Origin of the sequence: Pseudoalteromonas piratica, from assembly GCF_000788395.1 — a bacterium.
Lineage (GTDB): Bacteria > Pseudomonadota > Gammaproteobacteria > Enterobacterales > Alteromonadaceae > Pseudoalteromonas > Pseudoalteromonas piratica.
Genome location: NZ_CP009888.1, coordinates 2,618,041 through 2,675,711, shown reverse-complemented (window position 1 = coordinate 2,675,711; position 57,671 = coordinate 2,618,041). Strand labels below are relative to the sequence as shown.

Below are 57,671 nucleotides of genomic sequence, written 5' to 3'. Positions count from 1 at the left end.
ACCGCTGAAAGTATTGCAGAAGAATTGAGGCAAGCTGGCATTAATGCTGTGGCCTATCATGCAGGGCTTGGCAGTGATGTGCGTCAGCAATTACAAAACCAGTTTATGCAAAGCAATAGCCAAGTGGTCGTGGCGACGATTGCCTTTGGTATGGGTATTGATAAAAGTGACATTCGCTTTGTGGTGCATTTCGATTTACCAAAATCAATCGAAAATTACTCGCAAGAAATAGGCCGTGCAGGGCGTGATGGCTTGCCATCCAACTGTTTTGTATTAGGTAATTTGGATGACATCACCACGCTTGAAAACTTTGTTTATGGCGATACTCCTGAGAAATCAAGCTTAGAGCGTTTTTTCGCTGATATTCGTGACAATACGCAAGATTCTTTGTGGCAATGCCAAATTTATTCCTTGTTGCAATCGACTAATATTCGTCAATTGACGCTAAAAACATTACTCGTGCAATGTGAATTACTTGGTGTACTGGAACCGAAGTACAGCTACTTTGCTGAATATCGCTATTATTTTAAATTAGATCGTGCAGAGGTTTTAAATAAATTCAACACAGAGCGCCAAGCCTTCCTGAATCAGTTATTTGATGCAACCGATTTTAAGAAAAAGTGGGGCAGTATTGATGTCAACGAATTTGCATTGCAAGCGGGACTTGAACGTGCACGGGTGTTATCGGCACTTGAATACCTTCATGAGCAGGGCGATATTGAACTTGAAAGTAAACAGCTTATTGATGTTTATCAAGTGGATACATCAAAGCTTGCAAATTCAGAGCTGATACCGCAGTTAGCTTCGTACTTTTTAAGCAATGAAAAAAGCGAAGTTGGCCGCATCAATACCATGCTGCGTTATTTTCAGTTAGATACCTGTTTAAGTTACAACTTAGCCCGTTATTTTGATGACCAAGGTGCGCCACAGCAGTGTGGACATTGCAGTGTGTGCCGTGGGAAAGTCGCTCAATTGCAATACATCGATACACAAAAGCAAGTAGTTGAAGGTCAAATACATGACTATTTAGCACCGTTAGATATTGCCCTAAGTGGACAGGGGGTCACATTAAGCGACACCCTAGCAGTACGGTTTTTACTAGGCTTAACCCAGCCTGTATTTACAAAAGTAAAAGCGTCGAAAATGGCAGGGTATGCAGTATTCGATTCTGTACCGTTTACAACGGTGAAAAAGGCAGTTGAGCAAAACCGCTAAGCTATTTTTTCAATGTATTCAAGCGCGGTCATTTGATGATAGGTAGCTTGACTGTGCATTACATGGGCTGGATTTGGGTCAACAATTTCAATAGGAATTTGATTTTGACGTGCAATTTCAAGCGCCATTTGGGTAATGTTGACACTAAATGATGTGCCCATAAACACCATTTTATCAGCCTCAAACATGCGCTCTTGTGCCTCACTGATTTGGTAAAGCTCGGTATAAAATTCATCAAACAAGAGCACATAAGGTTTTAGTGACATATTGAGCTCTGGTCCGTGTTTTGAAATTTTAAAAATATCGAGTAGCGAAGCTTTGAGATTTTGTTCGTCTACTTCATGCCAAGGCGCTTTAAATCGCTCTACAACAGGGCCTTGTTCATGAAATAAAGTCACTTCATCAATACGGCCATGAATTGAAATGTAATTTTGATTACCCGCTTTGCCATCAAGGCCATCAATATTTTGGGTGATTAGATTTTTGTCGGCAAGCCAAAAGTGTGCGCCATTGGGGCCATGGTTACGATAGGTCACAAAACGTTTGTAATACCAAGCCAAAAACTCAGCCGGATTGTGTTGATACATGGCACGTGTTGCCATTTCTTGTGGTGTGTAATTATTACTACCAATGGTCCAAAACCCGTCTTCACCACGAAACGTTGGAATACCACTGGCGCTACTTACACCGGCACCAGTGATATATAAAGTATTACTCATAGCCTAAAGCACTTTCTTTTTTGGTTTTAATCAGTTTATCGCCAAACTGAAATAAGCCAAGACTTATCAAAATAATAATGGCCCCAATCACCAGTGAAAATGATAATGACTCGTTATTTAACAAAGTACCGAGTGCAATCGCAAAGCCAGGCGTAATTAAAGTGATGAGGGCAACCGTACTGGCTTCTAATTTTTGTAGCACATGAAAATACGCTAAAAAACCCAGCAGAGATCCAAAAACACCAAGGTAAATGACCGAGCCAATCGCACGCTGGCTCCAAGAGCTGGGGTCAAATGTACCATCGACTGCGAGCCAAGTAATAAAAAACAGCGGTGTTACAAGTATCAAGGCGCCAAAAGTAGTGGCCATTGGATGAATTGCAAGTCGAACTGTTTTTACCATCACGCCGCTTAAACTAAAACAACACACCGCGGCAAATACGCACAACAGTCCAACATTAAAAACTGACTTACCAACCAATTGATCTTTACACACTAAGGCTAACCCCAACACTGACATTACCAGCGCTACAATTTTAATTTTGCTGAATTTGGCTTCTTTTAAAATACGTTGTGCCAGTAACCCAGATAAAATAGGGGCAAGGCCAAAAACTAGAGAAATAACACCTGATGGCACCGATTGCGCAGCGAAATAGCTCAGCATCATACCGCCATAAATACCAAGAGCAGAATAGCTGTATAATTTTATTGCTCTGCCATGCCAAGGCAGGCGGATATTGGCTATCGCCATCACAAATGCACCGAGCACCAGCGCGATAAACATGCGTAAGAATACTGACATAGTGGGTGGAATAGAATCGCTGCTCCACACAATGCCAAGCGGTGTTGTAGACCAAATCAATACAACAAAAAAATACGATACCTTTACAGGCATAATAGCGTTCCTAGATTTGGCAGATAAAAGAAGTGAAGAGAATGATTAACCGCTTTTATCTGCGGTTAATACAATTTAACCGCGTTAAGTACGACGAAGTAGGGCATTGACCATCTTGGCCTGCCATGTATTCCATACTTGTAGCGAGTTAATTGAGTTCATTGGTACAAAATAATTTTTACTTTAAGAATCCATAGATTGGTTTGATTTAGCTGCTAAGTCAAGCAGAAAAAAGGGCAGTGAGGCTGCCCTTTAGAAAACAAATGTAACAAGCTGTGTCAGCTTAAGGGTTCAAATTAGTTAATCGGGGATAACAACTTTGGATTAGTAACTAATTGGCGAACACCATGTGCATAATCTTCTTCAAATACGTTTGCTTCACACCATTTACCAATCGTATTGATGTTTAACTTGGCACATTGTGGTCGAACATTCCATGTCACTTGCAGTGGTGAACATGATTTCTCCGTAAAGCTTGGACCTGTAGTTGACCCTAAAAACTCGACCGGTGCACCTGTGTTATTCGGAATATGCTTCGCTTGATGATAACCATTTACGACATTACCGTCATAGCTTAAGTCGTTAAAGTCCAGTGCATCGTCATCATTTACTAAGGTAAATACTTGAGTCTCTACACGCAAATCTGGGTTTGCGCATTTATCACTTAAACATGAACCGAGCCCTTTACCCGGTTTCACATCACACGATGTATGAACCCAATGTACTTCAATCGTATCGCCTGGTTTTAAACCTTTACAGATAGGGCCTTTTGGCGCTTTTAATTCAGCAGCACTGAGTGACTCAGTGACATTACATTGGTAACCGCCATACTTTCCATCACCTGCGAACAACGAGAAATCCTTCGCTTTATGTTCGGCATTTTTATGAAAGTGGATATTACACAAGTTAAGTTGTTCTTTGGCGGGCGCCTTACTAAAAACGACTTTGTTTTCGCCAATTAGGTTGTCAATATCACGTGGCGTTTGTGGACCAAAACCTTGGCAGGTGTCTGCAATTACGGTGCTTGTGAAGCTAAATGCGATTGCACAGAAAAGTGCTTTTTTAATCATTATTGTTTCCCTTAAAAATGAATGAATACGCAAACCCCATTAATTCAAACATCACAAAACTGGGATGATTTTCATAAAATGTGAGTGCGTACTTGTTTTTTCAGGGGAGCGCGAGTGTACCATGGCAGATGACGTTTTTTTGATTTTAATGATTTTTTTAATTGTTTTTTATTTAACAATATCGCAACAATAAAAGCTTGATAAGAGGTTGCTTATTAGCTTATAGAAGCATATAATCCTCTGCATATTTTGGGGTTGTGTCTTACATGACTCGCAAGTTATCTGACAAAGATTATTGAGCCGTTATTTAACGCTCCTTTTACTAAGTTGTCAGTGTCGATAGTAAAACGACATAAAATACTTACTTGATTGGCGCGGGATGGAGCAGCCTGGTAGCTCGTCGGGCTCATAACCCGAAGGTCGTCGGTTCAAATCCGGCTCCCGCAACCAACACCCTGTTACTTTGTAACTTGCGCGCATTACTTAATGCGCGTTTTGCGTTTAGGCGAAGTGTATTTGCCTAATGTGGTTTTCGACCCGCACCAAGCTTGGCCAACGGCCACACAGATTAGTTTTTGATGTGACGCCCCGCTTGGTTCGGGGCGTTGTTGTATCTGAAACGCTAGAAGTTGGGGCATATGCCCTTTTTTTGTTTGTACGGAGAGATGTTGTGACTAAACTCGAACAAGATTTAATAGCGATGTTTGAGCCTACCATTGAAGATATGGGCTTTGAATTATTGGGCTTAGAGTTGGCGCAAGCGGGCCGCAATTCGACGCTGCGCGTGTATATCGATCATGAAAACGGTGTAAATGTGGATAACTGTGCCGATGTCAGCAGACAAATTAGCGCTATCTTAGACGTTGAAGATCCAATTACTAATGAATACAACTTGGAAGTTTCTTCGCCAGGCATTGACAGACCATTATTTAAACCAGAACACTTTGTTAAAGCCACAGGTGAGGAAGTACGTTTACGTACCAAACTTCCACAAGATGGTCGCCGTAATTTCAAAGGTGACTTAACTCAGGTTAATGGCGATATGATTACGCTTAACATCGATGGTGCAGATTTTATGATCATGCTGTCGAATGTTGAAAAAGCGAACATCATCGCTAAGTTTTAATCGTGCGAAAGGAATAGGGCAAGCGAGGCAAGAAGATGGCAAAAGAAATACTTTTGGTGGCAGAAGCTGTTTCGAATGAAAAAGCAGTACCACGAGATAAAATTTTTGAAGCACTAGAGTTCGCACTAGCGACAGCGACAAAGAAAAAGCACGAAGGTGATATTGATGTACGTGTAAGTATCGACCAGAAAACTGGTGAGTACGACACGTTCCGTCGTTGGATGGTAGTAGAACCTCAAGAAGACGGTAGCTTAGAGCATCCATTCCGTGAAATTACCCTTGAAGCTGCACAGGTTGATGAACCAGAAATTAAGCTGGGTGATTTTGTTGAAGAACAAATTGAGTCAGTTAAATTTGACCGTATTACAACACAAACGGCAAAGCAAGTAATCGTACAAAAAGTACGTGAAGCTGAGCGCGCACTCGTTGTTGAAGCATACAAAGATCAAGAAGGCGAGATGATCACAGGTGTTGTTAAAAAAGCAACGCGCGATGCAATTGTACTTGATTTAGGTAATAACGCTGAAGCGGTTATTTACCGTGATGACATGTTACCACGTGAAAACCACCGTCCGGGTGACCGTGTACGTGGTTTATTATACGCAGTTAAGCCTGAAGCGCGCGGTGCACAATTATTTGTGACACGTTCTAAGCCTGACATGCTAATTGAACTTTTCCGCATCGAAGTGCCAGAAATTGGCGAAGAGATGATTGAAATCAAATCAGCTGCACGCGATCCAGGTTCACGTGCAAAGATTGCGGTTAAGTCAAATGACAAACGTATTGATCCAGTAGGTGCGTGTGTTGGTATGCGTGGCGCACGTGTACAAGCCGTATCAACTGAACTTTCAAATGAACGTATTGATATCGTGCTTTACGATGATAACCCAGCGCAATATGTAATTAACGCAATGGCACCAGCTGAGGTAGCCTCGATTGTTGTTGATGAAGATTCGCGTTCAATGGATATCGCTGTAGAGGCCGATAACCTAGCGCAAGCGATTGGTCGTAATGGTCAAAACGTACGTTTAGCAAGCCAGCTAACTGGTTGGGAACTAAACGTAATGACTGTTGAAGATATGCAGAAGAAAAATGAAGAAGAGTCAGACAAACTGATTTCTTTATTCACTGAAGGTCTAGATATCGACGATGATTTCGCTCAGTTCTTAATTCAAGAAGGCTTCTCTTCACTTGAAGAAGTGGCTTACGTGCCAGTTTCTGAATTCCTTGAAATTCAAGGTTTAGACGAAGCAACGGTAGAAGAACTGCGTGAGCGCGCAAAAGCTGCGTTAACTACGCAAGCACTTAAAACAGAAGAGTCTTTAGAAGGTGCAGAGCCAGCAGAAGACTTACTAGGCCTAGAAGGCTTAGATCGTCACCTCGCATTTGTAATGGCGAGCAAAGGTGTAGTTACCCTTGAAGATCTTGCAGAGCAAGGTGTTGACGAACTTGTAGACATTACTGAACTTAGCGAAGAACAAGCGGGTGAGCTAATTATGGCTGCACGTAATATTTGCTGGTTTGGCGACGAATAATTATTGACGGAGGTAAAGTAAATAATGGCAGAAGTAAGTATTGATAAACTCGCCAGCGACATAGGTACAACTGTTGATAAACTAGTACAACAGTTTAAAGACGCTGGAATTGAGAAATCTCCGTCAGATCAAGTAACTGAAGACGAAAAAGCGCAGTTATTAGATCATTTAAGCCGCGCACATGGTGGCGAAGGTACAAGCGCGCCAACACGCATGACACTGCAACGCAAGAGCAAAAGCACATTAAGTGTGCCAAGTGGCTCAGGCAAAGCAAAGTCAGTACAAGTTGAAGTTCGTAAAAAGCGCACTTATGTGAAGAAGAGTGCACTTGATGAGCAAGCGGCAGAACAAGCAGCTGAACAAGCACGTATTGAAGCTGAACAAAAAGCACAACAAGAAGCTGAGTTAAAAGCGCAGCAAGAAGCTGAATTGAAAGCAAAGCAAGAAGCTGAATTGAAAGCAAAGCAAGAAGCTGAGCAAAAAGCGAAAGAAGCAGCGAAACAAAAAGCAGCTACTGATGCGAAAGCAAAGCCAGCTGAAGCGCCAGCACCAAAATTATCTGCTGAAGAAAAAGCGGAAGAAGAGCGTCTTCAACGCGAAGCTGAAGAAGCGGCTAAGCGTAAAGTTGAAGAAGAAGCAAAGCGTGCTGAAGAAGAAGCTAAGCGCCTAGCAGAAGAAAATGAAGCGCGTTGGAAAGCGGAAGAAGAAGAGCGTAAGCGTCGTGAAGAAACGGCTGATTACCACAGCACTTCATCTGAAGCAGCGCGTCTTGCTGAAGACGAGTCTGATATGAAAGAAGAGCAGACTGCACGTCGTCAAGGCAAGAAGAAAAAGAAAAAAGAGGATGCACCTGCACCACGTGGTAAAGGTAAAGCAGCTAAAAAAGGCAAGCTAAAAGCACCTCAGTCACTGCAACACGGTTTCCAAAAACCAACGCAAGAAGTAACACGTGACGTTCGTATCAGCGAAACAATCACAGTAGCAGAACTTGCTTCTCGTATGGCGGTTAAAGGTACTGAAGTTATCAAGACCATGATGAAAATGGGCGAAATGGTAACAATTAACCAAGTACTAGACCAAGAAACAGCATCGCTTGTTGCTGAAGAAATGGGTCATAAAGTGGTATTGGTTAAAGAAAACGAGCTGGAAGAGAAAGTACTTTCAGATCGTGGTGCAGACGGTGAGCAAGCGCCACGTGCACCAGTTGTTACTGTTATGGGTCACGTTGACCATGGTAAAACATCAACACTTGACTACATCCGTTCTAAAAACGTAGTAGATGGTGAAGCCGGTGGTATTACACAGCACATTGGTGCATACCACGTTGAAACAGACAACGGCATGATCACTTTCCTAGATACTCCGGGTCACGCAGCGTTTACTTCAATGCGTGCACGTGGTGCGAAAGCAACTGATATCGTAGTACTTGTAGTTGCAGCAGACGATGGCGTAATGCCACAAACAATCGAAGCGGTACAACACGCGAAAGCAGCTGAAGTACCACTGATTGTTGCAGTGAACAAAATCGATAAAGAAGGCGCTGATCCAGATCGCGTTAAGAATGAGCTTTCACAGCACGACGTAATCCCTGAAGACTGGGGTGGTGATGTACAGTTTGTTCATATCTCTGCGAAAGTAGGTACTGGTGTTGACGAACTATTAGAAGCAATTCTAATGCAAGCTGAACTTCTTGAGTTAACAGCTGTTCATGAAGGCATGGCATCTGGTGTGGTAATTGAATCACGTCTAGATAAAGGTCGCGGTCCAGTTGCTTCTGTACTTGTTCAAGCGGGTACGCTTAAACAAGGCGATATCGTACTGTGTGGTCTAGAGTACGGCCGTGTTCGTGCAATGCGCGACGAAGATGGTAAAGAAATTAAAGAAGCGGGTCCATCAATCCCTGTTGAGATTTTAGGTCTTTCAGGTGTGCCTGCGGCGGGTGACGAAGCAACCGTTGTTAAAGACGAGCGTAAAGCACGCGAAGTTGCACTTTACCGTCAAGGTAAATTCCGTGATGTGAAACTTGCACGTCAGCAGAAAGCGAAGCTTGAAAACATGTTCTCTAACATGACCGAAGGTGATGTGTCTGAAGTGAACGTAGTTCTTAAAGCAGACGTACAAGGTTCAGTAGAAGCAATCTCTGATGCACTTGTTAAGCTTTCTACAGATGAAGTTAAAGTTAAGATTGTTGGTACTGGTGTTGGTGGTATCACTGAAACTGATGCAACACTAGCTGCAGCTTCAAACGCAATCGTTGTTGGCTTTAACGTACGTGCCGACGTATCAGCACGTAAAGTAATCGATAGCGAAAACCTAGATTTACGTTACTACAGCGTAATCTATGACCTTATCGATGAAGTTAAGCAAGCAATGTCAGGTATGCTTGCACCAGAATTCAAGCAAGAGATCATTGGTCTTGCAGAAGTACGTGACGTGTTTAAGTCACCGAAAATTGGTGCAATCGCTGGTTGTATGGTTACTGAAGGTCTTGTTAAGCGCAATAACCCTATTCGTGTTCTACGTGATAACGTTGTTATCTACGAAGGTGAACTTGAATCACTACGCCGCTTTAAAGATGACGTTCAAGAAGTTCGTAACGGTATGGAATGTGGTATCGGTGTTAAGAACTACAACGACGTTAAAGTTGGTGACCAAATCGAAGTATTTGAAGTTGTTGAAGTTCAGCGTAGCCTGTAACTTTCACTTCAATAATTAGATAATTCTTTGGGGGCTTTATGCCCCCTTTATGCTATTTTCTCAAATAGTATTTAAGAGGAATAAGAAAAGTTTATGAGAGAATTTTCTCGTACAGATAGAGTGGGTCAACAGATCCAAAAAGAAGTGGCACTTATTTTACAACGTGAAATAAAAGATCCACGTCTTGGTATGATTACTGTGAGTGCCGTTGAGGTTTCTCGTGATTTATCGTACGCCAAAGTGTTTGTCACAACACTTAATGATCATGACGAAGAAAAGTCAAAACTGATCATGAAAATTTTAGGTGAAGCACAAGGTTTTGTTCGCTCACTACTTGGTAAACGCATTCGCGCACGTATCGTGCCTGAAATTAAGTTTGTAATGGATACCTCATTATTAGAAGGTATGCGCATTTCGAACTTAGTTGACCAAGTAATTCGCGACGACAATGAAAAACGTGGCGATGATCCGCAAGAAGGTCAAGAAGACTAATGGGGCGTAGGCAAAAAGGCCGTGCAATTGACGGCATTTTACTGTTAAACAAACCAACTGGTATCTCATCAAGCAAAGCACTGCAAATTGCGAAAGGCATTTACTTTGCGCAAAAAGCAGGGCATACCGGTGCACTTGATCCACTGGCAACGGGCATGTTGCCAATTTGTTTTGGTGAAGCAACCAAGTTTTCACAGTTTTTGTTAGACACTGACAAAACCTATGTGGTGCGTGCTAAATTAGGTGAACGCACAGACACGTCAGATTCTGATGGTGAAATCGTTGAAACTAAGCCTGTTAATATCACTCAGCAGCAGTTAGTTGATGCAGTGAAATCATTTGAAGGCGAATCGGACCAATACCCATCGATGTACTCGGCGTTGAAATATGAAGGTAAACCTTTATATTACTACGCAAGACAAGGCATCGAAGTGCCACGTAAATGCCGTAAAATCAATGTGTTTAGTTTAACCCTAGACGAAGTCGATTTTGACAATAACGAAATTCAAATGACCGCTCATGTAAGTAAAGGTACTTACATTCGCACTATTGTTGACGATTTAGGTGAAAAGCTAGGATGTGGCGCACATGTGATTATGCTTCATCGCAGTGCTGTGGGTCATTATCCCGCTGAACAAATGATGTCGCTTGATGAATTGCAAGCGATTCTCGATGACGCCAAAGCAAATGACATCACGCCAAGCGAAAAGCTTGATCCGTTATTATTGCCAATGGATACCGCATTACATGGTATGACAGAAGTATTAGTAACCGATGGGCAAGCGAAAGCATTTAGTCATGGTCAAGCGGCAACCATGCCAAACTTACCTGATGGTGAGTTTAAAGTCATCCGTCAAAGTGACAAGCGTTTTATGGGCATTGGCGAACGCAACAGCGATGGTCAGTTAAAGTCTAAACGCGGATTGTCAAATGCCTAGCCATAAACTCGGCAAGACCACTTGTAGTAATTTCAAATGCTGGTAGAATACGCCGGCTTACCTTGGCTGAATTAGTGATCGGCTAAGGTAAATTTAATTAACTCACTAAATTATTGGAGTCTAACAATGCTAAGCATTCAAGAAAAAGCTGACATCGTAGCTAAATTCGCACGTTCTGAAGGCGACACAGGTTCACCAGAAGTACAAGTTGCTCTTTTAACTTTCGACATCAACAAGCTTCAAGGTCACTTCGCAGATCACAAGCACGATTTCCACTCACGTCGTGGTCTTCTTCGCAAAGTAAGTCAGCGTCGTAACCTACTTGACTACCTAAAGCGTAAAGACGTTGAGCGTTATTCAGCGCTAATCAAAGAGCTTGGCCTACGTCGCTAATCACTTTGATTCTAAAGAAGGAGCCTCGGCTCCTTTTTTTGTGCCTGAAATTCATCAACACTCTTTACCATGAATGCTAAAAAGCAAGCGATAAGCTGCTTTTTTGTAATACGAGACTACCATCTTTCGCGCTATGCAGTATACTAGCGCACGAGTTATAAAAGACATTGAATTTATTGTGTCTTTTTTAACTAAATAAACCGATGCCAATTGTAGTAGTTAATCGATTTTCAACATTACAGTTTAAATACGATTACCTACTGTAATTGGTATTTTTCAAATAGTTATAAATAAAATAGGATTTTTTAATGCAACCAATTATTAAAAAATTTCAGTTTGGTCAACACGAAGTGACCTTAGAGACGGGTGCAGTTGCTCGTCAAGCAGATGCTGCGGTAATCGCAAGCATTGGTGATACAGCAGTACTTGTATCAGTAGTAGGTAAGCGTGATGCAGCGCCTGGTCAAGATTTCTTCCCACTAACAGTTAACTACCAAGAGCGTATGTACGCTGCAGGTCGTATCCCAGGTGGTTTCCTTAAGCGTGAAGGTCGTCCAAGCGATGGCGAAACACTAACGGCACGTCTAATTGACCGTCCAATTCGTCCACTTTTCCCTGACGGTTTCGTAAACGAAGTTCAGGTTATTGCGACAGTTGTTTCAATTGACCCAGAAATCAAGCCAGATATCGTAACATTAATCGGTACATCGGCTGCGTTAGCTATTTCAGGTATTCCATTTAATGGCCCACTAGGTGCAGCGCGCGTTGGTTATATCAATGACCAGTACGTTCTAAACCCTTCTTCAACTGAGCTAGAAACAAGTAAACTTGACCTAGTTGTTGCAGGTACTGAAAACGCAGTATTGATGGTTGAATCAGAAGCTGAAGTGCTTTCTGAAGACATTATGCTTGGTGCGGTGGTATACGGCCACGAGCAATCACAAGCGGCAATTCAAGCTATCAAAGAATTCCAAGCTGAAGCAGGTAAACCAGCATGGGATTGGACAGCACCAGAGAAGAACGTAACACTTGCTGATAAAATTGCTGTAATTGCAGAAGAGAAAGTAGGCGCGGCTTACTTAATCACTGACAAGGTTGAGCGTAAAGAAGCAATCTCTGCTGCTAAAGCTGAAGTAGTTGAAAAACTAACAGCTGAACTTGCAGAAGACGAATCACTAGACGAGCAAGAAGTAGGTAAACTATTCGGTTCTCTAGAGAAGAAAATCGTACGTGGCCGCATCATTGCTGGCGAAAAGCGTATCGATGGTCGTGAACCAGACATGGTTCGTGCACTAGACGTAATGACGGGTGTACTTCCTCGTACTCACGGTTCAGCTATCTTCACTCGTGGTGAAACGCAAGCACTTGTAACAGCAACACTTGGTACAGAGCGTGATGCACAAATGATCGACGACCTAACAGGTACTAAGACTGATCGTTTTATGCTTCACTATAACTTCCCTCCATACTGTGTGGGTGAAACTGGTTTTGTTGGTTCACCTAAGCGTCGTGAAATCGGTCACGGTAACCTAGCGAAGCGTGGTATTGCAGCAGTAATGCCAAGCCTTGAAGAATTCCCGTACTCAGTTCGTGTGGTTTCAGAAATCACTGAATCAAACGGTTCTTCTTCAATGGCTTCAGTATGTGGTACGTCACTTGCGCTTATGAATGCAGGTGTACCAACTAAAGCTTCTGTAGCTGGTATCGCAATGGGTCTAGTGAAAGAAGGCGACGACTTCGTTGTTCTTTCAGACATCTTAGGTGATGAAGATCACTTAGGTGATATGGACTTTAAAGTAGCAGGTTCATCTGAAGGTGTAACTGCACTACAAATGGATATCAAGATTGAAGGTATCAACAAAGAAATCATGCAAATCGCGCTTAACCAAGCGAAAGCGGCACGTATGCACATTCTTTCTGTAATGGACCAAGCAATCGACAAGCCAAGCGAAGAGCTTTCTGAATTTGCACCGCGTATCTACACAGTAAACATTCCACCTAAGAAAATTGCTGACGTTATCGGTAAAGGTGGCGCGACAATCCGTGCACTTACTGAAGAAACAGGTACTACAATTGAAATTGAAGACGACGGTACAGTTAAGATTGCTGCAACAAATGGCGAAAGTGCACGCGCTGCAATCGCCCGCGTTGAGCAGTTAACAGCTGAACTTGAAGTAGGCACTATCTACTCAGGTAAAGTTGTGCGTATCGTAGACTTCGGTGCATTTGTTAACGTACTTCCAGGTAAAGATGGCCTAGTGCACATTTCACAAATCAGCGAAGAACGTGTAAACAACGTTGCTGACCACCTGAAAGTGGGCGATGAAGTACAAGTTAAAGTACTAGAAGTTGACCGCCAAGGTCGTGTACGTCTAAGCATCAAAGAAGCGATGAAGAAAGACGAAGCACCAGCTGAAGAAAAAGCATCAGAAGAATAAGTCGATTAAATAAGACTTAGCGATAAAAAAGGGGCTGTATAGCCCCTTTTTTTATGCTCTAATAGAATTTGTTTATCTTTATACCAATTGCATTAATTAGCTATTTATTTATTGCGACAGAGAAATGGCTCAGAAACAAGGCTTAAAATTCGACATGTAGTTGTTCTACTTTAGAATTTTAAAACGCAGTTTATGGGTCATTTAACTCGCTAGAATGATCAAATGATTAATAGAATTGGTATTATTAAACAAAAATAAACATCCCCTTTTATTGCGGTTATTTTTAAGGATAGAGTTTAGTGAGTAAATTGAAACGGCTTTTTGCAACATTAGCGATAGGCGCAAGCCTTGTTGGGTGTCAGGCGACAAATGAAACTGAGGTGGCAGACCATCCGGTTGTCAACGTCCCATTTGCTGGCCCATTACAACATGATTTTCGTAAAGAGTTGGAAATTGCACGTATCAGCCAAGCACTAAATAATGTTGATATTACCACTGAGCAACGTGCAGGCCTGCATCACAAACGGGGCGCTTTATATGATAGCGTGGGTCTTTCGACCTTGGCACGACTTGATTTTAATTATGCATTGAGGTTAAAACCGGATTTTGCCGAAGTGTATAACTTCACGGGTATTTATCACACACTGAGTATGCAATATGATCAAGCCTATGAAAGCTTTGATGCAGTAATTGAATTGCTGCCTGATCATCAATATGCTTATCTTAATCGCGGTATTGCGCTTTATTATGGTTCGCGTCCCGACCTCGCTGAACATGATTTAAAGAAATTCTTAGCTGCTGACACCAGTGATTCTTATCGTGCTGTGTGGGTTTATTTAGCCACCAGAAAAGTCGATGCAGAACGCGCCTATAATGAACTAAAGCAGCATGCATCAGAACTCGATAAAACACGCTGGTCATATCAACTCGTTCAGTATTTTTTAGGTGAGATGACGGAACGTGATTTATTACTAAACGTACAAAAAGACTTATCGAGTCATCGAGAATACCTTGAACGTTTATGTGAAGCGTATTTTTACTTAGCAAAGGATGCTGTGGCTGATAACAAGCCATTAAAAGCCGAAGACTATTTCAATTTAGCAATGGCAACAAATGTCTATGAGTTTGTTGAGTACAAATATGCGCGATTAGAATTGCGTTTACTTTACAGTGATGACCAAACGCCTGACAAAATCCAGTGAAGTGGCTTATTGTCTTTTTATTAAGTAGCTTACTTTCTACAAGTTACTGTTATAACGAAAAACGCCTTTTACAGGCGTTTTCTGATTATCCGAACCTGCTTTATCCTGTTCTACAACACCATGCAATTTTGCCTGATATTAATTCGCTCAAAAATTCAACCGCGCATTTACGGGTTTATGCTAATTTTAAAAACCCAGATGCAGAAGCGTTGTTAGCTGATTCTTTCAGAGAAAACTCGGACCTTTATCAGAGTACTTTGTTAAATGCCGGTCGGCGTGGTTCAACCCTTGCGAAGCGCAAACTTGAAACCTTTTTAAAGTCAACTTCACAGTGGCAGAAGCTGCAAAGGTTACCATGGCAAGTCAGTCAATCATTACAAACCCAAACCGCAATGGCGTTGCGCCAACCGCTTACTGCAAACGCAGAACAAGTCACTCTGACTTACACTCAGCGTAATTGCGCAGCAAAACTGATGTTGATTGTAACTGACTTAACAAGTTTTGAACGGGTGAAAGTCTTGAAAAATCGATTTGAGAATACGTTTGATTTGCCAATATGTTTAAGTGAGCCTGTGTATTTTGATGCAACTCAAATTGATTGCTCTAATCATGCAAACGTACGCATTGCCTGTGTTTTAACTAGCGATGTTAATCTAGCGCAGTTTGAATACGACAAATTAGCGTTTTTCAGCTTGCAGGGCATTGCAAATGCAGTCGGGGAGCGACTTTACATGAGTTACATGCAATCCGAGCGGGTTTTATTGCACGAGCTTATGCATCTTTATGGCTTTATTGATGAATATCCGTTGAAAAAAAACTTAGCACAACGTTTGTGTAATATTGAACAGCCAACACGCATTGCCAAGAACATTTTGGTACTTCCCGATTCTAATGATTTACAAAATCGCGTGTCGTTTGATGGTCAAACTTGGTATGTAACAAATACGTGTAACAATGCAAATGGGCAAGCGTTCAAACCAGTATCAATGACTTCAAACTTAGAACTTTTAGATTTGCCATTGCCAGATTTGTACCGCCTTTGGTTGCAGCAAGCGATGGTGCAAGATAACAGTTTGTAGTTAATAGATTTACATCCTTTTTCAATAGTCTTTATTTAGTATTTACACTATATTTATTAAAACTGCGAAATGGCTTGTTTTGTGTTCAATTACATACGCTTAATCTAGACATGATGGGCGTTTTTAACGTATAAATATAAAAATGTATGCATAGCGCAATCATGCGCGGCTACGCAACTTACTTGCTAGCATAACTCATGCTTTAACCTTGTTGTAAAAATAGGGAAAAGCCAAAGGATATAATTATGTCATTAATGTGGATACCTGTGTTATCCCTATTAGGCAGCTTATTTGCAGCGACGACAAATAAACTTTCTCGTACATACGCAGCATTAACAATTGCGATTTTTCCGGTTGTAGCGCTTGCAATTGTGCTTTATCACACATCAAGTGTACTTGACGGTAATGTGATAAGAGAGAGTATGCAATGGATACCTCTGTTAGGGATTAACGTCAGTTTCCGACTTGATGGTCTCGCATTACTTTTCTGCTTGATGATTTTAGGCATTGGCCTGTTAATTATTTTATATGCGCGTTATTACTTAAGCAGTAATGACAATATGGCACGTTTTTATACCTTCCTAATGTTGTTTATGACTGCAATGCTGGGCATTGTGTTATCAAATAATGTGATTCAAATGTGGGTGTTCTGGGAGCTCACAAGTATTAGCTCGTTCTTACTGATTAGCTATTGGTGGCACAGCTCAGATGCTCGTCAAGGTGCGCGCATGGCGTTAACGATTACTGGCGGCGGTGGCTTGGCGCTACTAGCGGGCTTAGTGTTACTAGGCAATATTGTCGGAAGTTATAACCTTGATGATATCTTAAATAATGGCCATGTAATTAAGGAACACGCGCTGTATCCGGTGACCCTTATTCTAATTTTACTTGGTGCATTTACTAAATCTGCCCAGTTCCCGTTCCATTTCTGGCTACCGCATGCAATGGCAGCACCAACACCCGTTAGTGCGTATTTACACTCAGCGACTATGGTTAAAGCGGGTATTTTCCTACTTGCGCGTTTTTACCCGGCGTTATCAGGCACAGAGCTGTGGTTCGCAATTGTCACGTTAACAGGTTTATCAACTTTAATAGTGGGTGCGTATGTAGCCCTCTTCAAACACGACTTAAAAGGCTTACTTGCTTATTCGACTATTTCTCACTTAGGCCTTATTACGCTGTTACTAGGTTTGGATACTGAGTTAGCGGCTGTTGCTGCAATTTTCCATATTATTAACCATGCTATTTTTAAAGCCTCGCTATTTATGGCAACCGGCATCATTGATCATGAAACGGGTTCGCGTGATATGCGCAAGCTTAATGGTCTGTGGAAATACCTTCCTTACACAGCGACTTTAGCCATGGTTGCAGCAGCGTCGATGGCGGGTGTGCCTTTGTTAAATGGTTTCTTATCAAAAGAAATGTTTTTTGCTGAAACACTGCATCAACATGTACTTGGCTCGATGTCTTGGTTGATCCCAGTACTTGCAACTTTAGCTGGTGCGTTCTCAGTGGCGTATTCAATGCGCTTTATTCACGATGTTTTCTTCAATGGTGAGCCGGTTGGCATCAAAAAAGACATTCATGAGCCACCACGCTACATGCGTGTACCGGTCGAAGTGCTCGTTGCACTGTGTATTATTGTGGGCATGTTTCCAAATTTCGCTGTTGATTCAATTTTGGCGAGTGCGTCTTTAGCGGTTGTTGGTGAAGATTCATTGCCTCAATACAGTTTGGCGATATGGCATGGTCTGAATTTACCGCTGCTAATGAGCTTCCTAGCAGTGACTATTGGTTTATTGATCTACTGGCAGCGCAAGTACTTATTTCAATTTAATGCGTCTCTGCCTGATGTTGACCCTAAGACGATGTTTTTAAATGGTCTAGATCGCATTGCGTCATTTTCTGAAAAAATCATGTATCGAATGGAAACAGGCTCGCTGCAACGTTATATTGCATGGTTACTTGTCACTGTATTGATATTTGCTGGTATTCCGCTATTCGATATGCTGCAGCTTGCTGGTGAGCAACCACTTCAACCGATTGACCCGCATAATATGATAGGAGCAGGTTTATTGATTGTTGGTGCTGTGGCTACAGTGATATGCCATCGCTCACGTATGACATCATTATTAATGATTTCGATAGTAGGTCTGATGGTGTCTGTCGCATTTACGCGTTTTTCAGCGCCAGATTTAGCCTTAACGCAATTGACAGTAGAAGTTGTAACTATTGTTCTGCTTATGTTAGCACTGTTTTTCTTACCGCATCGTACACCAAAAGAATCAACCTCTTTACGCTTGGTGCGTGATGTGGGTATTGCTTCAGCGGTGGGTGTGATTATTGGCTCAATTTGTTATGCCATTTTAACCCGTCCACTTAATTCTATTTCGCAATTCTTTGTTGAAAACGCCAAAGTAGGCGGTGGTGGTACTAACGTCGTTAATGTCATTCTGGTTGATTTCCGTGGCTTTGATACACTCGGTGAAATTATTGTTTTAGGTATAGCTGCGCTGGGTATCTACAAGTTATTACTCAACTTGCCATTATTTATGCCTGCCAGTGATGGCGAGGGACGACCGTGGGCAATTGAGCGTTACCCGATGCTGCTTGCCAGTATTTCACAAGCCCTTTTACCGCTAGCGCTTATGGTGAGTGTCTATATCTTCTTAAGAGGTCATAACTTACCTGGGGGGGGCTTTATTGCGGGCTTAGTCACATCAATTGCAATGATTTTACAGTACATTGCTAGGGGTTCTGATTGGATATATTCTCGTTTAGATATTAACTATCGTAAGATTATTGCATCAGGTATTGCGATTGCCTTTGTAACAGGTATTGGTAGTTGGTTCTTCGATAGACCTTTCTTAACTTCATGGTTTGATTACTTTGATATCCCATTAATTGGTGAGATTGAATTAGCAAGTGCAATTGCATTTGATCTAGGTGTTTATTTAACGGTAGTAGGTGCAACCTTAATGATTTTAGCAAGTCTAGGTAAACTCACATTAGCAAGCCAACAGAAGGAGGCAAAATAATGGAAGTACTATACGCGACTTGTGTTGGGGTGTTATTTGCCTGCGGTGTATTCTTGATATTACGTGCAAGAACGTTTCCTGTTGTGCTTGGTTTAACCATGATGTCGTATGGTGTGAATTTGTTTTTATTTGCATCAGGTCGTATTCATAGCAATAAAGCCGCGGTGTTAGGTGAGTCAGCACAATATGCTGATCCTCTGCCTCAAGCATTGGTATTGACTGCCATTGTAATCGGCTTTGCAATGACAGCTTTCGTGGTTATTTTAGCAATACGTGCTCGTGCAGACTTAGGCCACGACCATGTGCACGCACGTTTTCCTAAGATTAAAGGCAAGGAGTAGTATTGATGCCACATTTTGTATCTTTGCCAGTGTTAATGCCGATGTTAGCAGGCATTCTATTGCTGTTACCGCCTTCGGGTAAAAATCTACAAGCACGTCGAATTACCTCAATTATTATGGCGGTATTAACCTTTACTGTTAGTGTGAATATGCTCAACCAAGTTTTGGCTGGCGAGATTTTTGTTTACGCAATAGGTAGTTGGCAAGCGCCGTTTGGCATCGTACTTGTCGCGGACGTGATGTCGTCTTTAATGGTGACATTAACGTCATTTCTTGCTCTAGTTTGTGCCTTTTATTCACTCTGTGGCGATGATGAAGCAGGTAGTTTTTTCCATCCACTTTTGCACTTTTTATTACTAGGTGTGAATGGTGCTTTCTTAACAGGTGACTTATTTAATCTGTTCGTATTTTTTGAAGTCTTACTGATTTCATCATACGCATTACTGATGCATAGCTCAGATAAACATAAGACACAATCAGCCCTTCATTACGTAGTATTAAACTTGGTTGGTTCAAGTGTGTTTTTAGTTGCGCTCGGTATTTTATACGGTGTGCTAGGCACACTTAATATTGCTGATATGGCATTGAAAGCCGCTGAATTATCAGGTGATGATCGTGCGCTATTAAATATTGGTGGTATGTTACTACTTATTGTTTTTGCGCTTAAAGCTGCGGTAATTCCACTGCAATTTTGGTTGCCAGCAACGTATGCGTCTGCATTACCTGTTGTTGCAGCACTGTTTGCGATTATGACCAAAGTGGGAATTTATGCGATTATTCGTGTTTACCCAACGATCTTTGTTGACCCAGAAAACGCCACTACGCATATTGCGCAAGACTGGCTATGGCCTGCTGCCTTAATCACACTTGTGATGGGATTGTTAGGGGTACTAGCGAGTAAAGATCTGCGAATGATAGTGGCAAATTTAGTGATTATTTCAATCGGTACACTGATAGCCGCAGTAGCCTTTAATACACCAGGTGCTATTGCTGCGGCCCTGTATTATTTGATTCACTCTACTTTAGTGACGGCGGGTCTATTTTTATTAGCAGATGTGATAGGTAAGCAACGCGGTAAGGTGGCGGTTCGTTTAGTGCCAGCGAAACCTGTTGGTCAGCCAATTCTATTGGGTACGAGTTTTATTTTATTAGTGTTAGCAGTCGTTGGCATGCCACCTTTATCTGGCTTTATCGGCAAGGTTTGGCTGTTGCAAGAGGCGCTGAGTGCTGAAAAGGCACCTTGGTTTTGGGCAATCTATTTAGTTGTGTCTTTGTTCGTATTGGTTACACTGACCCGCGCTGGTTCACAGCTATTTTGGCGTCATAACGGTCAAGAACCGTCAGAGACAAGAGCGACACGTTGCCAAATGGTGGCAGTGATCAGCTTGTTGTTGTGTTCGCCTCTTTTGAGTATTTTTGCCGGTTATATTAGCGAAGTGACGACATTGGCTGCCAGTCAAGTGTTTGATACTTCCGGTTTACAACATGCAGTGTTAGGAGGCAAATAAGATGCGTACTGAAGCTCGTTTTAGCCTGTTTCCAACTCCTTTTCGCAGTATTTTGCTGTTTTTCGTTTGGTTGCTACTTAACAATAGTTATTCACTTGGCCATATTATTTTGGGTGGTTTGTTAGCGACGGTTATCCCACTAATAACACTGCGCTTTCGTGAGCCACAACCTTTAATTATTAAGAAGTGGTTGGCGTTTAAGCACCTGTTATTAGTGCTTTATGATATTGTCACTGCAAATGTTCAAGTGGCTTTTTTGATTCTTGGACCAATTAAAAAATTGCGTCCAGCCTTTGTTAAAGTACCGCTGGATTTAACCCATGAGATGCCAATTACGCTTTTAGCAAGCACGGTATCATTGACGCCAGGTACGGTAAGTGCTGAAGTTTACCCGTTTCCAGAGTCTTTGGCCGAAGGCGAAGAAGTAAAAGAACGTTATTTGCTTATTCATGTACTTGATTTAAAAGATGAAGCAGAACTCATTGCGACGATTAAACGTCGTTACGAAGCACCGCTTAAGGAGATTTTTCAATGTTAAGCACTGTTATTTTAATCGTATCGGCAATGATAGGGGTGTCACTTCTGCTTAATTTGTGGCGCTTACTTCTTGGTCCGTCAGTTCCTGACCGCATTTTAGCCCTAGATACTATGTATATTAATAGTATTGCGCTAATTGTACTGTACGGCATCAAGGTGGCGTCAGAGCTTTATTTTGAAGCTGCATTATTAATTGCAATGCTTGGATTTGTGAGCACAGTGGCAGTGTGTAAGTTCTTATTACGTGGCGATATTATCGAGTAAATACCATGGCAGAGATTATAGTTTCATTATTATTACTATTAGGTGGCTTGTTCATTCTTATTGGCTCTATTGGTATGAATCGAATGCCTGATTTTTTCATGCGCCTTCATGGCCCAACAAAAGCGACAACGCTTGGTATGGCAGGGGTGCTGATCGCGTCAATTGTCTATTTTAGTGCGATAGTAAATGAACCAAGCGCAAAAGAGATCCTGATCTCCATTTTCTTGCTGATCACCGCGCCAATTAGTGGTTACATGCTAATTAAAACAGCAATACACCATAAGCTAAAAGCGCATAAAGGCACAAAGGGCATTGAGAATATCGAAGAAGACTAGTTTAATTTTGTATGTCTAGGTATTAAAAAAGACGCTGTATGCGTCTTTTTTGTTGGGCAGAAAACGGGACTAATGGACTAATCCGCGCTTTTATCATTTAAATAGGTCACTTTGGCAATAAGATCAGCTTCTTTCTTCAGCTTTTCGTTTTGTTTTGCCACATCTGATACATTTAAATGCACTGTGTCTTTTACTTTTTGCGAACTAAAATCATTGATTTCAGTTTTTAGCTCAGCGTGAATACCATGTGTAAACTCTTCAATAGCGTTTACTTCCTCTTTTGAAGGCGCTGCTAATAAAGAGAAGCTCGTCATTGCTGTAAAACACAGAATCCATTTGGTCATTTCAGTTATCTTCCTAATTGAACAAATTATATTTATGCTTCTGGGCAGCATAAATATTAAATATTTAAAACATTACATAATTTGGTAAGGGGGAAACCTATGGTTGGTTGGCGGTTTTTCCTCTTGGCGCAAATATTAACCAAGTTTATTGCCTTTTAAAAACGATGATTTATAATGCATTCAGATAAAAAAAACTAATGAATATGTCATCAGGTTGTCATGTCAAGAAGATTGCCCCCGTTAAACTCCCTGAAAGCCTTCGAAGCTGCGGCGCGTAACTTAAGTTTCACCAAAGCAGCAGATGAGTTATTTGTCACGCAAGCTGCAGTGAGCCATCAAATTAAAACGCTTGAAGAGCATTTAGGGCTCAAACTGTTTTTACGTCGTAACCGCTCATTATTACTCACAGAGGAAGGGCAAGCTTATTTTCTTGATATCAAAGAAATCTTTACTCAGTTAGTTGATGCGACAGAAAAACTATTAGCGCGAGGCGCGAAAGGCTCGGTGGCGGTGAGTTTAACGCCAAGCTTTGCTATTCAGTGGCTAGTACCTCGATTGCAAGCGTTTAATGAACTTCACCCGGATATTGATATTCGAATTAAAGCGCAAGACTTAGATGAAAACTCGTTAACAGATGATGTTGACGTGGCTATTTATTATGGCCGAGGTCATTGGAGTGGGGTGCAAAGCCATAAATTGCATACAGAGTACCTAGTGCCTTTGTGTAGTCCACTCTTACTTAATGGTCACAAACCGCTTGCAGAACCTGTTGATTTACAACATCACACTTTGCTTCATGATATGACCCGTAAACCATGGAAAAGCTGGTTTAAAACCTTGGGGGTGAATAATACCCGAGTTAACCAAGGTCCGATATTCAGTCACTCTTCTATGGTGCTACAAGCAGCGGTTCACGGTCAGGGCATAGCATTAGTAAATAGTGTATTAGCAAAACCTGAGATTGATGCAGGGCGATTAGTGATTCCATTTAATCATCACTTAGAAAGTAAGAACGCTTTTTATTTGGTGTTACGTGAATCTCAAGCAGAGCTGGGCAAGATCGTGGCATTTAAAGAATGGATGTTAAGTATGGTTGAAAAAGAGCAAATCGAGGCAGGTTTTAATGATTAACTGGATAAAAGCTGACAATCCCTCAGCGCAACTTATTTTTGCTCATGGTGCCGGTGCAGGTATGGATTCTGAATTTATGGTGACTATGGCAGGTAAGTTAGCGCAATTGGGTATTAATGTCGGCTTATTTGATTTTGAATATATGCAACAAGTAAAAGTTGAAGGTAAAAAACGGCCACCGCAACGTGCTCCTAAGTTACTTGAATACTTTCATAAAGTGATTGCAAACGCAGAGCCTGATTTGCCTTTATTTATTGGTGGTAAATCGATGGGTGGTCGAATGGCATCAATGCTTGCGTGTGATGTGGACGTTAAAGGGGTGCTAGCATTTGGTTATCCTTTCCACCCTCCGGGTAAACTCGACAAACTGAGAATTGAACATTTTCCGGATCTAAAAGCGCCACTTGCAATAATTCAAGGGGAACGTGATACCTTTGGTAAAAAAGATGAGGTAGAAAGTTATCCAATATGCGATAATGTGACTACTTATTGGATCCCTGATGGGGACCATTCATTAGTACCTCGAAAAGCGAGTGGTTTAACCCAACAGCAAAATTGGCAAACAGCTGCTGAATTTGCATCTCAATTTATCGCAAAACAACTATGAATAAGCTTATCTTAGCGACAGGCGGCACATTATGTGGGCTTGCAGTGATGCTAGGTGCGTTTGCTGCACATGGGCTTAAGTCGCATATTAGCCCAAGTATGATTGCGGTGTTTCATACCGGTGTTGATTATCAGTTTATGCACGGCATAGCGCTTATTGTGTTCGGTATATTGAGCCATTTGGGATACAAATTAAAATGGGCCAGCATTTTTGCTATGTTAGGTGTTGTCTTTTTTAGTGGCAGCCTATACTTGTTGGCAACAACGAGTAACAAAATTTTTGGCCCAATTACGCCAATTGGTGGCGTGTGTTTTATTGTGAGTTGGTTGCTCTTCATCATCACTGTTGTAAAGCATCAGTCAGCTCAAACTAAGTAAGTGAGAAAAATGTCAGCGATTGTAATTTATTGTCGACCGGGTTTTGAAAATGACTGTGCAGCGGAAATCAGCCATCACGCAGCGCTGCGTGAAATTGGTGGATTCGTAAAAGCGAAAGACAACAGCGGCTATATTACCTTTAACTGTTATGACCCATTAGAAGCGGAAGTCGTTGTGCGTAAATTGCCATTCAAAGAAATGGTATTTGCCCGCCAGTGGTTTGTAGGTCAACTTGTTGACAAAATGCCAATTGAAGATCGTGTATCAGCGATTTCAGCAGCGGTTGAAGAGTTTCCATTATGTGGTGAATTACGCGTAGAAACACCTGATACTAATGATGGAAAAGAGCTACAAAAGTTTTGTAAAAAGTTTTCAGTGCCATTAAGAAAGGCACTGGTAGCACAAGAGACATTACTAGCAAACGAAGTTAAGAACCGTCCTGTATTGCATGTTATGTTTTTATCTAACAGTGCAGCGTATGTTGGTTTTTCTTATAGCTACAACAATTCGCCGTTTTACATGGGTATTCCACGTTTGCGAATGCCTAAAGATGCGCCAAGCCGTTCGACACTAAAATTAGATGAAGCATTTCATGTATTTGTGCCAAAAGATGAGCATGAATCGCGTTTGCAACCAGGCATGCGTGGTGTTGACTTAGGTGCTTGTCCTGGTGGTTGGACTTATCAACTAGTTCGTCGTGGCATGATGGTGCAAGCGATTGATAATGGCCCTATGGCTGAATCGCTGATGGAAACAGGTCAGGTTAAGCATAAACGTGAAGATGGCTTTAAATTCCGTCCGGATAAGCGCAATATTGATTGGTTGGTTTGTGATATGGTTGAAAAACCAATTAAAGTGGCAAACTTAATGATTGATTGGGCGGTAAACGGTTTTGTAAAAGAGCAAATTTTTAACTTAAAGTTGCCGATGAAAAAGCGTTTTGATGCAGTTTATCAGTGTTTAAACTTAATTCATGAAGAATTGACTAAGTACAACATTAAATATGAACTGCAAGCAAAGCATTTGTATCATGACCGTGAAGAAATTACAGTGCATATTCAAATCTTAAAAGTGCCACAAAACGTATACAGTTAATTGTGAAAGGTACTCAAATTAAAAAAGGCTGCAATTGCAGCCTTTTTTGTGAGTGTTAGCATCTAAGCACGGTAATTAATACGATAGTTTTCAACAAATAAACGTGTTGCACCACACACCGCCACAGGCATAACAATTAAGTTTACAATTGGTATCATGCTAAAAATTAACACGGCAGTACCAAAGCCATAACTTAAGCCTTGCTTGTGTTTTAAATGTTGTCGCGCTTCACCAAACGGGATTTTATGATTATCGAACGGGTAATCAATGTATTGCACCGCAAACATCCAGGCACTAAATAAAAACCACATCACTTGACCAAACACTGGGATAAATAACAATAAAATTAAAAACAGCAATGCCTTAGGTAAATAATAAACCAACTTTGACAGTTCGCGGCCGAGCATACGCGGCACATCTTTGAGTAAGTCTGCTAAACCATCGTCATTGACACGTTGTCCGGTTAAATAAAGCTCTACTTTTTCACTGAGCAAACCATTAAACGGCGCCGCAATAAAGTTGGTTATAACGGTAAAGACCATGGAATAGATAAAGAGCACTAAAAGTAACGCAATCGGCCAAATAATGAATTCCAGCCAAGATAAAAAGTCCGGCAGGTAGCTGTTGACGTAGTTAACACCTTGCTCAATCCAACCGATGATAAAAAACAGTGAGCTACCAAAGAGCACAAAGTTGATTAGCAGAGGGATCAGCACAAAGCGCTTTAGCCCTTTTTGGCTAATTAAACTAAAGCCCGATAAAAAATATTCGAACCCTTTTCCTAACTGCATGGAAAACTCCAAAAAACAATGACTAACCTTGTTAGTATAATAAGTCGATAAGTGGCTTTAAACCAGATTTTACTGTTAAGCGTTACAAGTTGTTTCAATTAGGGTAAATCTGATAAAGTTGAGTTTTAATATTCTCATCAAATAGACAGTCAAATAAGAATATAATGCGTCTAGCCTCAATTAAGCTCGCGGGTTTCAAATCGTTTGTTGAGCCAAGCAAAATTCCATTTCCAGACCAAATGACCTGTGTTGTAGGTCCAAATGGCTGTGGTAAATCAAACGTAATCGATGCTGTACGCTGGGTATTGGGTGAAAGTTCAGCAAAGAACTTACGTGGTGATGCCATGACAGATGTTATCTTTAATGGCTCAACAGAACGTAAACCAGTTTCTCAAGCATCTGTTGAGTTACTGTTTGATAATACCGAAGGGCGTTTGCCTGGCACATTGGCATCGCGTAATCAAATAGCGATTAAACGCTTAGTGACGCGAGAGGGTGTATCTCAGTATTACCTCAACGGCGAGAAATGTCGCAAACGTGATATTACCGATATTTTTCTCGGTACTGGGCTTGGTCCACGTAGTTATGCAATTATCGAACAGGGCATGATCTCGCGTTTAATTGAGAGTAAACCGCAAGATTTACGTATTTTTTTGGAAGAAGCTGCGGGCGTTTCAAAGTACAAAGAAAGACGCAGAGAAACGCAAACACGTCTAAATAGTACACGCGATAACCTTGAGCGATTACTTGATTTACGCAACGAGCTTGAAAACCAGCTTAATGTATTAACGGAGCAAGCTGATAAAGCGCGTATCTACACCACGGCAAAATCCAAAGAGCGTACCTTAAAGGCGCAAATTTGCGTACTCAAATGGCAGTCGCTACAGCAAAAATTGTTGGAAAGTGAAGCGAAATTAAGTGATATCGATGAGCAGATTGGCTTTTTAACTGAAGCCCATACTGGCCATGATGATGTTATTTCGGCGTTAAAATTAGCCATTGAGCAAGCCAATGACCTGCTCAATGATGCGCAGCATCAAGAGTTTCAGTTGCGTAATAAATTAGCCCGGGATGAGCAGGATAAAATTCATAAGCAAGCTCAGAAAGTCCAATTAAGTCAGCGTATTGGCCAATTACAAAAACAATTTAAACAGCTCGATCAAGACCAGCTTGAAACGAAAGATAATTATCAAGATCAGCAAGAACAACTTGCACTGTGCCAAGCTGAGCTCGAACAGTATGAGGAATTAGTTGAATTAAGCTTGGCAAAATATGAAGAGCAAAAAGCACAACAAGATGAGCTTTATAGCGCGTATCAAGTCAGCTTAGGTGACAATAACGGACTAGTTCAAGAACAGCAATCGCTGCAATCTTCACTGTCTTCGCTAGAAGTGCAAGAAGCAAGGTTTACGCAGCAAAAATTAGCACAATGTGAGCAAAAAGCTGCACTTCAAGAACAATATGTAACTCTTGAAACCAAGTTGGCTACTTTTAAACTCGACCAAATTCAAGCAAGGCATGAACAGGTTAGCAATAATTTGTCAGAGCTTAATGGTGAAGTCGCGACTGCGCAAAAGGCGTTGGCTGAAAAGCATACCCAGATGACAGAGGCTGAACATCAGTTACAGTCATTACTCACTAAACGCGATGCCTTAGCACTGGTTTTGAATGAGCATAATGACAATTCATCATCAGTGGCTAACTTGCTCCCATCATTGAAAGTAGGCCAAGACTGGCATCTGGCAGTTGAAGCAAGCTTATTCAATTTACGCTTTGCGCATCGTGTTGAACAATTAGATCAAGACTTAATTCAGCCACAGATTTGGCAACAAGCAATGCAGGTGACGATTGGCTCATTAGCTGAAAAAGTGATGGAAGGTGCTTACCCAAGTTACTTTAACCTGATTGCCGTGGTTGATGATGTGAATGCATTAAACGACGATTTTTGGCAAGGCGAATTTCATTTTGCTGTTGATTCAAAAGGTAACTTACGTGGAGACAATTGGTTTTTACCTTGTCAATTTGATCACGATAATTCACTTTTAGTTAAACACCAATTACTCAAAGAGATTGAGTTATCAATTCCTGAAAGTGAACTGCAATTGCAATCGGCGCAAAAAACATTGACTGCTCAGCAGTCTTTGGTCGAATCCCTGCAAAGTCAGCAAAAAGAATTAAACAGCGCGTTTGCATTAATCGACCGTGAGTTGACGCAAAGCCGCGCAGAATATTCGTTTAGCGAAAAACGCTTTGATGAAATCAACTTGCAACTTAATACAGTATCAAACAAACAGGCGGAGCTTGAAGCGCAATTACAGTTACTTAGCGATAATAAAACTCCCCTCGTAACAGAGCTCGAAGACATAATCAAAAAGCAAGCCGAGAGTAAAGAGCGTCAAACACATTTTGAGGCAGCTTATCACAATGCCAAGCTAGTCACCCGTCAATTACAAACGGCATTTGAAGGCGAAAAAAGTCAGTGTCATAAAGTGCAGTTACATTTGCAAACAATGCAAAATCAAATCGTGCTAAGCGAATCTAAGCTAAACCAATTTAGTACGCGTTATGACGAATTAAATGAACAGCTTGAAGAAGCAAAGCTGACGCTTGAAGACGTGCAAATGCCGCTAGTCGAACTTGATGAGACTATTGCTGAGCAACATTTGCTGCTTGAACAGCAAATAGAGCAAAAACAACAGAAACAGCTGGCTTTAGAAGATGCTAAAGAAAAGCTTAAACAAGCAGAGTCAGGCATTGGCTCCGAGCAAGAAAAACTAGAATCGCTTAAACAAACAAAGCAAAGTATTGTTTTAGAGCAACAAAGCTTCCAATTAAAATCAGAAGCAGCGCTCGCCCCATTGGCTGAATTAAACACACAGTTGAAAGATGTCATCGCAGATTTGCCAGAAGATACCAAACTGACGACACTACAAGGCCAGTTAAGCAAAGTTTCCAATGAGATTAGTCAGCTTGGGGCAATCAATTTAGCGGCTATTGAAGAGTTTGATAAAGCTTCTGCGCGTAAAAATTATCTAGATCAGCAGTATGACGACTTAGTGAGCGCCTTAGAAACGTTAGAGTCTGCAATTATTAAAATTGATCGCGAGACAAAACAGCGTTTTAAAGCAACATTTGATCAAGTTAATAGTGGCTTACAAGACTTATTTCCAAAAGTGTTTGGCGGCGGCTCAGCTTATCTTGAACTAACATCTGATGATTTATTGGAAACCGGCGTGGCTATTATGGCAAGGCCTCCGGGTAAAAAGAACGCCACCATTCATTTATTAAGTGGTGGTGAAAAAGCCTTAACGGCGTTGTCGCTGGTCTTTTCAATCTTCCAATTGAATCCTGCACCATTTTGCATGTTAGACGAAGTGGATGCGCCATTGGATGATGCCAATGTTGGACGTTTTTGTCGTTTGGTGGAAGAAATGTCACAAGACGTGCAATTTGTGTATATTAGTCACAATAAGATTGCCATGGAAATGGCAGCGCGCTTAACTGGTGTCACTATGGCGGAGCCCGGTGTATCACGAGTTGTGGCGGTTGATATTGAGAAAGCGCTAGAAATGTCAGAGTCTGCTTAATATCAACTCGAATTGGTATAATTTATCGGCAACTAGTCTTATCTCTTTGCATTGCTAAGCATAAGCAGTTGAAATTAATCAGCGCTTGCTTAATAATTTTGTAAATCGGAAAAAATTATAATTTAAGGGTACTTGAATGAGTGACGAACTAAGGTGGGTGTTAATTATTGGTGGTGCGTTAGTAATTGGCGGCGTACTGCTTCATGGCCTTTGGTCGATTCGTAAAAATGACAGCCGTACACTTGTTCAAGAACCAAGTGAAGCACCCAACAAGGACGATGTTGCTCCTGCTACCACTAAGAGTGCAGCAATCGAACCTCAAGTTGATGCCAAGTTACATGTAAATGATGAGCCAGAACTGGGTGATCTATCCATTACAATTGATGACGATGAGCCTCAGCCTGAAGTTGCTAATGAGCCAGAACAGGCTGAAGATGGCAAAACAGCGGTGCAAGATTACATTATTATCCATATTCAAACGGAAGAGGGTTTACCTATGCAGGGGTCTTCGCTATTACCCTTGTTACTGACTCTGGGCTTTAAGTATTCTGAAGACGGTTTTTTTAATCGTCATGAAGACGCATCTGGCCAAGGTCCGGTATTATTCCGTTTAGCAAACATGTTTAACCCTGGCACGTTTGATATTGACAATATGGAGCAATTCTCAACTGAAGGCGTAAGCTTATTTATGACGTTACCTTGTGCAGGTGACAGCTTACCATCATTCAATATGCTTCACAGTGCAGCAAAGAAAATTGCCGATGAATTCAGTGCAACAATTTTAGACCATAATCGTCAAGAACTTGATGTTGCAACAGTAAGGCAGTACGTGGAAAAAATTAGAGAGTTTGACGGTCTATAACGTCAGCGTCACAGATTTAATAAAAGCCACCGATTCGGTGGCTTTTTTAGCTATTTAGAGGAAGTTACCGTGAGCGCGGCTGAGCAAATTAAGCAACTTAAAGCACAGATCGAAAATTATAACTATCAATATTATGTACTTGATAATCCGACGATCCCTGATGCTGAATATGATCGACTAATGCGCGAGCTAATCGCATTAGAAGAGGCCAATCCAGAATTAAAGAGTGCCGATTCCCCGAGTCAAAAAGTGGGTGGTATGGCGCTGGCTGCGTTTGACAAGGTTAACCACGAAGTCCCCATGCTGTCGCTCGACAATGCGTTTGATGAAGAAGAGTTTTATGCGTTTGATAAACGTATGAAAGATCGCCTTAAAGACAGCAGTGATCTTGCATTTTGTTGTGAACCGAAACTTGATGGCCTAGCGGTATCGATTCTTTATGAAAATGGCGTGCTAGTGCGGGCAGCAACACGTGGTGATGGTCAAGTCGGTGAAAACATTACAGAGAATGTGAAAACTATTCGTAATGTGCCCCTGCGCTTGCGAGGTGAATCAATCCCAGCACGTTTAGAAGTGCGCGGGGAAGTATTTATTGATGATAAAGGCTTTGCCAAACTAAACCAAACGCAACAAGACAAAGGAGATAAAACCTTTGCCAACCCGCGTAATGCGGCGGCAGGTAGCTTACGTCAATTAGATCCTAAAATTACCGCGTCTCGCCCGTTAATGCTATATGCCTACAGTACCGGTGTGGTTGAAGGTTTTGAGTTGGCAGAAACTCACTACGAGCAGCTAATGCAATTAAAAGAGTGGGGATTACCTGTGTGTCCTGAAATTCGAACTGCAGACAATGCGAAAGACGCCTTTGCCTATTATTCAGATATTCTTGCCCGCCGTGCAACGCTTGGCTATGAAATTGATGGTGTGGTGATTAAAGTGAATGACAAAGCGATTCAGCAAACACTTGGCTTTGTCGCGCGTGCACCACGCTGGGCGATTGCGTGTAAATTTCCTGCGCAAGAAGAGCTCACCACTTTATTAGATGTTGAATTTCAGGTGGGTCGTACTGGTGCGATAACGCCTGTAGCACGATTAGAGCCTGTTTATGTGGGCGGTGTAACTGTATCAAATGCAACTTTGCACAATGCTGATGAAATAGCGCGTTTAGGCGTTCACATTGGTGATACTGTGATTATTCGTCGCGCAGGGGATGTGATCCCGCAAGTAGCAAGTGTGGTACTTGAACGTCGTCCAAGTGATGCTAAAGAAATTGTCTTTCCAAATACCTGCCCAGTATGTGACTCACATGTTGAGCGTATTGAAGGAGAGGCTGTTGCCCGATGTAGCGGTGGCTTAGTATGTGAAGCACAGCGCAAAGAAGCGATTAAGCATTTTGCTTCGCGCAAAGCACTTGATGTGGATGGTTTAGGCGATAAAGTGGTTGAGCAACTCGTTGATCGCCAATTGATTCAAACACCCGCTGACCTATTTGCTTTAAGCAAAGGACATATTGAATCACTTGAACGCATGGGGCCTAAATCTGCTGAGAATTTGGTTGCGGCACTTGAAAAAGCTAAACAAACTACGCTCGCGAAATTTTTATATTCACTGGGTATTCGCGAAGTAGGCGAAGCGACAGCGCAAAACCTAGCAAACCACTATAAAACCTTAGAAGCACTTCAAAATGCGTCTATAGAGGGCTTACAGGACGTATCTGATGTAGGCGAGATAGTTGCCAAGCATGTGTTTTACTTCTTTAAAGAAGAACATAACCAAGCGGTGATTAATGCCTTAATTGCAGCAGGATTACATTGGCCGGCAATTGAAGAAAAATCACAAGATCAAATGCCACTTGATGGCCTCACTTATGTGCTGACAGGTACACTTAATCAAATGGGGCGCAGCGAAGCAAAAGCAAAACTGCAAGCCCTTGGTGCAAAAGTGTCAGGCAGTATTTCTGCTAAAACTCATGCATTAATTGCTGGGGAGAAGGCAGGTTCAAAGCTGACTAAAGCACAAGACTTAGGAGTTGATGTGTTGACGGAAGATGACATGCTAGCCCTCTTTGCAAAGTACGAGTAACCAATGTCAGAAATTGTGAGCTTTTTTTCATCATTAAATAGCCAAGTTGCCACTTGGCTTTCACCTTATCTAAGCCAAATAGTATTAATCGCCTTAATTTGTTTAACTGCGATATACGGTGCGAGTCTTAACAAGGCAGTAAAACGTTTAATTGGTCAGCGTAACTTTTTTGCGCGGACTTTGGTTTTTATTCTTGTTACGGGCATAGGGGTTGGTAGCTTAATTGTTTTTGTAAGCCCTTATTTAGTGCGATTGTTTCACCAAATCGAGCGAGGCTTTTTACCACTTTTAGTCTTTTCACTTTTTGTTGTTCTTGGTGTGCTGGCTGATAGGAAAAATCAAGTATGAGCCGGTTTGGACCTGAATATTGGGATAAAAACGGCTTTTTTCGTGCCCCATTAGGTTTTATCTTGGTGCTGGTGCTACTGCTAAGACCATATATCTTGTGGTTATTTGCAGCAGCATCGCGACGTGAAGATTTAAACTTGATGGCGATTTTCTACCCGCAAAAACAACAGTTTTTTGTTGCCCTTGCTATCGCTGCCATAAGTATTTTGGTGACTTTTTGTTATTTATTTAGGCGCCCAAATGCAATGCAATGGCCTAAGTCTATTTGGCGGTATGCGCGCTGGTTGTTACTTGCTAATGTGGTGATGGACTTAACCTGGTCATTGTTGCAGGCAAAAAGCCAATATTATAGCTTTTCAATAGGCTTGGCCGTGCAATTGGTATTGCTCAGTTGGGCAGGGCTATACCTACTTAAAAGTCGTTATTTAAGTGTATATTTTAACGAGTGGCCTGAGCCAGAAGAAAAAGACAAAGATTAGTAATTATAAAACCGATTGAATCATAGGTTTTAATTTTTCTAGACGTGCTTGCTGCTCGTTATCTAATTTAGCGCTTTGAACCGTTTCATAACAGTGTGAAATAAGGTCTTTATTCATACTTTGGCTGGTAGGGTGTCGATTATCAAGCATCACTTGCAGTAGATTTAGGGCAATATTGGCATTTTTTGGCATTACGCGAAATGCTTGTGTAAAAAAGCTGAGAGCTTCTTCGTATTTCCCTTTTTCATAGCTGTGCACCGCATTATTATTAAGCTCTTTCGGTGAAAAACGGATTTCATCGCGCTCTTGGCGTTCTTGTTGCAAATAAGCATTAAGCGCAGAATTATCACTTTGGTATTTTTCACAGTGCTCGGCTAATTGAGTAAATAGCTGATTGGCTTTGTAATGCATACCTAATTCATGAAATGCTTTGGCTTTATCAAGCGTGTCATCGACTGATCGAATAATGGGTTGATCTTCAAGTTGTTCTACTAAAGCAATTGCTTTCGAACGCTCATCTTTTAAATAATGAATACGTGCATTGATCACATCGATTTGTTCTTGTGCTTTGCTATCTGGAAATTGTTTTCGCAGTTCTGATAGACACTCGTTACTTTGACGCGTTAATCGGTTAACTAAATCTGCTTGATCTAGTGTGAGTGCATAATCAATGCCAGCACGTGCAAGATTAAGGTAGATATCTGGTTTATCGTGCATTGAGTGTTTAGCGTATTTTACTAGCTCTTTATTCACCTTAAAGTGCTTTTCATGATCATGATTGTATTTAGTGAGTAAAATGAGGTCTTCTTGCCTGTCAATATTGCGGGGGGCGAGTTTTGATGCAAGTGCTAAGTAATGTTGTGCTTGTGCATAGTTTTCGAGATAAAGCTCAAGTTTTCCCAGTAAGTTATAGGCAACCAAACGGGTTTCTGCTTTTGACAGCATAATCTCCAAGATGTTTTTGGCTTGGGTAAATTCACTGTTCTGGATATAAGCTTCGACAAGACCAACACGTGCCCATGTGAACTTTTGAATGTTAAGCACAGACTTAAAAAATTCGATGGCCTCTGCAGTACGTTTTAAGCGTAATAATAATTCTCCACGTAGTTTGAGTAAGATAGGGGAGAGGTTATTTTTACTGCTATCAGAAAGCATCTCATTGACATAGCGAAGCGCTTTAGAATCATTACCCACATCAATAAAGTCATAAATTTGAGCCAGTGCTTGCTTACGTTTGAGCAGCTTTATGATGCGTTCACCAAACACTTTTAACGAAAAGGGTTTAGCAAGGAAATCGTCGGGCTGCAGTTCAATGACACTGTGAACTAAACTGGTGTCTGTTTCAGCACTGACAAAAATAAAGCCGCAGGTATTTTTGATTAAACGTTTCGTTTTTAATTCTTCGTAAAGTTGATAACCGTCTTTATGTTTACCGAGATTAAATGAACATAATACCAGATTAAAAGCGTGATCTTGGCAAAGACCAAGCGCCATTTTAGCATTCTCAGCAATTGAAATATCACTAAAGCCAAGGCTTTCAAGTGATTGTTTCATATAGCTTAAAGCTAATGTTTGGTCATCTATCAGTAAGATACTTGAATCGTATAAGCGTTTATTTTTCATCGCATTTCTGGCTGCGCGGTCATAGTTAAACTATATAAAACAGCGGCAATTGTCGCAATAAAATAGCTTATAAATATATGAATTGTTTGATTTTAAAGGTGATTTAGATAAGGAGTTCAATATGGTGGGTCGTACTGGACTTGAACCAGTGACCCTCGCCTTGTAAGGGCGATGCTCTCCCAACTGAGCTAACGACCCATATTGATTTTCTATAATGGTGGGTCGTACTGGACTTGAACCAGTGACCCTCGCCTTGTAAGGGCGATGCTCTCCCAACTGAGCTAACGACCCATTATAGATTTTAATTTAGTGGTGGGTCGTACTGGACTTGAACCAGTGACCCTCGCCTTGTAAGGGCGATGCTCTCCCAACTGAGCTAACGACCCGCTAAATTAATGTGTTTTGCAATGGTGGGTCGTACTGGACTTGAACCAGTGACCCTCGCCTTGTAAGGGCGATGCTCTCCCAACTGAGCTAACGACCCATGCAAAACTTTAACTAAATGGTGGGTCGTACTGGACTTGAACCAGTGACCCTCGCCTTGTAAGGGCGATGCTCTCCCAACTGAGCTAACGACCCCAAATAGTCATTTCTAAAGTGGTGGGTCGTACTGGACTTGAACCAGTGACCCTCGCCTTGTAAGGGCGATGCTCTCCCAACTGAGCTAACGACCCGCTTTAGAATCTCAACACATTGCTGCGTTGTTGTGGGGCGCTATTATAGATTTAGTTCAACTATAGTCAATACTTGTTTTCACAAAAATGTGTTAAGTGGCCTTAAAATGAACAACTTGGGCAAATGTCAAACGCCTTGAGCGCTTTTAGAGCAAGTCTATTCGTAAAAGTAGGGCGTTTAGAGTGTTTTTTATTCGCTTTGTTTTTTTAGGCACATTAGTAATGAGTAAATTAACGACTATAAAAAGAGCATGAAGGTGCCTTTTATTATTAAAATGCTTCCACGGGATCACCTGTTAGGTAAAGTTGCGATGTTTAATTTGAAAACAAAATAATGATGTCGTTTTAAAAAGCTAGGTAACTGCACATACTTTAATAAGCAAAGTGATTATTTAGTTACTTTATATAAAAGGGCTATTTTAGATTGGGGTACTTTTATATACGCAAGTAATTAGGTAATTTGATTTATGTTTAGTGTAAGTTGATTAAATAGGTAAACCAAAGAGTTTAAAAAGAGGGGGCTTAGTTGAGTAAGGGTGTTACTTTATTGAGTCCAACTTTATCTAAGTTAATAGTAGGTAGTTGTCGAAACTGTATCGATGTGTGTATGACACTAGGTTTAAACGAGGGAGTTTTAGGTTTATTTGAATTGGCTACATATAAATAACCAAGTAATCGTTTTAATTCTATGTATGTCTTCAACTTAAACTGCATTGAGGGATTATGCCTAATTACCATTCAAATAAATTAAAAAGTAACAGGGCATGTTCAGTAATGACAATGAAGTCTATAAAAAGTAAAGCTAGGCAGGGCAAAGAATGGTGTATTTTTCTATTGCATAATGTTGGCGTGAAGTGCTTCCATTAATAGATTGCCATTTATATATGTAAGCTGAGCCTTTACTTTTTATTTAGTTGAGCACAACAAGGTATAAGCGTTAATAAAAGACAGTGTTTCGATTTCCTATATAAGGGTGTAAAAAGTGAATTGTTATGATTAGGAAAGTGCGAATTAAAGTAATCAATGATCATTTTATCACGCTTATATTCACTGCTAGCACATTGAAACAGGTTGAAAAATCATTATTTTGACGAACAAATGTGCATCTTGATTAAAAATGGTGCGAACAATGCACTATGCTTAAAAAAAAGTTGACTTTATTTGGCTGGCTCCATAAAATGCGCCCCGTCTTCAGCGATACACGAGTTATCTCTTGAAGATGCAGTTTGGGGCTATAGCTCAGCTGGGAGAGCGCCTCGCTGGCAGCGAGGAGGTCTGCGGTTCGATCCCGCATAGCTCCACCAATAACTCTTATGGTTTGAGTCTAAATAACCAGTCCTAGTGACAACACCATGTTGTCCCCTTCGTCTAGAGGCCTAGGACACCGCCCTTTCACGGCGGTAACAGGGGTTCGAATCCCCTAGGGGACGCCACTTACTTTTGTAGAGTGGGGTGAGTCATTAAAAGCTCGTATGGTAAGAGTAAAAATAACCAGTCCTAGTGACAACACCATGTTGTCCCCTTCGTCTAGAGGCCTAGGACACCGCCCTTTCACGGCGGTAACAGGGGTTCGAATCCCCTAGGGGACGCCACTTACTTTTGTAGAGTGGGGTGAGTCATTAAAAGCTCGTATGGTAAGAGTAAAAATAACCAGTCCTAGTGACAACACCATGTTGTCCCCTTCGTCTAGAGGCCTAGGACACCGCCCTTTCACGGCGGTAACAGGGGTTCGAATCCCCTAGGGGACGCCACTTACTTTTGTAGCGTGGGGTGAGTCATTAAAACTCGTATGGTAAGAGTAAAAATAACCAGTCCTAGTGACAACACCATGTTGTCCCCTTCGTCTAGAGGCCTAGGACACCGCCCTTTCACGGCGGTAACAGGGGTTCGAATCCCCTAGGGGACGCCACTTACTTTTGTAGAGTGGGGTGAGTCATTAAAACTCGTATGGTAAGAGTAAAAATAACCAGTCCTAGTGACAACACATGTTGTCCCCTTCGTCTAGAGGCCTAGGACACCGCCCTTTCACGGCGGTAACAGGGGTTCGAATCCCCTAGGGGACGCCACTTACTTTTGTAGAGTGGAGTGAGTCATTAAAAGCTCGTATGGTAAGAGTAAAAATAACCAGTCCTAGTGACAACACCATGTTGTCCCCTTCGTCTAGAGGCCTAGGACACCGCCCTTTCACGGCGGTAACAGGGGTTCGAATCCCCTAGGGGACGCCACTTACTTTTGTAGAGTGGGGTGAGTCATTAAAAGCTCGTATGGTAAGAGTAAAAATAACCAGTCCTAGTGACAACACCATGTTGTCCCCTTCGTCTAGAGGCCTAGGACACCGCCCTTTCACGGCGGTAACAGGGGTTCGAATCCCCTAGGGGACGCCACTTGTGTCATGGTGAAAATGTAAAACTTCCTTTTCAGAATTCCTTCGTATTATTTAGATTAAAACATCAAATCCAAAATCTCCTATTGTTTTAAGTGTCTGATTCTCGGTATTCACATGCTTAAAAGGGCGCAAGACAAAACCCAAATCAATAATAATACCAATCCTCATAAATAATTAGCTCTTAAGAGGCGAGTTTAAAAGCACTTCATACTGCGTTATTGACTTTAACAAGGGAGCCACCATTTTTTGCAGTCAATGCCTTGCCTGAAATACTTCTAATTCTCGCTGAATGACCAATTATCTATGCGGTTTGGTATAACTATTGATCTTTCTTTTGAATAAGCTCTATGGCATAGCCATCAGGATCTTTAACAAAAGCGATTTCTGTTGTACCACCTTTTACCGGTCCTGGTTCACGTGATACGACACCGCCTAATGCTTTAATATTTTCACAAGCTGCGTAAATATCATCATATTCAATGGCTAAATGACCAAAAGCATTGCCATGATCGTAACTGTCAGTATCCCAGTTATAGGTGAGCTCGATCACTGCGTTTTCTTTTTCATCACCATAGCCGACAAAGGCTAACGTATAACGGTATTCGGTATTTTCTGAACGTCTTAGCTCTTTCATACCAAGCACTTTGGTATAAAACGCAACTGATTTTTCTAAATCCGCAACACGGATCATGGTATGTAGTAAACGCATAATTGCCCCTATAAAGAATTCTCTCACTTAATCAGATAAATACGCATTTTGAAACTAGTGTGATTAGCTACTGATGCGATATTTAATATTAATAAACTATTGGGCTTGAATTGCGGTTTTTAAAGGTTTGGATCGGGTTGTGCCTTTAAATAAAATTAAATTTAAGGTGGAAAATTATTTAAAAAAAGATTGCATCTGATAAAAAGTAATTTATTATTCGCACGCTTCTTGTTGATAGCCAATCCGAGTACATTGCAATTTATTGCAGCAAGGCGATAGAGCAACTATCCAAGAGTGAACTTGAATGTTTAAGTATGTTTAACTCGCTCGAACTCATAACGAGTTTATTTGATTAGTTTAGTTTTATTGACACTGCTCGGAGAATCGCTATGTCTTTAACACCTGTAATGGCTGCTCTTGCGCCGATTACCCATTTTGATGTTTGCAACGGTTTAGTAATTGAAAAACCACAAGCTGAACAATTAGTTGCTCAATTTGGTTCCCCACTTATGGTGCTTGATTGTGATCTGATCAGAACACAATATCGCGCGTTACAGTCTGCATTACCCAATGTTGATTTACACTATGCACTCAAGCCATTACCACACCCTGCGGTAGTAACGACATTACTTGCTGAAGGCGCGTATTTTGATTTAGCAACAAACGGTGAAGTCGACCTCGTTCAATCAGTAGGTGTACCGAGCGAGCGCACAATTCAAACGCACCCAATTAAGCGTGATATTGATATTTCGCACGCACTTGCCTATGGCTGCAATGTGTTTGTGGTAGATAACTTAAACGAAGTTGAGAAGTTTGAAAAATATAAAGATCAGGTTGAGCTATTGGTACGTGTAAGCTTTCCAAATCCTGAAGTATTAGCTGATTTGTCGAAAAAATTCGGTTGCTTACCTGAAGATGCTGTAACACTCATTCAACATGCTTTTGAGTTAGGTATTCGCATAAAAGGTTTATCGTTCCATGTTGGTTCACAAACCAAGAGCGGTGTGAAATATGCCGATGCGATTAGCAAATGCCATCACATTATGATGGCGGTAATTAATGCAGGCTTACCAGCACTTAGCACACTTGATATCGGTGGTGGTTTCCCTGTGAAGTACACACCAGAAGTGCCAAACATTGCTGATTTTTGTGCGCCTATTCGTGATGCATTAGCAAAATTACCAGAAACAGTGCGCGTAATTGCTGAGCCTGGGCGTTTTATTGTAGCAACAGCGGTAACTAATATTGCTTCGGTAATGGGGCAAGCGGTGCGCGGCGGTAAAACGTGGTATTACTTGGATGACGGCTTATACGGTTCGTTTAGCGGATTAATGTTTGATGAAGCTAAGTATCAAATTGATTCAGCGCTAACAACTGGTGAGCGTTTTATGTCGGTACTTGCGGGTCCAACATGCGACAGCATTGATGTGATCCGCGAAGAAATTATGTTACCTAAATTGGAAAATGGTGACCTTATCATTTCAACCATGATGGGTGCATATACATCATGTACGGCAACAGATTTTAATTTTTTCAAACGTGCGACAACAGTAGTGCTCAATGAAACCGCAGTGAACGAACTGATTGTAAGTGCATAAAGTTCAGATAATAAAGCAAGGCAGAATACTGCCTTTCTTTTTAATCACCTTAAAGCACAGGGTTTAAAATATTGCCTATAAACAGAGTCTAACGTATAGAGCATGTTAACGTTATTGATCTTGGTGTATCATTTTTCTAATTCTTTTTAGTTATTAGTGAAGTGTATGGCAGTAGATCTGATCCCAACAGTTGTTTATTCGAGTATGATGGGAGTCGTTGTATCTTCGATTGTTCGTGGTGCGAAGTCATATAACTCTAATCAAGGTGTTTATCTTTTTGCGTTACTGTTATTACTGTTAATCCATATTCTAGGTGAGCTTTATATTTTTACAGGTGTGTATCAATATGCCCCTGCAATAGCAGGCTTTCAGCTACCAATTCGTATGTTAGTGGGACCTGCATTTTATTTTTATGCTGCAACAGCAATGTTTGCAAAGTTTAAGGTTACAACTAAGCAGCGTGTCTTTGCGCTTTCAGGGCCTATTGCTATTTTAGTGCTGATGGTGCCATTTTTATTTTTCATTAGCCCAGAACAAAAGTTAGCATTAGCTGATCCTTTAACTCGAGATCCCAGTTTATGGCGTTTAGCAGTCACTACCTGTGTTGTTACCGCGATCGTCTTTCTTGTATTTACCTTTGTTTATTTATTTGCCGCTTTTCGCTTACATGCAAAACATACCGCTAAATTAATGGAAAAGTATTCTACTATTGAACAGCGGGCTATGGATTGGTTAAAAGTATTGCTGGTATTGTGGGGCTTTATTTGGCTTGTCTACGCCATCAATTATGTTGCTGGATTACTTGGGTTTAAGTGGCACATACTGGGCTCTATATTTCCCTTTATTGAACTAGTTGTTCTGATAACATTTACGCATTTTGCCCTTAAGCAGATAGAGTTTTTTGAAAATGAAGAGGACTCAGAGCCCGAAGATAAACCGCGAGAGACGGTCATTTCACATGATAAAATGGAAGAAATATCAGAAAAACTCATTTTGGCAATGACCGAAAAAACGCTCTACAAAGATGAAGACTTATCGTTAAATCGCTTGTCGAAATCAATCTCAGTAAGCGAAAACTATATATCAGAAACCCTCTCGCAATATTTGAAAACTAATTTTTTCAAGTTTGTTAATCATTACCGTGTCGAAGAAGCCAAGAAATTGTTAACCAATAGTGACAAGTTAGTTTCAACCATAGCCTATGATGTTGGATTTAAATCGAAATCGACATTTAACTCGGCATTTAAAACAATGACGGGGACCACACCGACAGCTTTTAAAAAAGCATTAATGACTAAAAACTAAACAAATTAATGACGAATTCGTCCGAATATGCCCATTCGGACGACAAATAATCCCTGTCTTAGCACAATCTTATTCAAATAATTTCGAATAGAGGGATAAGGTATGACTTCGTCAACAGATAATTTATCGGCACTTAAAAACGAGGTAACTACACAGCAGAAATCTAACACTGTGCAAACAACACAGCGCAAGATGATTAATTTGCTATTTAAATATTCAGCGATATTTTGGTTTATTGCGATCTTGTTGGGGCAGTGGTTTTTCTTTTATTACATTATGGCGTTTTATGGGTTTTCTGTCATAAACGACAATATTGAAATTTGGAACCGATGGGAAGCTATGGGAAGCGCACCTTTCAAAGTGGGTGATACCATGGGGAATACGGTGTTTGCTGTGCATGCGATTGGTGCGGGTATTGTCGCCTTTGGTGGTGCATTACAGCTTGTGCCAAAATTAAGAGCTGTGGCACCCAAGTTTCATAAAATAAATGGTTATATCTATTTAGTCACAGTTTTTGGCCTTGCATTATCGGGTTTTTATTTAACTTGGGTACGTGGTGCGAGCCCTGATTTACTGGCAGCAATAGGAACATCCGTGAATGGGTTTCTCATTTTGGGCTTTGCTTACCTGACGGTAAAAACTGCGCGAGCTAAGCAGTTTAATAATCATCGAAAATGGGCAGTAAGACTATTCTTAGTATCAAATGCACAGTGGTTTTTGCGTGTTGGCGTATTTAGTTACTTGATTACGGGTACCATGCTGGGTGGTAAGCCCGCCTTTGGTGATATCTTTTTCACTATTTGGACATTTGCATGCTTTTTACTGCCATTAGGCATGGCTGAACTTTATTTTATTGCAGATAAAAAGAAGGGGCTTAAATTAAAACTTTTGGCAACTGCTCTGTTGGTCTTGCTTACAGTCTTGATGTTAGTCGGTGTAGTAGGGTTAACCCCGTTTTTGTTACAAGTGTTAAGTGGTGGCCCGATTTCACTCTGATTACTAATAAAAAAGCTATGAAGCTATCTTCATGGCTTTTTGATATTAACAATTTGTATGTAGTTAAATTGGCATAGTTAATTTTATCTTTTAACTCGCATAAGTCTTCAATAATACAGCTGCCGCATTTTGGTTTTCAGGCAACGCATACATAACAGTCGTGTGAAATCAGCCAGTGGTGTAAATCGGCTTTAAATTCTTTTGTTACTACTTTTTCTAGTTTCGCTTCAACTTTATCGACGTCTTTGCTCATGGCGAATTTAGTACGGTTAGACACACGGAATATATGCTAGTCTGCAGCGGTTGTTGGCCAGCAAAAATATGACTAAAGTAGATAGTATGATGATGCTAATTTGACTCTTTTTTATTTATTAAATTAGCCCGAACAAAAAGCTAAAGAGATCCCAAGTTGATTGATGTGATTATTCAACAGAAAGTTTTTGCCTTTCTAAGATGAAATCAAAAGTCATATCCGATAAGCTTTTTCCATCAACGGTTGCATCCCAAGCGCCATGTCCTGCTCCCTCTAAAGTAACAAGTTCGTTGTGAAGTCCTAAAGAGTCATAGATATCTTTTAATTCAGTTGCTTCGGAATATGGTGTTGATGGATTCACATCATTAGTTCCATGAGCCAAGAATAACTCTGGGTCGTTGTCATCATATAAATACGTTCCATATACAGCTTCGAAAAGCTCTACTTTTACATTTGAACCCCAAAAGTAAACCATACTTTTTACTTCATAGCTCTCATCTAAATTCGTCGTTGAAAGTGTTGGATCGTCAGTAATTGAAATTTCGTCTCTAAAATCTTCTAGGTTTGATATGCCTAAAGCAATAGTTGTAATTGCACCAGCTGAGGCTCCGCCAACAGTGATGTAATCGCTGTCTATGTTATAGATGCTGGCATTTGCGACTATCCAACGAAGTGCTGCTTTTGCATCTCTTTGAGCCATATACATAGCGATAGCTTGTTCGAACTGTTTTACAGTTTCAACACCTTGTAGGGCATGCTCGATCCACTCTTGCGGTGCGATACCTTTATAAAACGATAATAATTCTTCTTGAGATGTGCCTGATATCGTAATTAACTCTTCGGCTGTTCGGTAATCAATGGACACAAAGACCCATCCTCTGGAAGCGAAATAACCCGCCATATCAATAATCTCGGGCTTGGTTTTTGTGCCACCAGTAAACCCCCCACCATGAATAAACATAAAAACAGGTCTTTTAGTAGTATCGTTACTCGGGTAGTAGACATCGAGTTTTATTGGAGTAGCAACTGGTGACGTGCTTGTATTTGTGTGACTCAGCCCTTCTGCGTATGTGATATCTTCATCTACTAAGGTTAAATAGGTTGATTCAGCTTTCACCATTGGGGTGCCATTATCTTGCGCAGGGTCTGAAGAAACTGGCAGGGAATTTACTGAATCGTCGCTGCCACCACCACAGCCTGTTAATACGGCGAAAAATAAAAAACCAAAAACTAATAGTAAACGACTATTTAACATAAAAACTACCCAGTTAAACTACACATTGAATCAATTCTAGTTCAGATTCCTGAGTGCATTATGGGGTTTACAAAGTATTTACAAAAATTTACGTTATGCTTTTATGCTGCTAGAGCAAGGTTTTAATATAGTCGTTATCATTTAGGGAATATTCAGTTTTATCTTTAAACTCACATAAATCTTCAATTAAACAGCTGCCGCATTTAGGTTTGCGGGCAACACACACATAACGGCCGTGTAAAATAAGCCAGTGATGTACATCGACCTTAAATTCTTTTGGTACCACTTTTTCTAGTTTCGCTTCGACTTTATCGACGTCTTTGCCCATCGCGAAATTAGTGCGGAGTATATGCGTGTCTGCAGCGATTGTTGACAAGGTTAAAGATAATTACGTTAGATATGACATTTGGCTTTAGCCTCATAAAGCATTCATTTTATAGTTATTGTTTCTAAACCAAGCTGATGCAGACAAAAATTCTAAACCAATTTGATAGACGAAACCAAGCCTCAAGCCATATACTATTTTTAAAAAACAACACAGTATTAGTACATTGAACTCTGACCTTAAATTTTACAACTTTGACACCAACGAAGTATCTGATTGCGGACAAGTTCTGCAGATAAAACTATCAAATCGTCATCTAGGATGGTCAGGTATTATATTAGAGAAGGGATACTCGCCGTATTTTTATCCTAGCAATGTATATACCCCTTATTTTTACTTTGCTTTAGCGCTTGAACAGGATCTAAATTGGAAAATAGAGACTGAACAAGGTCTGACACCACTAAGATCAAGCCCAGGAAACATTTGGATTAACCCGCCGAAAACGCCTTTTACTCATGAGATTAATGAAGAATGTCACTTTGTGATTTTGGCGATTGAAGAGCGAAACTTTCTTGATTCTTGTCCGTTGAACATTGATGGAAAATCACTACAGTTTTTGAATAATTACAATGTAGTTGATGAAACCATTAAAGGGATTATTGAACTGTTTTTGGTGGAAATAAAATCTGGCGGCCAAAATGGTAAAGCTTATACACAAAACCTTTTGTCGCTATTGAGCACGTATTATATTCAAAATTATTCAAACTATTTTGATCTTCAGAAAAAACAAATCTCATCTTCTAAGTTTGACCAACAGCAAATGGAAAAACTAGATCTTTATATCAGTGAGAACATCGGCACAGCGATTTTAGTTGAAGATCTTGCTGAGCTTTTACATTGCAGTAAATTCCATTTTTTAAGAGAGTTTAAAAAATTCGTAGGTATCACGCCATATCAGTACTTGATGAAAAAACGATTAGAACAATCCAAACATATGCTAATCAAAGAAGGCGTTACTATTGCGACAATTGCTTTTGAGCTAGGGTTCAACGATCAAGCCCATTTTACTAAAACGTTTAAATCTCAATTTGGTCTGACGCCGGGGCAATTTTTAAAAGATCAAAACTAATTACTTCAATCAAGCAATAAAGTACAAAACCTCAAGCACTAATCTACAATAGTTTCGCTAGGGTACCTTCTAAACTGAACCACAGTTAGCAAATAGGGGATACTCATGAAAACTTTTACCAAGAAAACTCTTCCAATATTCATTAGCGCTATGGCCATTCTGTCAGGTTGTACATCAATGGCAACTTCAGAACAAGAAGCACAAATTAAGCAGTCAATAATTACTATGGTGAACGCTATCGATAGTAAAGAGTGGCATAAAGCCGAGTCACAATTTGCTCAGCAAGTATTTGTCGACTATTCCAGCCTTTCAGGTCAAGCAGGAAGTGAAGTTAAAGCATCTGATTTAGTAAATGGTTGGCAGTCCCTTTTACAAAACGTAGAAACGCATCATATGTTAACTAACTTTAATATCAAAGTTGACGGAAACAAGGCCGAGGTTATGTCACACGTTTATGCCAGCCATAATGCTACCAATATTGAAAATTGGGATGCGTATGGACGTTATAACCACAAACTAATTAAACAAGATGATAAATGGACCATTTCAAGCATGACGCTTCTAATGCATGGACAAAAAGGTAATCGCAATTTTTTAACTGAGGTAACGGCAATGAATCAAGAATCAAAAGTAGAAAAAATTGATTTTTTAAGTGAAGGCGAGAAGATTGTAGGTAATTTGTATTTACCTGAAAATTATGACAGCAGCAAGCAATATCCAGCAGTGATAGTTTCCGGCAGTTGGACAACTGTTAAGGAACAAATGGCAGGTCTCTATGCTAAAAAATTGTCTGAGCAGGGATTTATAGCTTTAGCTTTTGATTTTAGAAATTTTGGTGAAAGTGAGGGGAAAATTCCTTTCTATGAAAACCCTCAGCAAAAAGTTGCCGACATAAAAAGTGCTGTTAGCTTCTTACAAGCGCATGCCAATGTAAACAATGAAAAAATCGGCGCATTAGGAATATGTGCAGGCTCTATGTATACACTTATTGCGGCATCAGAAGATAACAGAATCAAATCTGTAGTCACGGCAGCATCGTGGCTTCATGATGCTGAAGCAGTGAAAATGTTCTACGCTGGGGAACAAGGTGTGTCAGCTAAAATAAGACAAGCTCAAAAAGCTAAGCAAAAGTTTCAAAAAACGGGCGAAATTGACTATATACCAAGCATTTCAACTACGGATGAAAGCGCTGCTATGTTTGGGCCGTATGATTACTATTTAAACCCTGAACGAGGTGCTGTTTCTCAATGGAGTAATGACAAATTTGCGGTTATGTCTTGGGAGGATTGGTTAACCCTCGACCCTATGCCTTCTGCAAAGTCACTTAATACGCCAACTTTGATGATTCATTCGGATGGAGCTGTGCTGCCTGAATATACTAAAAAGTATTTCGCTAACATCGCTAGTGATGAAAAAGAGTTACATTGGATGGAAACGGATTTGCAATCACCTTTCCACCAATTTAACTTTTACGACCAGCCTGATGAAGTAAACGAATCCATTGAGAAAGCGACAAAATGGTTTAACAAGATGTAAGTTACCTTACTGATATTGTGCACACTGCAAATAGACAGCAGTGTGTACTAAAGTTTTTATCTATTCTGTCTTCTCTTTAAACTCACATAAATCTTCAATAATACAGCTGCCACACTTAGGTTTGCGGGCAACACAGACATAACGGCCATGTAAAATCAGCCAGTGATGCACGTCAACTTTGAATTCTTTTGGCACTACTTTTTCAAGTTTCGCTTCGACTTTATCGACGTCTTTGCCCATGGCGAATTTAGTGCGATTTGATACACGGAATATATGGGTGTCGACTGCGATTGTTGGCCAGCCAAAAGCGCAATTTAAAACAACATTCGCCGTTTTACGACCAACACCGGGCAGGGAAACGAGGGCTTCTAAGCTTTCAGGTACCTGGCTGTTATGTTTTTCAATTAATATTTGGCTTAACTTATAAACATTGTTAGCTTTTGAGTTATAAAGGCCTATGGTCTTTATGTATTCCTTTAAACCCTCAACACCCAATTCCACTATGGCTTCTGGTGTGTTTGCGACTGGAAATAGTTTACGTGTAGCTTTGTTTACGCCAACATCGGTTGCTTGTGCCGATAAGGTAACCGCAACCAACAATTCAAACGGGTTTGAATACTCTAGCTCTGATTTGGGCTCAGGGTTATCGGCGCGTAAACGCTCTAGGATTTCAAGGCGTTTTGTTTTGTTCATTTAATCAATCCAAACTCGTTACGCGCGCGCGCGGTGCTTTTTCAACAATAGGCTGTTTTTGTTTTGCTTGTTGTCTGGCATCGATAATATTTTTAAGCGCGATTAATAATCCCATACCTAAGAAAGCGCCTGGCGACAAAATGGCAAGTAAAAATTGGGTATCTGTATTCATTACTTCAATACGCAATACTTTTGCCCATTCACCTAATAATAGATGTGCACCATCAAATAAAGTGCCTTGGCCCAGTAGCTCTCGCATTGCCCCTAACAGCACAAGTACAATTAAAAAGCCCAATCCCATCATTAAGCCATCAAAAGCGGCAAGCGGTACTGAATTTTTAGAAGCGAATGCTTCAGCGCGGCCAATAATAGCGCAGTTAGTAACGATAAGCGGGATAAAAATGCCCAGTGATAAATACAGTTCGTGACTAAATGCATTCATTAGTAATTCAATCATGGTCACAAATGCGGCAATGATCATTACAAACACAGGAATACGAATTTCTTTTGGTACCCACTCACGAACAATTGCAACTGTGACATTGGAACCTAGCAAAACAAAAAGAGTGGCTAGTCCAAGGCCAAGGGCATTCGTAACGGTCGCAGAGACAGCAAGTAACGGACATAAGCCAAGTAATTGAACCAGTGCTGGGTTATTTTTCCAAAGGCCTTGGTTGATAATATCGCGCAGTTGTTCAGTCATCATTTACTCCGCACACATTAGTACTATTAAATAAATCTTGATGTTGATTTTGAGTGTAAAGGCTTGCACGTTTAACAGCACTAATTACAGCTCTTGGGGTAATTGTGGCGCCAGTAAAAGCATCAAATTCACCGCCGTCTTTTTTTACTGCCCATGACGTATCTTTTAGAGAGGTAGGGCGCTTACCATTAAAGCTGGTGATCCAATCCGAACGGCGGATCTCTACTTTATCACCAAGCCCTGGTGTTTCTTTATGTTCAATAACGCGAACCCCAGCAATAGTACCGTCAATATAGATTGCAGATAAGATATCGATGTTACCACTATAGCCATCAGGCGCTGTTGATTGTAATACGACGGCAATGGGTTTACCGTCTTGCTTAGCACGATAAACTTTAGTTGCTGCAGAGTGATTTAAGTAATCCTCATTAATCTCAACGCAGTCTAGATACAGGGTGTTATTGTATTCTTTACTATCAATAACCTGACTTAGTGTGGTCATTAATTTTTGTTGTTTGTTTTGTTCAATAGCCGGCTTTGTCGCAATATAAGTAAGCGTTACTAGTGCCGTACTAGCTAAGGCAAAAGCCCCTAAAATAAGGGAGTTCTTTGAAATTGATTTCGTTAACATTACTGCTCCCTCGATCCGTACACTGTAGGCTGTGTATAGTAATCAATTAAAGGCACTGCCATGTTAAGTAAGAGTACTGAAAAAGCCACTGCATCAGGGTAACCACCATAGGTACGGATAATGTAAACTAGTAGACCAATAGCCGCGCCATAAATTAAACGTCCCTTGTTGGTAGTGGATGCCGAAACGGGATCAGTCGCAATAAAAAATGCTGCTAGCATGGTCGCGCCACTAAATAAATGCAAAATAGGACCAGTGCTGACACCTGGGTGAAAAACGACGCCAATACTTGCACAAATGGCCAAGCTCGCTAAAAAGGCAACGGGTATATGCCAGTTAATAACGCGTGATTGGAGTAAGTAAATCCCACCTAGTAAGTAAGCAACATTCACCCATTGCCAGCCAATACCTGCAAACTCACCAAATATAGGGTTCTGTAAGCTTTCAGATGTGGTCAAACCCTTACTTAAACCCGTTTTAAGGCTGTCGAGAGGTGTTGCCATTGATACACCGTCTACGCCAAGTCTTAGTTGTTCCGTAGTGAAACCACTTTGCGTAATACCTGTAAAAATAACGCTAATCTCATCCAATAATGAATGCTGATTAAGAGCAAGCTCCAAGGGAGGTGACCAGGTTGTCATTTGTACTGGAAAAGAAATAAGCAACAGCACATAACCAGCCATTGCCGGATTAAATAAATTAAAACCCAAGCCACCGTAGAGTTGCTTTACGAAAATAATGGCAAATGCGGTACCAATAACAATCACCCACCAAGGTGCTAGCGGTGGAATACTAATTGCGAGTAAAAGGGCGGTTAACACCGCGCTGTAATCAGAAAGTGCTGATTTTATATTGCGTTTTCTCAGCTTGAGTACGAATGCTTCAGCCGCGACTGCTGATGCAATAGCAAGCAGCAACTGAATAAGTACACCAAAACCAAAAAAATAAACTTGGCATACAATGCCAAGACTTGCAGCAAGACACACCTTGAGCATAATCGCACTGAGTGATTTATGACTATGGTGATGTGGTGAACTGGTTAAGGATAATTGCACGTTATTCTGATCCTTTATCTTGTTTTGCTTTCTTCGCTTTAGCCTTGGCTATCGCAGCTGCAATTGCGGCTTTTTTTCGCGCTTCTGCTTCAAGCGGTGCAGGGGAATCGTTGTTAATCGCATCTTTAGGCTCTGTTTGGCCTTCAATGTCCCCATTGATCTTATGAACTGATGACTCGTCTTCCTGAGTATTAAGAGTTTGCGATTCGGCTTCTTTGGCTGCCTTTTTCGCTTTAGCACGCGCAATGGCTGCGGCAACAGCGGCTTTACGCGGGTCATCTTCGCTTGGCGCTGCCGGTTCGACGGCTTGTGTATCGTCGTTTTGCGATTCGGCTTCTTTGGCAGCCTTTTTCGCTTTAGCACGCGCAATGGCTGCGGCAACAGCGGCTTTACGCGGGTCGTCTTCGCTTGGCGCTGCCGGTTCGACGGCTTGTGTATCGTCGCTTTGCGATTCAGCTTCTTTGGCTACTTTTTTCGCTTTAGCACGGGCAATGGCTGCGGCAACAGCGGCTTTACGCGGATCGTCTTCGCTTGGCGCTGCTGGGTCGATTGCTTGTGTATCGTCGTTTTGCGGTTCAGCTTCTTTGGCTGCCTTTTTCGCTTTAGCACGGGCAATGGCTGCGGCAACAGCGGCTTTACGCGGGTCGTCTTTGCTTGGTGCTGCTGGGTCGACTGCTTGCGTGTCCGCATTTTGCGATTCAGCATCGTTACCGGTTTTCTTTGCTTTAGCGCGGGCAATGGCAGCAGCAACAGCCGCTTTACGCGGATCAGTTGTTACATCATTTGCCGTTTCAGCTTGTTCTGCTTTTTTCGCTTTAGCACGAGCTATCGCAGCTGCTACAGCATCCTTTTTATCTCCGCGACTAGAGGCTATTGGCTTTTCTTCTTTGTAAGCGCGGGCCTGAGCTTTGCGTTCTGCGCGCAATTTCGCCATTTCGGAATTATCAGGTTCACCACTTTCATTACGTTTAGCTTTAGCACGGGCGAGGGCTGCGGCAACTGCTGCACTTTTATCATTAGATGCAACGCGTTTAGTTGCCTCTTCAACTTTTGATTTTGCTTCGTCGGTTGTGCGTTTCGCGGCACGCTTATGTCGATTTTGGCGCTCTTCTTGTTCCCGTTTTAAGCGTTCATTACGGGCTTCAAAGCGCTCTTTTGCGCGTTCGGCTTTAACTTTGTCTTCGCGCTCTTGGCGGATTTCAGCTTTGGCAACTCGATAATATTGCACTAGCGGAATTTCGCTCGGGCAGACATACGCGCAAGCACCACATTCTATGCAATCAAAAAGGTTATGTTCTTCGAGTTTGTCGTGTTCTTTACTTTTTGCAAACCATTGCAATTGCTGCGGTAATAAACTTGCAGGGCACGCGTCGGCACAGGCACTACAGCGAATACAGGCTTTTTCTTCTCCTGGCATTGGCATTTCTTTAGCACTTGGCGCGAGTACGCAGTTACTGGTTTTAATTATTGGTAAACGTACACTCGGTAAGGTAAAGCCCATCATTGGGCCACCCATAATGACACGCTGCCATTGCTGGGGCTGAAAACCGTTTTGCTCAAGTAGAAATTTAATTGGCGTACCAAGTAAACCCCAAACATTACATGGGGTTGTAATGGTATCACCGGTTACTGTAACAACACGTTCAATGAGTGGTTTACCATGGAAAATAGCCTGATAAATGGCGAAGATGGTGCCTACATTATGCACAACCATACCGATATCAGCAGGAATACCGCCTTGAGGAACATGTTTTGACGTTAATATTTGGATAAGCTGCTTTTCGCCACCAGATGGGTACTTAGTTGGTACTGCGCACACTTGCGTGTAGTGATCGTTTTCACATGCTTTAGTAAGTGCCTCAATCGCTTCAGGTTTATCGTCTTCAATGCCAATTAAGATTTTTGTTGGCTGGTAAAGCTTACGAAGTACCTCGATGCCTTTAATCAACTCATTGGCATGTTCACGCATCAGCATGTCATCTGCACTGATGTAAGGTTCACATTCAACGCCATTGATAATTAAAAACTCAATTTCGTTTTTTGGTTGCGCCTTTATGTAAGCTGGAAAGCCAGCTCCACCCATACCACTGATCCCCGCATTTTGAATACGGTCGATAATTTCTTGATCTGATTTGGCGTAGAAATCAGGCCATGGGGCAAGCTCACACCATGTGTCTTCGCCATCTGGCGTTAAAACGATACTTGGCTCAGGAAGTGCGCTTGGATGGGTGGACGGTTTCATTGCTATTTCTGCAATGGTACCCGAAGTTGGAGCATGTACCGGCACGCTCCAGTGACCTGCAGCTTCAGTTAATGCTTGTCCTTTAAGCACAAAGTCACCAACCTTAACAAGTAACTTTCCATTATCACCAATGTGCTGTTTGATTGGTATTGTTAAGCTCTCAGGCAGCGGTAAACGTTTAATTGGTTGTTGTGTTGAACTCGCTTTATTTGGTGTTGGGTGAACCCCACCAGGAATAGACCAAAGCTTACCACGTTCAATTTGTTCTAAAATAGATTCCACAAACAACCTCTAATCGATATTTGTAACAGGAATGGCTTGCAAGTCCCATTTCCAGTTTTTACTTGTTGTTTTAAGGGGGACCATGTCGATGCAATCAACAGGGCAAGGTTCAACACACAAGTCACAACCCGTACATTCATCAATTAATACTGTGTGCATTTGGCGCGTTGCACCGACAATGGCGTCAACAGGACACGCTTGAATACACTTAGTACAACCAATACATTCATCTTCACGTATGTAGGCAACTGTTTTAATTGGTTCTTTTTCTTCACCACCGGCAAGTGGTTTTGCTTCAACACCCATTAAATCAGCAAGTTTTTGTACAGTCGCCTCACCACCTGGCGGGCATTTATTCACTTCATCGCCATTAGCAATGGCTTCTGCATAGGGACGACAACCAGGGTAACCACATTGACCACATTGTGTTTGAGGCAGAATCTCGTCAATTTGATCAACGATTGGGTTACCTTCAATTTTATAACGAATGGCAGCAAAACCAAGCACTGCACCAAAGAACAGAGCAAGGCTGCCAAGAGCAATTAGGGCGTAGAATAAAGTCATTTACAGTTTAACCAATCCGGTGAAGCCAAGAAATGCAAGCGACATTAAGCCCGCAGTGATCATTGCAATGGATGCACCTTTAAAGGGGGTGGGGACATCTGCTGCAGCCAACCGCTCACGCATTGCAGCAAATAAAATTAATACTAGTGAAAAGCCAACAGCAGCGCCAAAACCGTAAATAGCAGATTGTAAAAATGAGTGTTGTTCACGCGTATTAAGCAATGCAACACCTAACACAGCACAGTTAGTTGTGATTAATGGTAAGAAGATACCGAGTAGGCGATACAGTGTAGGGCTGGTTTTCCTCACCACCATTTCGGTGAATTGCACAACAACAGCAATTACTAGAATAAAGCTCATCGTGCGTAAAAAGGTTAATTCGAGTGGTACTAATATGTATTGATTAACTAGGTAACTGGTGACCGAGGCTAATGTTAGTACAAATGTTGTGGCAAGGGACATACCAATGGCAGTATCAAGTTTGCCTGACACACCCATAAAAGGGCATAAGCCTAAAAATTGTACAAGTACAAAGTTGTTAACTAATACAGTTGCAACAAGTAATAGTAGATATTCGGTCATTGATATTTTATACGCGCTAGATTTGGCGTTATTATCCGAATTTTCGGATTAAAGCTCAACTTATTCCGTTAAACAAAGCGCATTCAAAGTAGAAAGTTAAATTTACGCAAAAAAATAAGGGGCATTTGGCCCCTTATTTAACTAAATTTTGCTCAAATTTAAATCTCTTTCGGTTTTTCAATGTAATAACCTTGTGCACCATCCAAGCATAATTGTTCTATGATGTGTTTTTCTTCTTGGCTTTCAATACCTTCAGCAAGCACAGTAACGCCGATACGGTGTGCCAAATCAACCATTAATCGCATAAAGTATTGGTTGTTCTTATCTTCTTCTAAACCGCGGGTATAAGTAGCGTCCATTTTGATAAAGTCAGGTTTCAGATCACGGAAGAACTTAAACGATGTTAAGCCCACACCAAAGCGTTCAACGGTAATACGCGCTCCAACACGGTGTACCATATCGATAAAGCGTTTTGACGCTTTGACGTTTTGTTGAAGACCAAACTCACTGACTTCAAAGATTAATTTTGCAGCAATGGCATTGTCTTTCAGTAAACGACGCTCTAACCAAATTGAAAACTGTTCGTCATGGGCGCTTTTTGCAGACACGTTTAAGCCAAAAAACTGATCGTTCAAGTTACGTGTTTTTATCGCATTAATTGCTTCTTCAATAACCAATCTATCAACATGAGTATGCTGGTTAAGCTTTTCACTCATTGCAAGAAACGAAGCCGTCGGTAGAATGTGATCTTCAGATGTTTTAAAGCGCGCAAAAATTTCAGAATAGGCCTTAGCACTTCTGCTGGTTGGCATAATCGTTTGTATCATTAGCTGAATACGGCTGTTGTTTAGCACATCATCAATTACTTGACGCCAGTTTTGATTACCGAAACTAGCAGACACGTTGTCAAGAAGGTCGCTTTCTTTTTGAATATGATAACCATTCGTTGTTTTGCTTTGCGCCATACTAAGGGCTGTGTCTACTTGTGCCAGTAATGGGCTCAGCGGTTTACCTGTTTCAAATGACACAATACCTGTGTTTGCGACACTGGTAAGTTCCACATGTTGTTGAAATTCAGTAAATTTACTTTGTAACACTTCACCGAGCTTTTCAGCTTCTTTTAATGGCACATTCATCAATAAGATAGCGAAATCAGAACTGTTTAAACGATAACATGCACTGCCAGAATAAGTACCAATCGCTTGAGCAATGAGCTCAGATACATCAATAATGTACTCGTCACCTTGCTGATAGCCTCTAGTTTGGTTAATCAGGCTTAGCTCTGTGCAACGCACAACTGCGAGCGTGCCAAAACATGGCTTTTCGGCATTTTCCACTTGATGTTCGTAGTGTTCAATAAATAGGTTGCGGTTACCAAGGCCTGTGACAGTATCTTTATAGGCTTCGCGTTTAATATCAAGTGCCGATGCTTCGATATCTTTTTGCTTACGTTTTAAAAAAGTGTTTAATCGTACAATGCTGGGAAAGATATTACTGACGGTACCATCTGCTAGTGATGAATCTAGTTTTCCGTCTTTGTTATCGGCCTCAATGTATTTGTCTACCATATTGGAAATAGCATCACCTACCTTATTTGATGCTTGGAGTAGGGTGAGTTTTAAGGTAATGAATGGAACTAGCGCCATTACTAAAATTACCAAAAATAAAATGAGAAATGCGTTTTGCATGATTTCAGCAGCTTGCTCTAAACGCAAAGTAAATTCAATTTTTAACCCTAGATCACTTCCAGCGCCATGCTGTGAGCGAATAAAAGGCTGAAACTCTTGCAGCTTTTTGGCGAGAATAGGGAGGTAATCTTGGTTACCCTGATGGCTAAAAATGGATTGATTTTCTTTGTCTTTGATAATGAGTTTATCAAGGCTGTATTGCAATTTAATATTTTTAGCAAACGCTTCGATATCTTGGTCGGGCGTCAATTGAGTGAGTTCTAAGTCAATCGCACGTTGTACTTTTAATTGCTGTGAATTAGCGTACTGGTGCAACGCAGAATTAAGCATATAGCCTGTTAGTGCTGTTGCTAGTACACAAAAAAATACTTGAATCGTAATAAAGCGAGTTAATCCTGCCATGGTTTTTCTTATCTCACGATGTAAAAAAGTTAGATCGTATTAAATGAAGTAGGGGACTGCTTGGTATAACCATATTGTTACAGTTATGGCTAACCAGTTTACTGTCATTAATACAAAAAATCGCTTATGAAATGGTAAGTTATATTATGAAAAAAGTCTAATATTGGTGATAAGTTGTAATAGGTAGAAGTTGGCTCCCCCTCCCCGACTCGAACGGGGGACCTGCGGATTAACAGTCCGTCGCTCTAACCAACTGAGCTAAGGGGGAACAACAATAGAGTAGTGCTTTTGGCTCCCCCTCCCCGACTCGAACGGGGGACCTGCGGATTAACAGTCCGTCGCTCTAACCAACTGAGCTAAGGGGGAACAAGCATACTTAAAAGTAGATTAACGATTGGCTCCCCCTCCCCGACTCGAACGGGGGACCTGCGGATTAACAGTCCGTCGCTCTAACCAACTGAGCTAAGGGGGAATCGTTACATGTTAAGAATTTGGCTCCCCCTCCCCGACTCGAACGGGGGACCTGCGGATTAACAGTCCGTCGCTCTAACCAACTGAGCTAAGGGGGAATGGCCTTCTCAACGGGGCGAAATATTAATGACAGCATGGGGAAGTGTCAACAACTATTATTTAAGAAAGTTAAAAAAGTGGTTTGAATGCGTATTTGTTGTTCAACTTGCTAGTTTTTTAACTTTTTGTGCGGCTTATTTAACCAATTGTACTTTTTTACTTTCCAATTTTTAGAGTGCTAATAATGAAAAGCATGCTAAAACGTTCTATATAGGTAGCGTTTTGGGCTTGTTATTGACTGATATTATAGTGAAAACCGTTTCTTTATTTTGGAGAGCTGAAGCAATATGTTGCTGTTAAATAAGTCATGTTGATTATCAAAGGCTGTTTGTAATGATAAAACCTTATAAGCATTCATTGTTTTAGTTTACAGAGTACCTTTCTAAATTACTGCTTTTGTATTTGAATAAGAACTAATAGAACAGCTTAATTTAATACATCATTTCTTTGGTAGTGAAAAAGTACCAGAATTAAATATTCATTATGGTTTAAAGTTAAAACTCTCTGTGACTATTACTTATTTATTATCACAACAGCTTATTAATAAAGGGCTGTGTTTAGTTATCCACTAAATCTGTGGATAACTCTGTTTATGAAACTTTGAGAACATATTAGAGCCCTTTATTTATCGGTTGTAAGAGAAATGCAATAGTTTATCGAAAAAATATTTTATATATTTTAATCAGTAACTTAGGTAACTTAGTTCTTTTTGGTTAAGAAATGTTCGAAACTAAACCTTAGTATAATTATTGTTCTATCTGTTGTGTAAAAAGTGGCCTTTAACAGCCGTGTTAGCTGTTACTAACTTAATATCAATAGCAAATTCGAGGTGTTTTGATGTAAAAGGTGTGAATTTAATGTTTATTTTGTTCACCTTTTTTTTACATGGGTGTCTAAGACTTTCAAAAGTATAAATTGAGATGGTATCAACGCGTTCATTTCATT

The 57,671-nt window shown here is 41.0% G+C and carries 46 protein-coding genes, 19 tRNA genes and 2 pseudogenes (1 of these 67 running past the window's edge); 39 read left to right on the top strand and 28 right to left on the bottom strand.

Going from position 1 to position 57,671, the window contains the following annotated elements; translation table 11 throughout:
• Nucleotides 1-1,215: the 3' portion of a RecQ family ATP-dependent DNA helicase gene (locus OM33_RS12465; protein WP_038642140.1), read on the top strand. The gene continues 723 nt to the left of window position 1, outside the view; the window shows 1,215 of its 1,938 coding nt (coding positions 724-1,938); its start codon lies beyond the left edge, outside the window; the stop codon is at nt 1,213-1,215.
• On the opposite strand, the gene OM33_RS12460 is transcribed toward OM33_RS12465, so the two are convergent.
• The 3 genes from OM33_RS12460 to OM33_RS12450 form a co-directional block, all read right to left on the bottom strand.
• The gene (locus tag OM33_RS12460) at nt 1,212-1,934 is read right to left on the bottom strand and encodes an SIR2 family NAD-dependent protein deacylase (protein WP_038642138.1); all 723 of its coding nucleotides are present in this window, start codon (nt 1,932-1,934) and stop codon (nt 1,212-1,214) included. The genes OM33_RS12465 and OM33_RS12460 overlap by 4 nt on opposite strands.
• Complete coding sequence (locus OM33_RS12455; protein WP_038642137.1) at nt 1,927-2,829, bottom strand: DMT family transporter; 903 nt, start codon at nt 2,827-2,829, stop codon at nt 1,927-1,929. Before OM33_RS12455 ends, OM33_RS12460 begins: the two co-directional genes overlap by 8 nt.
• A 296-nt stretch (nt 2,830-3,125) precedes the next feature.
• Entirely contained in the window at nt 3,126-3,899 is a 774-nt protein-coding gene (locus tag OM33_RS12450) for a delta-class carbonic anhydrase (protein ID WP_038642136.1), read from the bottom strand.
• Between the two features lie 373 nt (nt 3,900-4,272).
• On the opposite strand from OM33_RS12450, the gene OM33_RS12445 reads away from it, so the two are divergent.
• The 16 genes from OM33_RS12445 (at nt 4,273) to OM33_RS12370 (ending at nt 21,822) form a co-directional block, all read left to right on the top strand.
• Nucleotides 4,273-4,349 (top strand) — tRNA-Met (locus OM33_RS12445).
• A 220-nt stretch (nt 4,350-4,569) separates the two neighbouring features.
• A complete protein-coding gene (gene rimP, locus OM33_RS12440) occupies nt 4,570-5,025 on the top strand; it encodes a ribosome maturation factor RimP (RefSeq protein WP_038643347.1) in 456 nt (151 codons plus the stop codon).
• Nucleotides 5,026-5,060: 35 nt separating this feature from the next.
• Nucleotides 5,061-6,560 (top strand): transcription termination factor NusA, encoded by a 1,500-nt coding sequence (gene nusA / locus OM33_RS12435; RefSeq protein WP_038642134.1) that lies wholly within the window; start codon nt 5,061-5,063, stop codon nt 6,558-6,560.
• Nucleotides 6,561-6,584: 24 nt separating this feature from the next.
• Nucleotides 6,585-9,257 (top strand): translation initiation factor IF-2, encoded by a 2,673-nt coding sequence (gene infB / locus OM33_RS12430; RefSeq protein ID WP_038642132.1) that lies wholly within the window; start codon nt 6,585-6,587, stop codon nt 9,255-9,257.
• 93 nt (nt 9,258-9,350) lie between these two features.
• Nucleotides 9,351-9,749 carry a 30S ribosome-binding factor RbfA gene (gene rbfA, locus OM33_RS12425; RefSeq protein ID WP_038642130.1) on the top strand — a complete coding sequence of 133 codons (399 nt, stop codon included), beginning with the start codon at nt 9,351-9,353 and terminating at the stop codon, nt 9,747-9,749.
• Entirely contained in the window at nt 9,749-10,687 is a 939-nt protein-coding gene (gene truB, locus OM33_RS12420) for a tRNA pseudouridine(55) synthase TruB (RefSeq protein WP_038642129.1), read from the top strand. The genes rbfA and truB overlap by 1 nt, the downstream gene beginning before the upstream one ends.
• Before the next feature lie 126 nt (nt 10,688-10,813).
• Nucleotides 10,814-11,080, top strand: coding sequence for a 30S ribosomal protein S15 (gene rpsO / locus OM33_RS12415; protein WP_038642128.1), 267 nt, complete (start codon nt 10,814-10,816; stop codon nt 11,078-11,080).
• Between the two features lie 308 nt (nt 11,081-11,388).
• Nucleotides 11,389-13,518 (top strand): polyribonucleotide nucleotidyltransferase, encoded by a 2,130-nt coding sequence (gene pnp / locus OM33_RS12410; RefSeq protein WP_038642126.1) that lies wholly within the window; start codon nt 11,389-11,391, stop codon nt 13,516-13,518.
• A gap of 299 nt (nt 13,519-13,817) precedes the next feature.
• Nucleotides 13,818-14,720 carry a lipoprotein NlpI gene (gene nlpI / locus OM33_RS12405; RefSeq protein WP_038642124.1) on the top strand — a complete coding sequence of 301 codons (903 nt, stop codon included), beginning with the start codon at nt 13,818-13,820 and terminating at the stop codon, nt 14,718-14,720.
• Complete coding sequence (locus OM33_RS12400) at nt 14,717-15,799, top strand: hypothetical protein (protein ID WP_038642122.1); 1,083 nt, start codon at nt 14,717-14,719, stop codon at nt 15,797-15,799. Before nlpI ends, OM33_RS12400 begins: the two co-directional genes overlap by 4 nt.
• A 245-nt stretch (nt 15,800-16,044) precedes the next feature.
• Nucleotides 16,045-18,837: a monovalent cation/H+ antiporter subunit A gene (locus OM33_RS12395; protein ID WP_038642120.1), complete on the top strand. Its 2,793-nt coding sequence runs from the start codon at nt 16,045-16,047 to the stop codon at nt 18,835-18,837.
• On the top strand, nt 18,837-19,178 hold the full coding sequence (locus OM33_RS12390; RefSeq protein ID WP_038642118.1) for a Na+/H+ antiporter subunit C: 342 nt from the start codon (nt 18,837-18,839) through the stop codon (nt 19,176-19,178). Before OM33_RS12395 ends, OM33_RS12390 begins: the two co-directional genes overlap by 1 nt.
• Before the next feature lie 2 nt (nt 19,179-19,180).
• Nucleotides 19,181-20,686, top strand: a complete 1,506-nt coding sequence (locus tag OM33_RS12385; RefSeq protein WP_038642117.1) for a monovalent cation/H+ antiporter subunit D — start codon at nt 19,181-19,183, stop codon at nt 20,684-20,686.
• Nucleotide 20,687: 1 nt separating this feature from the next.
• A complete protein-coding gene (locus OM33_RS12380; RefSeq protein WP_038642115.1) occupies nt 20,688-21,224 on the top strand; it encodes a Na+/H+ antiporter subunit E in 537 nt (178 codons plus the stop codon).
• A complete protein-coding gene (locus OM33_RS12375; protein WP_038642114.1) occupies nt 21,218-21,487 on the top strand; it encodes a K+/H+ antiporter subunit F in 270 nt (89 codons plus the stop codon). Before OM33_RS12380 ends, OM33_RS12375 begins: the two co-directional genes overlap by 7 nt.
• Nucleotides 21,488-21,492: 5 nt before the next feature.
• Nucleotides 21,493-21,822: a Na+/H+ antiporter subunit G gene (locus OM33_RS12370; protein WP_038642112.1), complete on the top strand. Its 330-nt coding sequence runs from the start codon at nt 21,493-21,495 to the stop codon at nt 21,820-21,822.
• A 77-nt stretch (nt 21,823-21,899) separates the two neighbouring features.
• Here the strand turns inward: OM33_RS12370 and OM33_RS12365 are convergent, their stop codons facing one another.
• Nucleotides 21,900-22,166, bottom strand: a complete 267-nt coding sequence (locus tag OM33_RS12365) for a hypothetical protein (protein WP_038642111.1) — start codon at nt 22,164-22,166, stop codon at nt 21,900-21,902.
• A 219-nt stretch (nt 22,167-22,385) separates the two neighbouring features.
• On the opposite strand from OM33_RS12365, the gene OM33_RS12360 reads away from it, so the two are divergent.
• From OM33_RS12360 to rlmM, 4 genes are read left to right on the top strand one after another with little or no spacing between them, the layout of a single operon-like run.
• Nucleotides 22,386-23,297, top strand: a complete 912-nt coding sequence (locus OM33_RS12360; RefSeq protein WP_038642110.1) for a transcriptional regulator GcvA — start codon at nt 22,386-22,388, stop codon at nt 23,295-23,297.
• Nucleotides 23,290-23,904, top strand: a complete 615-nt coding sequence (locus tag OM33_RS12355; protein ID WP_038642108.1) for an alpha/beta family hydrolase — start codon at nt 23,290-23,292, stop codon at nt 23,902-23,904. The genes OM33_RS12360 and OM33_RS12355 overlap by 8 nt, the downstream gene beginning before the upstream one ends.
• Nucleotides 23,901-24,281 carry a DUF423 domain-containing protein gene (locus OM33_RS12350; protein WP_038642106.1) on the top strand — a complete coding sequence of 127 codons (381 nt, stop codon included), beginning with the start codon at nt 23,901-23,903 and terminating at the stop codon, nt 24,279-24,281. The genes OM33_RS12355 and OM33_RS12350 overlap by 4 nt, the downstream gene beginning before the upstream one ends.
• A gap of 9 nt (nt 24,282-24,290) precedes the next feature.
• The gene (rlmM, locus tag OM33_RS12345; protein ID WP_038642104.1) at nt 24,291-25,376 is read left to right on the top strand and encodes a 23S rRNA (cytidine(2498)-2'-O)-methyltransferase RlmM; all 1,086 of its coding nucleotides are present in this window, start codon (nt 24,291-24,293) and stop codon (nt 25,374-25,376) included.
• A 62-nt stretch (nt 25,377-25,438) separates the two neighbouring features.
• Here the strand turns inward: rlmM and cysZ are convergent, their stop codons facing one another.
• Nucleotides 25,439-26,167: a sulfate transporter CysZ gene (cysZ, locus tag OM33_RS12340; RefSeq protein WP_038642102.1), complete on the bottom strand. Its 729-nt coding sequence runs from the start codon at nt 26,165-26,167 to the stop codon at nt 25,439-25,441.
• A 164-nt stretch (nt 26,168-26,331) separates the two neighbouring features.
• On the opposite strand from cysZ, the gene OM33_RS12335 reads away from it, so the two are divergent.
• The 5 genes from OM33_RS12335 (at nt 26,332) to OM33_RS12315 (ending at nt 33,525) form a co-directional block, all read left to right on the top strand.
• Complete coding sequence (locus tag OM33_RS12335) at nt 26,332-29,754, top strand: chromosome segregation SMC family protein (RefSeq protein WP_038642101.1); 3,423 nt, start codon at nt 26,332-26,334, stop codon at nt 29,752-29,754.
• Nucleotides 29,755-29,890: 136 nt separating this feature from the next.
• Entirely contained in the window at nt 29,891-30,616 is a 726-nt protein-coding gene (gene zipA, locus OM33_RS12330; protein WP_038642099.1) for a cell division protein ZipA, read from the top strand.
• A gap of 69 nt (nt 30,617-30,685) precedes the next feature.
• The gene (ligA, locus tag OM33_RS12325) at nt 30,686-32,698 is read left to right on the top strand and encodes an NAD-dependent DNA ligase LigA (protein WP_038642097.1); all 2,013 of its coding nucleotides are present in this window, start codon (nt 30,686-30,688) and stop codon (nt 32,696-32,698) included.
• Between the two features lie 3 nt (nt 32,699-32,701).
• Nucleotides 32,702-33,046: a DUF3392 family protein gene (locus OM33_RS12320; RefSeq protein ID WP_038642095.1), complete on the top strand. Its 345-nt coding sequence runs from the start codon at nt 32,702-32,704 to the stop codon at nt 33,044-33,046.
• On the top strand, nt 33,043-33,525 hold the full coding sequence (locus OM33_RS12315) for a DUF2919 domain-containing protein (RefSeq protein WP_038642093.1): 483 nt from the start codon (nt 33,043-33,045) through the stop codon (nt 33,523-33,525). Before OM33_RS12320 ends, OM33_RS12315 begins: the two co-directional genes overlap by 4 nt.
• A 3-nt stretch (nt 33,526-33,528) precedes the next feature.
• Here OM33_RS12315 and OM33_RS12310 read toward each other — a convergent pair whose 3' ends face one another.
• The 7 genes from OM33_RS12310 to OM33_RS12280 form a co-directional block, all read right to left on the bottom strand.
• Nucleotides 33,529-35,148 (bottom strand): response regulator, encoded by a 1,620-nt coding sequence (locus OM33_RS12310; protein WP_038642090.1) that lies wholly within the window; start codon nt 35,146-35,148, stop codon nt 33,529-33,531.
• Between the two features lie 122 nt (nt 35,149-35,270).
• Nucleotides 35,271-35,346: transfer RNA gene (locus tag OM33_RS12305), tRNA-Val, on the bottom strand.
• 17 nt (nt 35,347-35,363) lie between these two features.
• Nucleotides 35,364-35,439 (bottom strand) — tRNA-Val (locus OM33_RS12300).
• Nucleotides 35,440-35,458: 19 nt separating this feature from the next.
• Nucleotides 35,459-35,534 (bottom strand) — tRNA-Val (locus OM33_RS12295).
• 22 nt (nt 35,535-35,556) lie between these two features.
• Nucleotides 35,557-35,632 (bottom strand) — tRNA-Val (locus tag OM33_RS12290).
• 19 nt (nt 35,633-35,651) lie between these two features.
• A tRNA-Val gene (locus OM33_RS12285) sits at nt 35,652-35,727 on the bottom strand.
• Nucleotides 35,728-35,746: 19 nt separating this feature from the next.
• Nucleotides 35,747-35,822, bottom strand: a tRNA-Val gene (locus OM33_RS12280).
• Nucleotides 35,823-37,050: 1,228 nt separating this feature from the next.
• On the opposite strand from OM33_RS12280, the gene OM33_RS12275 reads away from it, so the two are divergent.
• The 8 genes from OM33_RS12275 to OM33_RS12240 all read left to right on the top strand — a co-directional run bounded on the left by OM33_RS12275 (nt 37,051) and on the right by OM33_RS12240 (nt 38,206).
• Nucleotides 37,051-37,126: transfer RNA gene (locus tag OM33_RS12275), tRNA-Ala, on the top strand.
• Nucleotides 37,127-37,179: 53 nt separating this feature from the next.
• Nucleotides 37,180-37,255: transfer RNA gene (locus OM33_RS12270), tRNA-Glu, on the top strand.
• A gap of 83 nt (nt 37,256-37,338) precedes the next feature.
• Nucleotides 37,339-37,414: transfer RNA gene (locus tag OM33_RS12265), tRNA-Glu, on the top strand.
• An 83-nt stretch (nt 37,415-37,497) separates the two neighbouring features.
• Nucleotides 37,498-37,573, top strand: a tRNA-Glu gene (locus OM33_RS12260).
• An 82-nt stretch (nt 37,574-37,655) separates the two neighbouring features.
• Nucleotides 37,656-37,731, top strand: a tRNA-Glu gene (locus tag OM33_RS12255).
• A gap of 81 nt (nt 37,732-37,812) precedes the next feature.
• A tRNA-Glu gene (locus OM33_RS12250) sits at nt 37,813-37,888 on the top strand.
• Nucleotides 37,889-37,971: 83 nt separating this feature from the next.
• Nucleotides 37,972-38,047, top strand: a tRNA-Glu gene (locus OM33_RS12245).
• Nucleotides 38,048-38,130: 83 nt separating this feature from the next.
• Nucleotides 38,131-38,206: transfer RNA gene (locus OM33_RS12240), tRNA-Glu, on the top strand.
• Nucleotides 38,207-38,527: 321 nt separating this feature from the next.
• Here OM33_RS12240 and gloA read toward each other — a convergent pair.
• Nucleotides 38,528-38,917: a lactoylglutathione lyase gene (gene gloA / locus OM33_RS12235; protein ID WP_038642088.1), complete on the bottom strand. Its 390-nt coding sequence runs from the start codon at nt 38,915-38,917 to the stop codon at nt 38,528-38,530.
• Nucleotides 38,918-39,306: 389 nt separating this feature from the next.
• On the opposite strand from gloA, the gene OM33_RS12230 reads away from it, so the two are divergent.
• From OM33_RS12230 to OM33_RS12220, 3 genes are all read left to right on the top strand, one after another.
• A complete protein-coding gene (locus OM33_RS12230; RefSeq protein WP_199922452.1) occupies nt 39,307-40,515 on the top strand; it encodes a type III PLP-dependent enzyme in 1,209 nt (402 codons plus the stop codon).
• A gap of 165 nt (nt 40,516-40,680) precedes the next feature.
• Nucleotides 40,681-41,820, top strand: coding sequence for a helix-turn-helix domain-containing protein (locus tag OM33_RS12225; RefSeq protein WP_038642086.1), 1,140 nt, complete (start codon nt 40,681-40,683; stop codon nt 41,818-41,820).
• Nucleotides 41,821-41,922: 102 nt separating this feature from the next.
• The gene (locus OM33_RS12220; RefSeq protein ID WP_038642084.1) at nt 41,923-42,816 is read left to right on the top strand and encodes a DUF2306 domain-containing protein; all 894 of its coding nucleotides are present in this window, start codon (nt 41,923-41,925) and stop codon (nt 42,814-42,816) included.
• A gap of 139 nt (nt 42,817-42,955) precedes the next feature.
• Here the strand turns inward: OM33_RS12220 and OM33_RS22740 are convergent.
• The 3 genes and pseudogenes from OM33_RS22740 to OM33_RS12205 all read right to left on the bottom strand — a co-directional run.
• Nucleotides 42,956-43,135: pseudogene (locus tag OM33_RS22740) on the bottom strand (endonuclease III); the annotation flags it as partial.
• 103 nt (nt 43,136-43,238) lie between these two features.
• Nucleotides 43,239-44,324 carry an alpha/beta hydrolase gene (locus OM33_RS12210; protein WP_199922451.1) on the bottom strand — a complete coding sequence of 362 codons (1,086 nt, stop codon included), beginning with the start codon at nt 44,322-44,324 and terminating at the stop codon, nt 43,239-43,241.
• 109 nt (nt 44,325-44,433) lie between these two features.
• Nucleotides 44,434-44,694 (bottom strand): annotated as a pseudogene (locus tag OM33_RS12205) (hypothetical protein); the annotation flags it as partial.
• A gap of 181 nt (nt 44,695-44,875) precedes the next feature.
• Between OM33_RS12205 and OM33_RS12200 the strand changes: the two are divergent.
• Together OM33_RS12200 and OM33_RS12195 are read left to right on the top strand one after the other, a co-directional pair.
• Nucleotides 44,876-45,778 (top strand): helix-turn-helix domain-containing protein, encoded by a 903-nt coding sequence (locus tag OM33_RS12200; protein ID WP_038642082.1) that lies wholly within the window; start codon nt 44,876-44,878, stop codon nt 45,776-45,778.
• A 105-nt stretch (nt 45,779-45,883) separates the two neighbouring features.
• On the top strand, nt 45,884-47,314 hold the full coding sequence (locus tag OM33_RS12195; protein WP_199922450.1) for an alpha/beta fold hydrolase: 1,431 nt from the start codon (nt 45,884-45,886) through the stop codon (nt 47,312-47,314).
• A 60-nt stretch (nt 47,315-47,374) separates the two neighbouring features.
• On the opposite strand, the gene nth is transcribed toward OM33_RS12195, so the two are convergent.
• The 12 genes from nth to OM33_RS12135 form a co-directional block, all read right to left on the bottom strand.
• Nucleotides 47,375-48,007, bottom strand: a complete 633-nt coding sequence (gene nth / locus OM33_RS12190; RefSeq protein WP_038642080.1) for an endonuclease III — start codon at nt 48,005-48,007, stop codon at nt 47,375-47,377.
• A 4-nt stretch (nt 48,008-48,011) separates the two neighbouring features.
• Complete coding sequence (locus tag OM33_RS12185) at nt 48,012-48,710, bottom strand: electron transport complex subunit E (RefSeq protein ID WP_038642078.1); 699 nt, start codon at nt 48,708-48,710, stop codon at nt 48,012-48,014.
• A complete protein-coding gene (rsxG, locus tag OM33_RS12180) occupies nt 48,703-49,341 on the bottom strand; it encodes an electron transport complex subunit RsxG (protein WP_038642076.1) in 639 nt (212 codons plus the stop codon). Before rsxG ends, OM33_RS12185 begins: the two co-directional genes overlap by 8 nt.
• On the bottom strand, nt 49,341-50,396 hold the full coding sequence (gene rsxD / locus OM33_RS12175) for an electron transport complex subunit RsxD (RefSeq protein WP_038642074.1): 1,056 nt from the start codon (nt 50,394-50,396) through the stop codon (nt 49,341-49,343). Before rsxD ends, rsxG begins: the two co-directional genes overlap by 1 nt.
• Before the next feature lies 1 nt (nt 50,397).
• Nucleotides 50,398-52,920, bottom strand: a complete 2,523-nt coding sequence (gene rsxC / locus OM33_RS12170; RefSeq protein WP_038642072.1) for an electron transport complex subunit RsxC — start codon at nt 52,918-52,920, stop codon at nt 50,398-50,400.
• Nucleotides 52,921-52,929: 9 nt separating this feature from the next.
• Entirely contained in the window at nt 52,930-53,484 is a 555-nt protein-coding gene (rsxB, locus tag OM33_RS12165) for an electron transport complex subunit RsxB (protein ID WP_038642070.1), read from the bottom strand.
• Nucleotides 53,485-54,066: an electron transport complex subunit RsxA gene (gene rsxA / locus OM33_RS12160; protein ID WP_038642068.1), complete on the bottom strand. Its 582-nt coding sequence runs from the start codon at nt 54,064-54,066 to the stop codon at nt 53,485-53,487.
• Nucleotides 54,067-54,224: 158 nt separating this feature from the next.
• Complete coding sequence (locus OM33_RS12155) at nt 54,225-56,156, bottom strand: EAL domain-containing protein (RefSeq protein ID WP_038642067.1); 1,932 nt, start codon at nt 56,154-56,156, stop codon at nt 54,225-54,227.
• 191 nt (nt 56,157-56,347) lie between these two features.
• A tRNA-Asn gene (locus OM33_RS12150) sits at nt 56,348-56,424 on the bottom strand.
• A 21-nt stretch (nt 56,425-56,445) separates the two neighbouring features.
• Nucleotides 56,446-56,522, bottom strand: a tRNA-Asn gene (locus OM33_RS12145).
• 29 nt (nt 56,523-56,551) lie between these two features.
• A tRNA-Asn gene (locus tag OM33_RS12140) sits at nt 56,552-56,628 on the bottom strand.
• Nucleotides 56,629-56,648: 20 nt separating this feature from the next.
• Nucleotides 56,649-56,725 (bottom strand) — tRNA-Asn (locus tag OM33_RS12135).
• Between the last annotated feature and the right edge of the window lie 946 nt (nt 56,726-57,671).

Excerpts from the sequence above, each read along its gene's own strand:
- OM33_RS12460 (WP_038642138.1), bottom strand. The coding sequence starts at position 1,934 with ATGAGTAATACTTTATATATCACTGGTGCCGGTGTAAGTAGCGCCAGT.
- OM33_RS12455 (WP_038642137.1), bottom strand. The coding sequence starts at position 2,829 with ATGCCTGTAAAGGTATCGTATTTTTTTGTTGTATTGATTTGGTCTACA.
- OM33_RS12450 (WP_038642136.1), bottom strand. The coding sequence starts at position 3,899 with ATGATTAAAAAAGCACTTTTCTGTGCAATCGCATTTAGCTTCACAAGC.
- nusA (WP_038642134.1), top strand. The coding sequence starts at position 5,061 with ATGGCAAAAGAAATACTTTTGGTGGCAGAAGCTGTTTCGAATGAAAAA.
- infB (WP_038642132.1), top strand. The coding sequence starts at position 6,585 with ATGGCAGAAGTAAGTATTGATAAACTCGCCAGCGACATAGGTACAACT.
- rbfA (WP_038642130.1), top strand. The coding sequence starts at position 9,351 with ATGAGAGAATTTTCTCGTACAGATAGAGTGGGTCAACAGATCCAAAAA.
- truB (WP_038642129.1), top strand. The coding sequence starts at position 9,749 with ATGGGGCGTAGGCAAAAAGGCCGTGCAATTGACGGCATTTTACTGTTA.
- rpsO (WP_038642128.1), top strand. The coding sequence starts at position 10,814 with ATGCTAAGCATTCAAGAAAAAGCTGACATCGTAGCTAAATTCGCACGT.
- pnp (WP_038642126.1), top strand. The coding sequence starts at position 11,389 with ATGCAACCAATTATTAAAAAATTTCAGTTTGGTCAACACGAAGTGACC.
- OM33_RS12395 (WP_038642120.1), top strand. The coding sequence starts at position 16,045 with ATGTCATTAATGTGGATACCTGTGTTATCCCTATTAGGCAGCTTATTT.
- OM33_RS12390 (WP_038642118.1), top strand. The coding sequence starts at position 18,837 with ATGGAAGTACTATACGCGACTTGTGTTGGGGTGTTATTTGCCTGCGGT.
- OM33_RS12380 (WP_038642115.1), top strand. The coding sequence starts at position 20,688 with ATGCGTACTGAAGCTCGTTTTAGCCTGTTTCCAACTCCTTTTCGCAGT.
- OM33_RS12375 (WP_038642114.1), top strand. The coding sequence starts at position 21,218 with ATGTTAAGCACTGTTATTTTAATCGTATCGGCAATGATAGGGGTGTCA.
- OM33_RS12370 (WP_038642112.1), top strand. The coding sequence starts at position 21,493 with ATGGCAGAGATTATAGTTTCATTATTATTACTATTAGGTGGCTTGTTC.
- OM33_RS12365 (WP_038642111.1), bottom strand. The coding sequence starts at position 22,166 with ATGACCAAATGGATTCTGTGTTTTACAGCAATGACGAGCTTCTCTTTA.
- OM33_RS12360 (WP_038642110.1), top strand. The coding sequence starts at position 22,386 with ATGTCAAGAAGATTGCCCCCGTTAAACTCCCTGAAAGCCTTCGAAGCT.
- OM33_RS12355 (WP_038642108.1), top strand. The coding sequence starts at position 23,290 with ATGATTAACTGGATAAAAGCTGACAATCCCTCAGCGCAACTTATTTTT.
- OM33_RS12350 (WP_038642106.1), top strand. The coding sequence starts at position 23,901 with ATGAATAAGCTTATCTTAGCGACAGGCGGCACATTATGTGGGCTTGCA.
- rlmM (WP_038642104.1), top strand. The coding sequence starts at position 24,291 with ATGTCAGCGATTGTAATTTATTGTCGACCGGGTTTTGAAAATGACTGT.
- cysZ (WP_038642102.1), bottom strand. The coding sequence starts at position 26,167 with ATGCAGTTAGGAAAAGGGTTCGAATATTTTTTATCGGGCTTTAGTTTA.
- OM33_RS12335 (WP_038642101.1), top strand. The coding sequence starts at position 26,332 with ATGCGTCTAGCCTCAATTAAGCTCGCGGGTTTCAAATCGTTTGTTGAG.
- zipA (WP_038642099.1), top strand. The coding sequence starts at position 29,891 with ATGAGTGACGAACTAAGGTGGGTGTTAATTATTGGTGGTGCGTTAGTA.
- OM33_RS12320 (WP_038642095.1), top strand. The coding sequence starts at position 32,702 with ATGTCAGAAATTGTGAGCTTTTTTTCATCATTAAATAGCCAAGTTGCC.
- OM33_RS12315 (WP_038642093.1), top strand. The coding sequence starts at position 33,043 with ATGAGCCGGTTTGGACCTGAATATTGGGATAAAAACGGCTTTTTTCGT.
- OM33_RS12310 (WP_038642090.1), bottom strand. The coding sequence starts at position 35,148 with ATGAAAAATAAACGCTTATACGATTCAAGTATCTTACTGATAGATGAC.
- gloA (WP_038642088.1), bottom strand. The coding sequence starts at position 38,917 with ATGCGTTTACTACATACCATGATCCGTGTTGCGGATTTAGAAAAATCA.
- OM33_RS12230 (WP_199922452.1), top strand. The coding sequence starts at position 39,307 with ATGTCTTTAACACCTGTAATGGCTGCTCTTGCGCCGATTACCCATTTT.
- OM33_RS12225 (WP_038642086.1), top strand. The coding sequence starts at position 40,681 with ATGGCAGTAGATCTGATCCCAACAGTTGTTTATTCGAGTATGATGGGA.
- OM33_RS12220 (WP_038642084.1), top strand. The coding sequence starts at position 41,923 with ATGACTTCGTCAACAGATAATTTATCGGCACTTAAAAACGAGGTAACT.
- OM33_RS12210 (WP_199922451.1), bottom strand. The coding sequence starts at position 44,324 with ATGTTAAATAGTCGTTTACTATTAGTTTTTGGTTTTTTATTTTTCGCC.
- OM33_RS12195 (WP_199922450.1), top strand. The coding sequence starts at position 45,884 with ATGAAAACTTTTACCAAGAAAACTCTTCCAATATTCATTAGCGCTATG.
- nth (WP_038642080.1), bottom strand. The coding sequence starts at position 48,007 with ATGAACAAAACAAAACGCCTTGAAATCCTAGAGCGTTTACGCGCCGAT.
- OM33_RS12185 (WP_038642078.1), bottom strand. The coding sequence starts at position 48,710 with ATGACTGAACAACTGCGCGATATTATCAACCAAGGCCTTTGGAAAAAT.
- rsxG (WP_038642076.1), bottom strand. The coding sequence starts at position 49,341 with ATGTTAACGAAATCAATTTCAAAGAACTCCCTTATTTTAGGGGCTTTT.
- rsxB (WP_038642070.1), bottom strand. The coding sequence starts at position 53,484 with ATGACTTTATTCTACGCCCTAATTGCTCTTGGCAGCCTTGCTCTGTTC.
- rsxA (WP_038642068.1), bottom strand. The coding sequence starts at position 54,066 with ATGACCGAATATCTACTATTACTTGTTGCAACTGTATTAGTTAACAAC.
- OM33_RS12155 (WP_038642067.1), bottom strand. The coding sequence starts at position 56,156 with ATGGCAGGATTAACTCGCTTTATTACGATTCAAGTATTTTTTTGTGTA.